Source organism: Allobosea sp. NPDC055353 (assembly GCF_053644975.1).
Genome location: NZ_JBSHMC010000001.1, coordinates 2,561,184 through 2,618,231, shown reverse-complemented (window position 1 = coordinate 2,618,231; position 57,048 = coordinate 2,561,184). Strand labels below are relative to the sequence as shown.

The window sequence follows — 57,048 nt, the reverse complement described above, 5'->3', positions numbered from 1 at the left end:
CGCGAGCGTCAGGATGGCGATGAGGATGATCTCCGGGATCGACATCATCGCATCGACGAAGCGCATGATGACCTCGTCGAAGCGCCCGCCGACATAGCCGGCCAGCACGCCGAGGATGGTGCCGACCGCCAGCGCGATGGCGACGCCGCAGAAGGAGACCAGGAGCGCGATCCGCCCGCCCTCGATGATCCGGCTGAAATAGTCGCGCCCGATCTGGTCGGTTCCCATCAGGAACTCCCAGGACGGCCGCAGCAGCGGCGCGGCGACCAGCGCGCTGGAATCATGCGGCGCGATCAGCGGGCTGAACAGGGCCAGGAACAGATGCACGGCGACGAGGATCGTGCCGAACAGCGTCGCCGGCTGGGACAAGGCGCGCCGGAGCGGCGAAGAGCGCGGCGCGGCCGGTGTTTCGGAGGTGGAGGCGAGGACATCAGCCATGACGGGCGCTCGTGCGGACCCGCGGGTCGAGGGCAAGGACGGCAATGTCCGCGATGAGATTGGCGGCGATCACCGCCAGCGCCGCGAGAAAGGCGATCGCCTGGATGATCGGGATCTCCCGCTGGGCCAGCGCGCGCAGCAATTCGCTTCCCACGCCGGGGAATTTGAAGACGGATTCGACCACCACCGAGCCCGAGAGCAACGCGGCGACGAAGGCGGCGGTGCCGTTCAGCATCGGGATCAGTGCGGAAGGCAGGGCGTGCCCGATGCAGATCCGCCAGGCAGGCACGCCGGCCAGCTGCGCGCGCTCGGCATAGTCGCTGTTCAACGCCTCGATCATGCCCGTGCGCAGCAGCCGGAACTGATAGGCTGCGCCGTGGACGCAGAGCGCCACCACCGGCAGGATCGCGGCGGCGAGGATGGTGAGCTTGGGAGCGTCGGTCGGCGCGAAGATCACCGCCGGCGACAGACCCAGCCAGACCGCGAAGACGATGACGAAGACGTTGCTGACCACGAAATCCGGCATGGAATAAGTGAACAGCGTCGTGCCGCTGATGGCGTTGTCCATGCGCCCGCCCGGCCGGAGGCTGGCGAGCACGCCAAGCACGATCACGGCGGCGAGCATCACCGCGAGAGCGACGCCCGCGAGGATCGCGGAATTGATCATCGGATGGAGGATGCGGTCGAAGACCGGCTCGCGCTTGACGATGGTCGTGCCGAAATCGAACGTGAACAGCCGCTGCCACACTTCGAGGAAGCGGAGATAGACTGGCCGGTCGAGCCCATATTCATGGCGCATCTCGGCGATCTGCTGCGGGGAGTAGAAGGCGAGCTCCTCGGCCGGGATCGTGGCCGTGAGCGCGTCGCCCGGCAGCACCTCGGTGCCGAGAAACACGATCAGTGCCGTCAGGCTCAGTATGACGAAAGACAGGGCGAGCCGTCTTCCGATCATCGGGATCATCCGCGCCATGCTCATCGCCTCGGGGAATGGGGGGCGGTGGAGCCGGCGAAGCCTGCTCCACCATGCGGGGTCAGGCCGAAATCCAGACGTCGTCGAAGCGGCTGCTCCAGTTCTGCGAATGCGACTTGAGGTTCTGGACCTTGGGCGCATGCGCCAGCATGTTGCGCCGGCCGCCGAGCATGACGGCGGGCGTATCCGACTGCACGATGCGCTGAAGCTCCTTGTACATCTCCAGCCGCTTGGCGTCGTTCGGCTCGGAAATCGTCCGCTCGTAGAGCGCGACGAAGGCGTCGTATTTCGCCCCCGCCCAGCCTCCCGCCTCATCCGGGTTCGTGATGAAGCGCCCGAGATTGATCGCCGGGTTGCGTGGCCCCACCAGCGAGCGGGCGGGCCGGCCGATCGGCGGGTTCACTTGTTTGACATAAGCGCTGAAGCCGTCCGTCGGGATTTCGCGAAGTTCGAGATTGATCCCGGCCTGCTTCAGCGATTGCGCGACGATCGCCATCATGCGTGGCTCCTCCGGGAAGGAAGCGCAGAAGACGATGGCCGGCAGATTCAGGCCGTTGGGATGCCCGGCCTCGGCCAGGAGCTTCTTCGCCCGCTGCACGTCATGGGGCTTTTCGCGCGGCAGGAATTCCGGATTGATGCCGGACATATGGGTGTCGTTGCCGACCCAGCTTCCCGGGTCGTTGTAGATGATCTTGTTGATCGCATCGCGGTCGATCGAAAGGCTAATCGCCTCGCGGATGCGCGGATCGTTCCAGACGAGGCTGAGATTCTTGGGCAGGCTGAGCAGGAACTGGTCGCCGCCCTTGGACTTGTGGACCAGTCCGCCGGCACTTTCATACTGGCCGGCGGTCGTCGGATCGATGTTGAAGACCGCGTTGAACTGGCCCGATCGGAAGCCGTTGATCGCCGTCTGGGAATTGACGATATAGCCTTCGATCTCATCGATGAAGGGGCGGCCCTTCAGCCAGTAGTTCTCGTTGCGGACGGCCTGGAAGCCGCGGCGGTTGTCGACCTGCACCAGCTTGAACGGGCCGGTGCCGATGCCGTCCGCCAGGATAAGATCGGGCGCGGCCGCCGGCACGATCACGATCCGGTACTCGGCAAGCGCATAGGGCCATTCGGCGTAGCTCGCATTCAGGATGAAGCGCAGGCCGTATTTTCCGCGCGCCTCGACCTTGTCGAACCACTTGTTGATGAAGGAACTGCCCTTCTGGGCGATATGCGCGTTGATCGACGCCACCGCGTCTTCCGAGGTCATCTCCTTGCCGTTGTGGAACATCACGCCTTCGCGCAGCTTGAAGTCCCAGATCTTTAGCGTTTCGTCGACGGGCGCCCAGCTTTCGGCCAGCTCGCCCCTGAGATTGAAATCATGGTCGATCCAGATCAGGCAGTTCCAGATCGAGCGGGTCAGCAGGTCGATCCAGTAATAGGGATGCTTGCCGTTGTTCGAGGTGCCGACGGCCCAGTTCGGGTAGGTCTGGCCATAGACGAGCTTGCCGCCGCTCTTCGGCGTGGCACCTTGCGGCAGCGCGGCCCAGTCGGGAAGGGTGTCTGCGGCGAGAGCGTCGATGCCGGGTATTGATTGGGATCCGATCGCTGCTGCACTCAAGCCGACAAGTTGCAGAAACTCACGCTTCGACATGAAATTCATTGATAGCCCCCATGAAATCATACGAAGACGTTGATTTCCGACAACAGTATTTCATGACCACCGAAGCGGGTGCTCCGATAGCTTTCTCTCTACGTTGTATTCAGGCGTTTCCCAGCAAGACCCTACCTAGGCCGCTGGCTAGCTCAAATACGAAATTCCTATGTAATAGATAGGAATTCTCTATGTATTTGATATTGCCCATCGGATGTGACGACGGAATGAAAGTCAGGGGGACGCTACGGTTGTCGAACCGCACACAAAATCACCCGAATTGAGTGTGCCGGTGACGCGGCGGTCGCTGTGCCTTCCGTCCACGTTTTGTTCCCAGCCATGTGTCGCCGCGCGGCATATTGGCTGCTGGCTCGCCGCGCGGTCGGCTCCAAACTAGGAGTTGCGCATCCCGGGATCGGAGGCATCGCGTGCACGATGCACGACGTTGAGAAAGGCTTTGATGATCCGGCTCGACTCGCGCTGCTTCAGCACGACGACATGGGCATACGTATAGACCTCGGCGCCCTCGATCCGGATCAGCTTCAACTTCTCGTCCGGCACGAATTCCGCCTCGGAGACATAGCTGATGCCGAGCCCGTGGATCACCGCCTCGCGGATCGCTTCACGGCTGCCGATCTCCATCATCAGGCGTGGCTTAGTCTCTGTCCTGGCGAGAGCCTCCTCGAAAGCGCGTCGCGTGCTCGAGCCCTGCTCGCGCGCGATCATCGGCTCGCCCTCCAGCTCTGTCAGGCGGATGCTGTCGCGCGCGGCGAAACGGTGATCACGACGCACGAACACGGCCACGGGATGGCGCCTGTAGGGGATGGTCAGAAGGCGATCGTCCTCGTCGATATAAGCGAGGACGGCGACATCACAGCGATAGCTGGCGAGATCGTCGAGAACCTCGGCGGAGTTGCCGAGCTTCACGGCGAGCTCGATCTCCGGATAGGCCTGATTGAAGGCAGCCAGCATCTCCGTGACGTGGAAGGGGCCGACCGCGCTGATCGAGAGACGCCCGGTGCGCAGCTCCCGCGTCTCCGAAAGGAAGGCTAGCACTTCGGCCTCCTCGGCGAAGAGACGGGTGGTGATGGTGAGAAGCTGACGGCCGGTATTGCTGAGCTCCCGGCGCCGGCCGCGCTTGACGAAGAGCTCGACGCCGAACTCTTCCTCCAGCGCGCCGACCTGGGCCGTCAAGGTCGGCTGGCTGATGTGGAAGGTGTCCGCCGCGGCGTTGAAGCCGCCCGAACTGGCCACCAGATGGAACGATCTGAGCTGAGTGTAACGCATAGCAAAAACCTATCCATTCTGATCAAAAAATCAATTTGTTATGGAGATAGGGTTCTGTGAGCATCCTCGCAACGAAGCCGGCAAGGCGCATTGCGAGGATGAACCGCATGAACTGGGCGTATTGGAATCCCGTCAGGATCCGCTTCGGGGCCGGCCTGCTCGACGAGGTCGCGGGATTGATCGGCAACCGCCGCTGGGCGCTCGTCACCTATGACCAGCCGATCTTCCGCGAACTCTCCGCCCGGCTGACGGCGGTGGCCGGCTCGCCCGTCGTGTCGATCACCAATATCGAGACCAATCCGGACTGCGCCGATCTCGCCTTGTCCTGCCGCCAGTTCGGCGCGGCCGAACCGGCGCAGGTGATCGTCGCGCTCGGCGGCGGCTCGATGATCGATGCCGCGAAGGTTCTGGCGGCCAGCGGCGGCGATTTCGAGAATGTGCGCCGCCATCTCGTCGAGAAGAAGCCGCTGGATGAGGCTGCGATCATCCCGATCATCGCCGTGCCGACCACGGCGGGCACCGGCAGCGAAGTCACCTCCTGGGCGACGGTCTGGGACGCCGCCAATGGCAGCAAATACTCGCTCGCCCACCCCCGGCTCTACCCGGAGACTTCGGTGCTCGACCCCGCGCTGACGGTCGGCGCGCCGCGCGGCCTCACGCTGGCGACCGGGCTCGACGCCCTGTCCCATGCGCTGGAAAGCATCTGGAACGTCAACGGCAATCCGGTCTCGGCGAACTATGCGGTCGAGGCTGCCAAAGAGATCATCGACACCTTGCCCCGCCTGCTGGAGCGTCTCGACGATGTCGAGCTCCGCGCCCGGCAGATGCGCGCCAGCCTGCTCGCCGGCATGGCCTTCTCCAACACCAAGACCGCGCTCGCCCATAACATCTCCTACGACATCACGCTGAAGAGCGGCACGATCCACGGCATCGCCTGCTCCTTCTCGCTGCCGATCGTGATGCGCTGGGCGATGGGTGCGCAGCCGCAATGCGATGCGGCGCTGCGCCGCGTCTTCGGCCCGGACCTCGAAGCAGGGGCGGAACGCCTCGGCGCCTTCCTGCGCAATCTCGGCGTCTCGACCGACCCCACCGCCTACGGCGTCTCAGGCGTCGAGTGGAACCGCCTCGTCGGCAAGGCGCTCGAAGGCGAACGCGGCCGCAACTTCATTGGAAGGCAGGCGGCCATGGCCGCCTGAGAGCAAGCAACGGGCAACGGCGCCCGCAACGGTTCACCGGCAGATCAAAAGATCGCCGGATCATCTTGGGAGGATGACATGACCATCACGCGTCGGACGATTCTGAAGAACTCATTGGCTGCGGGAACGGTGCTGGCGATGCCGGCGCTGGTCCAGGCCCAGCCCAAACAGATCCGGGTCGGGCTGATCCCGTCCGAGGATTCGCGGGCGATGCTGGAATCGAGCCAGCAGCTCCTCGATGCGCTGGAGAAGAATCTCGGCATCAAGGTCCAGGGCTTCGTCGCCTCGGATTATAACGGCGTGATCGAGGCGATGCGCTCGAGCCATGTCGACGTCGCCTATCTCGGCCCGTTCTCCTACGTGCTCGGCACGACGGTGGCGCCGATCGAAGCCTTCGCGACGGCGGAGACCGCCAAGTCGAGCCGCAGCTTCTATCGCAGCCAGATCATCGCGCGGAAGGATAGCGGCATCCGCGATTGGAAGGACCTGAAAGGGCGCACCTTCGCTTTCGTCGACCCGTCTTCGACCTCGGGCCACCTCTTCCCGAAGGCCGGGCTGATAAAGCTCGGCTTCGACCCGGAGAAGGATTTCGGTCGCGTCCTGTTCACCGGCTCGCATGACGCCAACGCGCTTGCGGTCGCCAACAAGCGCGTCGACGCTGCGACGATCGCCGACCGCATCTTCGATGCCGCCGTGCAGAAGAAGCTGGTCGACCGGGCCGACATCCATGTCGTCTGGGAGTCGGATCCGATCCCGGAATCGCCGACCTGCTGGCGCAAGAACCTGCCCGACGACCTGAAGAAGCAGATCAAATCGGCCTTCCTGAACATCCGGGACATCACCTGGGCCGACCAGGGCAAGCTCAACCGCTTCGTCGAGACCAACGACCAGGCCTACGACATCATCCGCGAGACGGCGAAGGTGCTGAATCTCGATCTGACCAAGATGAAGTAGTCGCGACACGCGACCGGCGGAGGAAGCGACATGATCACGATCGAAGGCCTGAAGAAATCCTATGCCGGCCGCCCTGTCCTGCAGGGTATCGACCTCAGCGTCAAAGCCGGCGAGTTCCTCGTGGTGCTCGGCCCCAGCGGCGCCGGCAAGTCGACGCTGCTGCGCTGCATCAACGGGCTGGCCCAGCCCGATGCCGGCCGCACCGTCATCGACGGCACGGTGTTCGACACCAAGCGCGCGGCCACCGGAAAGCGGCCGGTCGCGATGATCTTCCAGCACCACAACCTGGTGAAGCGCCTCTCGGTGCTGAAGAACGTGCTCGTCGGCCGGATGGCCGGCCTGTCCTCCTTCCTGAGCATGCTTCAGCTCTTCCCGCGGCAGGACGTCGCCATCGCCATGGACTGCCTGGCGCGGGTCGAGCTCGCCCACAAGGCCAATTCGCGTGGCGACCAGCTCTCGGGCGGCGAGCAGCAGCGCGTCGGCATCGCCCGCGCGCTGGCGCAGCAGCCGGCGGTGATCCTCTGCGACGAGCCGGTGGCGAGCCTCGACCCCAAGACCTCGCGCGTCGTGCTCGGCTACCTCAAGGCGATCTGCAAGGCGGAGGGGATCGCGGTGATCTGCAACCTCCATCAGGTCGATTATGCCGTCGAGTTCGGCGAGCGCATCGTCGGCCTGAGTGGCGGCCGGGTGATCTTCGACGACACGCCCGATCACCTGACCTCCGAGATCGTGCACCAGATCTATCCCGGCCTCGAGGACCCCGGCATCAGCCGCGTGCTCAAGCCCCGGCCAGTGAGCCAGCCCGCGCTGGTGCCGCTGATCGCCCCTGCAATCGCCTGACGGGAGGCAACCCCATGTCCTTCGGAACGCTGCAACTCGTCATCCGCCCCCCGCAGAACCGCTTCGGCTGGTGGGGCGTCGGCACGATCGCGCTCGCGATCCTCGTCTTCCTGTGGTGGGCCGCGCTCGGCGCCCAGATCAACGCCAGCAATCTCTGGAACGGCATCCCCTATATGTGGGATTTCCTCGTCCGGATGGTGCCGCCCAATCCGGAATTCCTCGAACGGCTGTGGAAGCCGGCGCTGGAGAGCCTGCAGGTCGCGGTCTGGGGCACCCTGCTCGGCGTCGTCATCTCCCTGCCGATCTGCTTCTTCGCGGCACGCAATCTCAGCCCGAGCCCGGCCGTCTTCCATGCGACGCGGCAATTGCTCAACTGCATGCGCGGCATCAACGAGATCATCCTGGCGCTGATCTTCGTCGCCGCGATCGGTCTCGGCCCCTTCGCCGGCGTGTTGGCGCTCGCCATCCATGGCGCCGGCATGCTCGGCAAGTTCTTCGCCGAGGCGATGGAGGATATCGATGAAGGGCCGCTGGAGGCCTTTCGCTCGGCCGGCGTCGGCCCGTTCAAGACCTTCTTCTTCGGCGTGCTGCCGCAGGTCCTGCCGACCTGGCTCGGGACGATCTTCTACCGGCTGGAGACCAATGTCCGCCAGTCGACGGTGCTCGGCATGGTCGGCGCAGGCGGCATCGGCTTCGAGCTGGTCTCATCGATGAAGCTCTTCAAATACCAGGACACCGCCACCTGCATCCTCGTCATCCTCGCGATGGTCCTGGTGGCGGACCTCGTCTCGTCCCGCGTCAGGGCGCTGATCCGCTGAGCGGCGCCGGCGCAAGGAGTTGGTCATGAACGCACATTCCAAGATTGGCTCGGATGTTATTGCGAACGGCCGCGACTATGCGCGGCCGCAGCGTCCGACGGTGGTGATCTGCATGGACGGCTCGGAGCCGGCCTATATCGAGGCCGCCAGCGCCAAGGGGCTGACGCCGCACCTCGACCGGATCATGAAGGCTGGCGCCAGCACATACGCCTATTCGGTGATCCCGAGCTTCACCAACCCGAACAACCTCTCGATCATCACCGGCCGCCCGCCCGCCGTGCACGGCATCGCCGGCAACTTCTTCTATGACCGCGAGGCCAGGGAAGAGGTGATGATGAACGATGCCCGCTTCCTGCGGGCGCCGACCATCCTGGCCGAATTCCAGAAGGCCGGCTTCAAGGTCGCGATGGTCACCGCCAAGGACAAGCTGCGCACGCTGCTGGGCAAGGGGCTCGACTTTGCCTCCGGCAGCGCCATCGCCTTCTCCTCCGAGAAGGCCGACAAGGCCAACAAGGCTGAGAACGGCATCGAGAACGTGCTCGATTTCGTCGGCATGCCGGTGCCGTCGGTCTATTCGGCCGATCTCTCGGAGTTCGTCTTCGCTGCCGGCGTCAAGCTGCTGGAGACCTTCAAGCCGGACCTGATGTATCTCTCGACCACCGATTATGTGCAGCACAAGGCTGCGCCCGGCTCGGAGATGGCCGATAGTTTCTACGCCATGTTCGACGGCTATGTCGGCAAGCTCGACGCGCTCGGCTGCACGCTGGTCATCACCGCCGATCACGGCATGAACGACAAGCACCTCGCCAATGGCGAGCCGGATGTCGTCTATCTCCAGAGCCTGATGGACGAATGGTACGGCCGGGGCACGATGCGCGTGATCCTGCCGATCACCGACCCCTACGTGGTCCATCACGGCGCGCTCGGCTCCTTCGCCACGGTCTATCTGCCCGATGGCGCCAGCCAGGAAGAGGTCGCCGCCCGCATCTCCGGGATCGAGGGCATCGCGTTGGCGGTGACCTCGGCGGAAGCCTGCGAGCGCTTCGAACTGCCGGCCGACCGGATCGGCGATGTCGTGGTCGTCTCGACCCGCCAGAAGGTCATCGGCACCTCGCCGGACAGGCACGATCTCTCCGGCCTGACCGAGCCGCTGCGCTCGCATGGCGGCATCACCGAGCAGCGCGTGCCGATGATCGCCAATCGGCCGATCACGGTGCCGCAGGGCCGCACGCTCCGCAATTTCGACGTCTTCGACGTCGCCCTGAACCTGGTGAACTGAGATGAACGCTGCGGTGAAGCCGCCGGTGCGGCGCGAGGCGATGCGCATCGCCGGCAAGCTGGTCACGACCGACGACATGGTCGAGGTCAGGAACCCCTATGACGATAGCGTGGTCGGCCTGATCCCGGCCGCCCGGCCCGAGCATGTCCGCGAGGCCTTCGCCAAGGCCAAGGCGTTCAAGCCGAACCTCTCGCGCTACGAGCGCCAGCAGATCCTGCAGAAGACCGCGGAATTGCTGCGCGACCGCAAGGAACTCTTCGCCAGGCTGATCACGGCGGAAGCCGGCCTGTGCTGGAAGGACTCGCTCTATGAGGCCAGCCGCGCCTATGACGTCTGGTCCTTCGCGGCGCAGCTCACCATCAAGGACGATGGCGAGATGTTCTCCTGCGACATCTCGCCGAACGGCAAGGCGCGCAAGATCTTCACGACGCGCCAGCCGCTGCTCGGCGTGATCTCGGCGATCACCCCGTTCAACCACCCGCTCAACATGGTCAGCCACAAGCTGGCCCCGGCGATCGCGACCAATAACCGCCTCGTGCTGAAGCCGACCGAGCTGACCCCGCTGACCGCGCTGGCGCTGGCCGACGTGCTCTACGAGGCCGGCCTGCCGCCGGAGATGCTCTCCGTCGTCACCGGCAACCCCTCGACCATGGGCGATGCGATGATCACCGACACGGACGCGGATCTGGTGACCTTCACCGGCTCGGTCCGCGTCGGCAAGCACATCGCCGACAAGGCCGGCTACAAGCGCATCGTGCTCGAGCTCGGCGGCAACGATCCGCTGATCGTCATGGAGGATGCCGATCTCGACAAGGCGGCCGAGCTCGCCGTCACCGGCGCGACCAAGAACTCCGGCCAGCGCTGCACCGCGGTGAAGCGCATCCTGGTGGTCGAGAGCGTCGCCGACGCCTTCTCCAGGCTCGTCGTCGAGAAGGCCAGGAAGTTGAAATGCGGCGATCCGATGGACCCGAATACCGATGTCGGCTGCGTCATCAATGCCCGCTCGGCTTCGCTCTTCCAGGCCCGCGTCGACGATGCCGTGAGCAAGGGCGCCGAGGTTCTCCACGGCAAGCGGGCGGAAGGCGCGCTGTTCCACCCGACCGTGGTCGACAGGATCCCCTATACCTGCGAGCTGGTGCATGAGGAGACCTTCGGCCCGGTCATCCCGATCATCCGCGTGCCCAACGACATCGCCGAGGTCATCCGGATCTCGAACTCCACCGCCTATGGTCTCTCTTCCGGCATCTGCACGAACCGCTACGATTACATCCAGCGCTTCGTCGCGGAGCTGGAGGTCGGTACCGTGAACCTCTGGGAAGTCCCGGGCTACCGGATCGAGATGTCCCCCTTCGGCGGCATCAAGGATTCCGGCCTCGGCTACAAGGAGGGTGTCGTCGAGGCCATGAAATCCTTCACCAACGTCAAGACGTGGTCGATGCCCTGGACCGCGTAAGCAGAACCGAGTCTACGATAGCAGCTCGTGCAATGTCCGTTTCTCGGCATCGTGCGAATGTCTGCAATTGGCGGATACCGTTGAAAAAGTCAGTCCTGAGATCGGCGCTGGTGCGGAGCGGATTTAGCGGCTTGGGGCTTCGCTGGATCAGGCAGGCCTGAAATGCGGCCCGTTCGGCTTGAGCTTGGCGAGCGTCCTGAGATTCTGGGCTGCCGCGGCGAGGTGGAACTCGTCTCTGGCGCCATTCGGTCCGCGCAGTCGCAACCGGTCGAGCCGCGATGTGATACAGGCATCGGTCTCGGCAATGTCCTTGGCCAGGTCGCGGGCACCCTCATGGATCGAGCGCAGGATCTTGCGAGCCGGCATGTTGGGTGAGCACTGCGGCTTCAGCGAGCAGGCGTCGCAGTCGAGCTTGCTCGCGCGGTAACGCATCATGCCCTCGTCGTCGACGAGCGGTCGCTCGGTTCGATAGGCCTTCTGACGTGGTCTCAGCTCCTGCCCGCCCGGGCAGGTGTAGAGATCACGGGCGTGGTCATACCACAGAAAAGCCTGCCGCGAGGTGCGGCAGGCGGATGCGTCAATTGCGGCGCGCGGATGCGTCAAAAAGGCAAACCTTGGTTCCACTCACAGCCGGCCTTTTGCAGGCCGGTGCCAAACTATCTGCGTCCTGAGAAGTGTAGCGGTACCCAATGGATGCCGCAGGGCACTCTTGTAAGGTGATGATATATATAGGTAATTTATCGAAAGATGCCGCATCAACCTGCGCTTGTAACCCGAAGTGCGTCCTCAGTTTCCTGCTCAGAATATCGAGGCGGTTGCTGAGGCAAACAATGGGTATGAAAAAAGCCTCCGGAAACCGGAGGCTTGGCGACTGCAAATTGATCGTCGGGTTGGCTATTTAACGAGTTCGGCGATGCAGTTCTCGACAGTGATCCTCTCGTAAAAACTCGCTCGCACCTTCGCGGGATCAAAAGCGGGCCGAATTCCCTTCTCCCGCAATTTGTCTCCAATTTTCCGGAAGTAGATGCCGTGCTCGGTGGCGAGCATATGAAGTGAAGCGAAACGATTGGCAAAGCGATCCATGTCCTCCTCGGAAACGACGCGTTGCCTCCAGCGTGTTTTGGGATTTATCACCGTACTGACGGGGATCACGCCCAGGTTGATCAGGTTCTGAACAACCGCAAAGTCGGTTTTCAGTTTTCTCTCGACCTGCTTCAGCGAAAGGACGCCCTTGATCGTTTTGTCGAGCAGGGAAAGAATCTCGTCTGGGTCAACCATGATGGATGAGAATCTGGAAACCTCCGGCCGAAACCGCACCCGCTTCGCTTTGCGGCTCAGAATGAGTTCGACTATCTGAACAGCGGTGCATCCCACTCGAGTGGCGGCGGCGGTGATGTGCTCATACCCAGTTTCGTTTGGCTCGATTTTGATTGCGTCCTTCGTCAGGCTTTGAAGGAATAGGTCGAGATCTCGCTTGGCAAAAGCGTGGTTGAAAGAGCGATCGAGGCCACCGGCGATGAATGGGCGGAGATGCCCCGCTTCGAAAAGGGCCCGCTCGGTATGGCGAGGAATGTTAAGGTACTGTCCTGCCTGCTTCAGAGGCATCTCTTCCGAAATGAGGCAGAGAAGGTCGTGCGCAACATCCGCTTCGAAGAGGATTCGGTCATCGGTCAGCGCCAGCTGCTCGGCTGAAATGTGTCCGGCAGCGTGAAGCAGCTTACGCAGCCGCTTGCGATGGGCTCCATACTCTTTCGATGCCGACCGAACCGAGTGAAGGCGTCTCGCTGCCACTTCTCGGCCAAGGATCATATCGCCTGGACCGAATGGGAAGGTCTCGACGACGTGCTGCCGGAATATCTCCTGGACTGGAAGATATGCGGGATCACCGAGCTGTTCCCCCAGCCACTTATGGAGTCTTCCGAACATAGAGCTGAGGCCCCAGTCGCCACCTTTTTTCGCGATGGTGTTCGCTTGAATTCGGATCAGTAGGTCCCGAACCCCGATCTCACCCGCCTCTGCGATCTCAAACCCTGCGGCGCCCGCCTCATACCAATCATCATCGTTGAAAGAATCGACCTGCACATTGATGCCGTGGATAGCTACGGCGCCCAGCTGTTCGCAGGTCGTCGCGGCGGCGTAAAAGGGCAGGGCGCCGAGCAAGCCCCATGTTGGGTGTTGTTTGCCGCTCAAGCGATCCGACAGGTAATCTTCGAGCTGCGATGGCACTCGACGGGGCGCTTGGTTCGAGAGACGTGCGAGCTCGTTGAGCGCGGGCTGTACCAGCTCGGCAAAGTCATGAAAGCGCGCCGGCCGTCTTTGATCGGAAACCGTGACCAGTCCTACGCCGTGCAAAGGGCATGTCCGGAGTGGCTCCACGATCCACTGCAGCCTACCGTAGGGCCGGCAGGACAGTGGTCCGTGCCCGACCTCAATGTCGCTCGAGACGCAATGCGGGCAAATCCGTACCTTCTTCCTGCTTAGCACCTCCCTTGTGAGCGCCTGGCCCCGGACGGAGTAACGAAGTCGCCCCTTGTTTACGGTGGCATTTGCCTTGAGGGTGGCCTCATCCGCCCTGCAACGACGGGCGAGCCGCTGCAGCGCTATGTCGTCTCCATCCACAACGCCCTGGAACTCGAAGCCCGCGTCCTTGCAGAAATCACGGGCAGTGCGGCCGACCAACATTGCGTTGCGGGAGCAAAAGCTCGTTGGGGTTTCACCGACGCCCTGGGCGACGGTCATTCGAAGCGGAAGCTGAGTCACTTGTTTCTCGTATCGCGGGGGGATTTGAATTTTGCCGGGAGCTCGCTTGCGTTCTGGCTAGCGCCTTGGACTTTGCGCTGGAGCACTTTTCGGGGATCGATCAGATGCCAGTCGGTGAGCGCGGCGTTGAACACGTTGTCGGCGGGCAGACAGCCGGTCCGGGCAGCGAATGCTGCTGCGAAATGCTCCATCCCGAGCGATTGCGACTCTTGCAAAAGCGCGTTCCAGATCGCGTCCTGCACAAACTCTATCGCAATACCGAGTCGATAAATGGAAGCATGGAGTAGACGAGCTATGAACTCGTCGCTCTCGAGGGCGTCTATGGAAAGTGCGGCCTTCTCGCCAGCGAACGTCCGGAGCAAGTGTCGGACTAGCGGAGTATCCTTCGCGAGATTCAAATCTTCGAACACAACAAAGCGCGTTCGCCGCCAAACCTGCTGATCACCGTGTTCGCCAGCATCTTCGTCGCCAGAAAGCATCGATGTGATCGATGGAAGGCCAGAAAGGATCAACCAGACCGGCCACCGCGGGCTTTGCATCAAGCTCTTGAGCGAGTCTTGCACCTTCTTTATTTCAACGACATTCCGCGACTGCTGGACGTGCTGGAGTTCGTCGAGGTGCAGAAAGCGGATTCCGCGGAGCTGCAGCTGGTGGTGAACCAGCTCCCAGACGACGTTCTCCTTCAGCTCCCGGCTGATCGTGTAGGGGATGCGGTTCAGTATGCTCATCCCGAGCAGCCTGGGCGTACAGGGCGATGGAACTGTGAGCGAGATCAACGGACAATCGGAGTTGGGGTCACCGTAGCCGGCGAACTCCTCACGCTTTAGAAAATGCCGATCGAGGGTCCGGGACTTGCCGGTGCCCGCCCCCCCGATGATGGCAAGGGCACGCCCTTCCTTTAGGCGGCCCACGCAGCGGGCTGAGCCAACCGCAGAGGCGCTCTCGGCCAGGAGGAAGCTATCGATAAGTTGGTCGACCTCAGCATCCACCACGCGGTCCCGCGCAGTGCCGAAATAGGCCGACGAGATGCCGGCCATGACCTCCCCACTGTGTGTGCGCCGCCCCGATTGGAGGCGGCGCATACGGCTGACGGGATCTTCATGGAGAGCGGTGGTGATCGTGGCCTCGTCCATGATCAATCCTCCATGAAGAAGTCGCCGTCGGGGAGAACGTCCGGCGAGCTTGCAATGTCCTCGGCTGCCGTTGGCGGCTCGAGCTCGTCCATCGGTTCGAAAATGGCAGGCGCGTCACCGGTGTCCGATGCGATTTCGAAGTCGCGGAATCGCGCCTTCTCGAACTTGGCAATCTCGGCCGAACCAAGAATTGGAGATGCGATGCCCGCTCGACGCGCAGCCTGATCTGCAGTCTCCTGGATGTCCCGAACGGCCTGCTGCACCACCGGCAGAGCCAAGGCGGTCATGCTCGCATTCCTCCGTCGCAGGAGGCTCTCGGCTTCCAGCCAGCGCGTCACTGAAACGCCATCGAAGCCAGACTTCATGCAAGGCACCTCGCACCACCCCTCCTGGGTGCGAACGGAGACCTTGCCGAGATCGGCTGGATTGACGCGAACGAGTACCGGCTTCTGGTGGAAATCAGCACGCAGCCGCTGAAGCTGCAGGTTTTGATAGCGCAATCCCAGGACACGGATGCCTTCATTGCCGATGCGCCGCTCGAGCGTAATGCCAAAGATATGGCGATTTTTGTCGGGATCGGGGTTCGGGAGGACCGGGAAATCCCGCGAGAGCCGTAGCCAGGCGTTCCGCGGGGTTTCGCCACCGAGCCCGGAATGAGGCCGATTGTGATAGACGTCCACGATCCACCGAACGATCATCCGCCCGATTTCGGCGATGTCCAGTGTCGCCCGGGCCTCGGCGTTATAGTCGCCCTTCGCAACCACATTCCCGAACGTCTGTCCGTCCAATCGGGAGAAGAGGCCATTCAAAGTGCGGAAGCCGCGCTCCTTCCGTCCTCTCAGCTGGGGCAAGCCTGCAGGGGGGAAGAGCAGCTCGGCGCCGAGATCGGTGACGGCTGAACAATACTCATGACTGAGAAACTGCGAGCCGGAGTCCTGAACGACGCTTTCGGGCGAACCGTACATGTCCCATGGCGTCAGGCACCCGGCTGCCGCGGCGTAGCCCGACTTATCGTTGACTGCCATCTCGAGTGTGGCCACGGCCGTTGATGCAGTAAGCTTCTCCACGAGCAAAGCTGCCGTATAACAGCGCGAGGCCGCATCGATCGCAGCAGAAAGCCAATAGCGCCCACGGCGGACCTCGTCCTTCAGCTTGGGCGTCAGGGTTTCCCAGATACCTGCATCGATCAGAATGGCTTGCAACGGAATGAGGGTTTCGTCGATTTCGAGCCGCTCCAATGGCCTGGTGACCTCCAGTCCACCGCGCACTATGAAGAACTTCTTCCGGGCAGCCTCAGGAGAAGTTCGGCCGGCTTCGACTGCGAACGGATCCAGAGCGTTGATGACACGCTCGAAAGCCTTTCGGCTCGGCTTATTCAGGAAACGAAGTCCTTGCTTCCCGCGCTCATCCTCGTTCTGCCGATCGATTTCTGCGTGCAGGTCATGGAGCAGGTCGGACTTTTTCGGCTTTCGAGTGCTCATGTACATGTCCGCATATTTGGCCATGAGGGCGCGCTCTTCGGCTCCGAAGCGCACGCTCTTGCGATCGCCGCATCGATTCCAGCCGTCGACGAACGCCATCGCGTCGTAGTGGCATGCCTCGTATTTGCGGAGCCAACGACGCAGCGCCCGAGGGCTGGGCGGTCGCTTAACGAAGACGTCGGCGGAGCCGCAACGGCCGTTGGCGAACTCCCTCGTGAGGAGTTCCGCGACAATCTGGTTGACTGCTGCCTTTAGGGATTTGTCCGAGCGGCTAACCTTACCCTCAGCCTCCAGTTTCAGGATGCGATCGCAGATCGTTTTGCGCCAAAGCACCTTTATCTGCGTCTTGGGGCTGAGATCGGTGAGCCGCGACGCTCCGTTCGGGAGGCGCAGCTTCGCCTTTGTCTTCTTGTAGAAGCCAGGGTCGATGCTCAGGCGGCCAGCCTGCCGCAAAGCGTGAAATTCCTCGTGGGTAAAGGATTCATGCAGATTAGGGTTGTCGACACGCCGCAGGACGTGACCGATCCAATCGTAAGTTGCGGGTGAATAATCGACCCCGTCGATGGTGATCTTGTCCTGGTGGGAAAGGTTCCACTGCGGAGCCCGGCCGTTCGAGTGCACGAGGTGGGTGGGGTTCAAAGCGTTGGTCATGTGAATTGCTTTCAGAAATTGGTTTCGATGGTGCGGCAAAGGCGCACGAAGCCATTTCGGGAGATGCGACCGGGGCCGACATGCTCAAGCACGCCATCGGCGATGAGGCAGAGGAGAGCCATGAAGCCGAAGCCGTCGTTGCGGGTGACTGAGAGCACGTCACAGATCGTCATCGAGCCGCGAAGTGTGTTCGCAAATCCGAGAACCACCGCGATGTCGTCGCTGTCCCGAGACCGCAAGGCTCGGTGCAGCAAACGAGCGTTCGCCGACCGATCACGAGTGATGTGTTCCTCGGTCCGGATGCAGAACTGATTTGCGATGCTCGGATGCTGACTCCGAATGAAGTCGACCGTCTTCCGAATACCGCTGGGTTCAACCCTCTCTGCGGGCTTCACGAACAAGGCTGCGCTTGTGCCCGACTTCATGTCTGCGACGTAGTCGATGGTGTGCTGGTGGATCTCGCCGTTTTCGTCGACGTATTCGACCGGGCCGACTTGTTCGCGCAGGTCCGCCACGGATGGCGTGGTCAGCGCAATATAGGCCAGATCGCGCTCTGGAATGCTCTCGAAAACAATCTCGCGATTTGTGCGAGGGTTTACGAGCGATCCTCGGAACGATGCACGTGACTTTTTGGCTGGGCGTCTGCTCGCGACAGAGGCTCTGGGGGGAATCCATACTCTGTCGAGCGAATCCCGCTTAAGTTCGCGATTTTGGTGGAGACTGATCGGTGGTTGAGCTTCCGCGCTTGGCGTCCTGGGCTGGACCGCGTCGGTTTGTTCAAAGATATGCTTTGAGTAAGCAGACGGAGGAATTGGGTATTTCGGCAGTTTCGTAAATGAAATCATCTTGGATTCTGTGCGATAGGCATACTACCGCGTTCCCAATATCTCGCGAACACTGCTTGCGTTTGTGAGCAGGCTCGTGTATAAGCGAGAAACTGAGTTCGGCAGGCGCCGGATTTGGTTTAGGTTTGCTCCGGGGTTTCTGAGGCCTAGTGGAGCTAGCCGCTGAAGGGGGCGTCCTGATTGCCGTCAGGATGCCCCTTTTGCTTTCGTTCTGATTGGTTCTCTACATACGCGGTTCCTTGTCTTGGTCGGGTGGGCCGCACACGATCACCGGAAAAGTGATTATCGTGGCCGTCTGAGCACTTGCTGCTCTGGCTTCCGCCTCGGCCTCTTCCAGTACGACGTGTGCAGCGGCCACAGATGCTGCATAGATGGCCCGTGAGCCAACCTCCTCGCCAAACTCGATGCTGATCTGACTGAGCCGGATTACCAGCGAGGCGAGCTTATCCATTGCTTCCTCCGTGCGATTTGCAGGTGTCGGGAGCGATAGCCGGGCTCAGATTCAAGCCTGGCGGTTATCTACTGCGATGCATAAGCGATCCTTTTCGCGTCGGAGAAGCCTACGAGCCACGACAAGTCGTGCCCAAAGGCATCTCCTCAACAATATGAGTGAGTGTTTTTCGCTGTGAGCACCGGCCCCGACAGACGAGGGCGCTGGCCTCCCGCCAGTGGCGGGGAACGAGACTCAGCTACAAGTGAGTTCATCACCCCCTCGAACTGAGCCTCGGCAGTTCGAAGTAGGAATGTTCTAGTCGATCGGGGAGGGGGGATGTAAAGCGTAATCTATCGGAGGATTTTTTTAACTATCCGGGCAAGTGATCTTTATAGCCCACTTGTCCTTCTACGATTGTCGCTCATTTTTACATTAACAAAGGCGCGCGTGACTTATTCCGGGTTAATTTTGGGTTAATTTATTCCGGTGCATTTCGTTTAGATTGCGGGCGTTATTGCATGGGTAGTCTGCGTTCTACGCAGGGGTTGCGACAACATTGTCGGCTGCGTGAGGCCTGGAACCATCGCCGTACGCTGCGCCTCCGTTCTGAAATATCGCGAGACCGAAAGCGCGGTTCGCGGCTGGTCGGGGGCTACGCGAGCTCGGCGATGCCGAGCCGAGATGGAGCGGCTTTCGGTGCGGAAGCGCGCTCGTGGTGCAGCTGCCTACCGCGACAAGGGCGCCGCGATGAGGCTGCTTGTTGGTTCTAGGGTTGATTTACGATCTTAAGGAGGATCGACGTTTCGCAGCCCATCTCGTCAAAGAGGGGGTCGAGAAGCATCGGATCGCACAGAACGTCCCCGTCCGATAGCCGGTGACGCCAAAGGGGGTCCCGGGCGCCCGGCGATTTCACCGGAGCGGATTTAAGGGTCTGGGAACGGGATAGGACAGGCCGCACGACGTGGATCATTCAAGTCCTCGCGTTTCGAGTGAAGCCGGGAAGGTGGTGGGAGGCCTACGAGCTCGGTTACTGAGCCCCTTCGATCTGCCGGGGAAGTCGTGAGCTCAACGTGGATAAATTATACAAAATGTAAAATAAATTGCATTGATGGCTTGCGATTATGGTTAACAGGAGTGCTGATGCCGCTTGTGGCTCGCGCCTCTAGGCTGCTGGCCGTGAGTACACCGCCACGCCAACAACGCCTTCTCCCACAACGAAACTCGCTCCCCAGTCCTCCAACGCCTTCCGAATGCGATTATTTATGGCGATTTTTGGCTCAATGTCTCCTGTTTCGAAGTCAAAGAGTGTTTTGCGAGAAACTGGAGCCGCAGCCGCAAGGTCATCTTGATTTTGATCGAGGAGCATCCTTGCGGCCTTACACACGAAGCCCTTGATTGGGGCCCCGGCAGGCATGGGGACGAATGCGTTTCCGGTGAGGAGTGCAGGGCCGGTATCATTTAGGTGGAACAATTTTATGGAACTTGTATAATAACGTGCGTCGCCGAACGGCTTGGGGGAGGTCAGCGGCGTTTTCTTTCGAGACTGTGTCTTCGACGGAGAATCCATCCGTTCCGCGCTCTTTGCCCAAAAATCCTACGGAACTCCCACAACCATGGCTGCTCGGCTCGCTGATCACAGCGAGCGCAATTGAGAGATAGGGCACGGTTGGTGTCGAGTTCCGTCGTTTGCTGAGCATGACAAATGCCCAGCTTCCGGTCGAGGGCAGCGGATGGCTTTTCCTTGTAAATTCGCCGCGGCACGGCCGCATCGAAAATCTGACTTAGCGGACCAGTGCGAGAGGCTACGCTGGTCCGCAGCCTCGTTACGTCCGATTGCCTCTCTGCGATTCCTTATCCGAACCGAGGGATTTCCGTGATGGAAGAGCGAAGCTTCGAGGAGCGGGCGCGCTTGAGCGCGCCCTGCATGCGGACATTCGTCAATATCGCGCGTCGTTGGCAGTTGACTGAGCGCGAGCAAGCTAATCTGCTGGCCGCCGACATCCCCACACTGCGCGGCTGGGCCGCGACGGCCATGGGGCAAAAGCACCTGGTCCTCGAGACGAGCACGCTGATGCGCCTATCGGCGCTGTTGGGCGTCTTCGCCGAACTCCGGCAATTCCTAGCGGTTGTATCAGGGGCCCAGGAAGAGCGAGAGTGGCTGACAGCTCCACAACAATTCGAACCATTCAACGGACGCACTCCGCTTCAGCTCATGAGCGGAAATTTCGAAGATCAAATGGATGTTCGCCGATATTTGGCAGCTATCGCCGCCAATGCCGACCCGTACATCGCGTCGGGGTTCGAGCATCGCCCGGATCTAGATCACGACTTCTTGGATGCGCGATTTGCCATGGCTCCCATCGAAGCCATCGCCTTTGACGGGTATGGCACGTTGGTCGACATCACGGACAAGCGACGGCCATTTCGGGCGTTGGTCGCAAACGAGCCGTCCAATGCGCTGCTCCAGCGCGCGATCAGATATCCTATTGGCCTCGGGGAATTGTCGCAGCAATTGTCCTCGCCAGTTTCCGAAGAACGTTTGGCCGAGCTTGAGGCCGACTTGAGCGCGGAGTTGAAGTCCGTGCGACTTCGGCCCGGCATGGATCTTTTGTGGCAGGCGGTCCAGCGGGCAGGCCTTCCAATTGCAGTATGCTCCAACCTCGCTGAACCCTACGAGGCGCCCCTGCTTGAGCAGTTGCCCGGACAGCCGGATGTCTCGGTTCTTTCTTTCCAAACGCGTCTGATGAAGCCACAACCCGAAATCTACCATCTCGTGTGCAACCGGCTCGGCCTGGAGCCTCGACAAGTATTATTCGCCGGTGACTCGATGTCAGCGGATGTCGTCGGGCCGAGCGCGATTGGTTCGTTCTCAATGCCGATCGCCGAGTTTGAGCGGTCATTCGCGTGTGGCGCTTCGTTCTATGCCCCGCACCCGATAGCGGCTCTGTTCGATCGGATAATCGCGGCCAAAACCGCCTGACTGTTCCCTCCCAATCCGAATTTCCATCCTTCGATGAAGTGGAGGCAAAATGCGCCTGCTTGTCGTCTCTGACGTGCATTTGGAATTTGGCCCGTTTGAATTTCCCTTGCCGATGCCGGACTTTGATGTGGCCGTTTTTGCAGGCGACATGGGGAAGCCGATTTCGTCGGCGGTCGCATGGATGGCCGCTCAACGATCGGGAGCGCTCCGAGGCGCCAGATCTATTTACGTTGCGGGAAACCACGAATTCTACGGCTTCGAATTGAAGCGAAGTCTGGCAGAGGGCAGGGCAGCTGCATCGGCCGCGGGTATCGATTTCCTGTCGCGCAATTCGGTTGTGATAGACGGGGTCAGATTTATCGGCTGCGTCCTCTGGACGGATTACCGCCTGCATGGAACGCCAAAGCCCTCAATGGTTTTTGCGGGCGAGACGCTCAACGACCATCGGTTGATCCGGTATCAAGAGGAGAGTGGCCACTTCAGCAGGTTCATGCCCTGGCATGCGGCCGCGGAGCATCGCCTCGATCTGGCATTCATTCGGAAGGAGCTGGCGGAGCAATTCGACGGGCCGACGGTTGTGGTTACGCATCACGCACCGCATCGAAATTCAGTTCAACCGCGTCATGAAGCTAGCTCGCTAACTCCTGCTTTCGTCTCAGATTTGAGCGGCGTCATCGAAGAGTTCGAACCTGATCTCTGGATTCATGGCCACGATCACGGCTCCCACGATTATCGTGTCGGCAAGACCAGAATCTTCGCGAACCAGGCCGGCTATCCCAACTTGCACGGAGATCGCGAGAACCCCTGGTTTGATCCTCGATGCGTGATTGAGCTTTAGATGCGAACCCCCCGTCGGGCATGTGGCCGTCAGCGCAAAAGTAGTGCCGGCGAGATCATCGCCGCCCCCAACACGATCACGACAAGCGTTCTCAGCCAGACGGCTCGAGTGTGGGGCGAGAAGATCCAGGAACTCTGCATGGCAAAACCGAGCTACAGAACGAACTAGACAGCCATTTTAGCAGCGGTGCGTCGCCTAAGGTCAATGCCTTTCCGCCCAAGCGGAGGACGATCAACCCGTGAGTGATACAACGGTCTCTCGAAGCCGCTTTCCTCGCCGGGAATTGGCCCAAGTCGGCAGCCACTTGCGCCTAGGCCGCAGCAGGCATCTCCACGCGCCCGGTAACCGCCAGATAGCGGACGCTGGAATGCATCACCGCCACAACAATACCCGTCCCATCATCGCACTCGATGCGAAGCCGATCGTGGAGCAAAGCGGGATCAAGTTGCGAGGTGTCACACAGCAGATAGCCCGCTCGAGTTTTGTCGAAGCTGCTGCCAAACTGAAACGTCAGAGGAAGGCTGCGCCCGTCGCGCAGGATCAAATGGCCCTTACCGGTATGCATCACAGGTCTCCGCCTGGGCGGCATCAACATGCGCCGCCAGCGGTCATTTCCATAAGCGGCATGGAGACAACTGCGCTCATATGAGGCGCTTCAAACAAGACGATGTCTATGTCATTTGATAGGAAGACTGCCTGTCAAGCTGCCGTTAATCTTCTAGCCGACTATCGTTCGTGGGAGGATCGATATCGGCGCTTTGGAAGGCGATATGGCCCCGATAGATAATGCGCTTGGCATGTTGCACCTGGAAGGTCATCTCGCCTCGCTCGCCATCCGTTAGCGCATCATGAGCGGCTTCGGAAAAGGCCCTCCGACCTTCGGCTCTGGCCGACTTATCGTTGGGTAGATCGAGGTCGACGTAGTGCGAGCTGCCGTTATCGGTGATGAAGCGATAGGTAGGCATGGGATGTCCGTTTGGGTTAGTTCCAGGCGGTAGCGTCATCGTGGGATTTGTCCCACTGCATGATCGCTTGGACGAGGGATGCCAACTCATCCGCTTGGGCAGAACCCTCCGGATATTCGGCCAGCTCGCTCGCCCGCTTGGTCGCTTTCTCGTACTCCTCAATCGATCCGATGCTGAAGGTCGTGCTCTGCACGGGCATGGGGACTAGAACCTGTTCGAATGGCATGGCGGACCTCACTCTGATCCGGAGCTAACTGCTTGAGATGCGGGCAGTTCCTCATTTGCATATTTTTGCATGCGCCAGGAGTTGAGAGCCTGATTGAACAGCTTTGGCGACAGGGATTTGCTGACGAGGGAAGGCGCGCCAGCTGCGACGGAACAACCGCTGGCTTTCGCCGTTCCGAGCCAGACAGGAGGACGCAGCCATGGCTAAAGATCAACCGGAAGCTCTCGCAACCTTCGCTGCCACTGCCCGAAATGACGGGAAGAAGCCTAACGACATTGGCCTTCACGCTACGGGCGAAACCGAAGCCATCCCCACCGACCCCAAGCAAAAGGCCGATGCAGCGACCAAGGTGTTACGAGAGGGCGTCCTTCGTAAGGACCAGGGAGCCGAAGAAGCAATCGATGCCTTGCCCGATCGTACGCGAGATATCGATAAGCGCTCCTGACCCGGCCGGGAGGCATCGCTACAAGGTCGCCGTGTCAATGAACCCGAGACTTATCATAAGCTAAGGTCGGCACCTCTTCGACCTGATAACCTTGCCGGCGGCTCCGGGGACATTCAGGGGCGAGACATGCCGCATCGATTCAAGCTGGGCGAACGCGTCGGCTTAGCGTTTGGCTTCCACGACCAAGACGCGAGCGGGCTCTACGAGGTCACTGCGCTGCTTCCCACACGGCCCGACGGTGATCCACAATATCGCGTCAAGGGGAGTGATGACCGCGAGCATGTGATTGGCGAACGGCAGATCGGCGCCGCGAACGTGGTTGAGCGGCCAGCGCTCCGCCAAAGCTCCCATAATCCCATTACGAATGAGCTCAACCGTGTTCGTGACGAACATCGACATATCAAACCGCAATCAATGGGCGGGCGCAATCCTTCTGCAGACAAGCTGTATGGCGCGCCCGTCTTTGATCCGGCGGGGAAGAAAATCGGGACGGTGCTGCAGATTCAGGGAGCTGGTCGATCCCTACAGGTCACTGTAGAAGTCGGAGGATTTTTCGGGATTGGCGCCCGCGCGATCACTCTCAAAGAGAATGAAATCACGTTGCGCAAGGCGGATGACGGCTCCATTCGAGGGGAAACCACGCTAACCAATGACGCTTTGAAGGACCGCGCGACCGATAACGAGATCTAGCGTCGCTCTGTAGATGCGTCGCAGCGGTGGCGGGTCTCCGGCACTGGAGTGCTTCCGGGCGCGATGATCCTTTCCTAAACGTCACCCTGGCCGGAACCATAAGCGGCTCACTCTTGTTTGGTGATCATTCTCCTGTCTCACCCCGACAGATCGAACTCACCCGCCAGCGCCAGCGCTGGCGGGTTTTTTGTTGATCGATGTTTTCATCAGGAACATTGGCGTCCGGGCTCGGTTGTGGAGGCGGCTGGGAAATATGTCTGGAGAATTCTAATATGCGTAAAATGCTCGTCGCCCTCGCTGTTACCTCGACGATCTTCGTAGGTAGCGCCGCTTATGCTCAGACCGCGACGACAACTGCGCGTGAAGTCTATATCAAGGCGCAGCCGACGGACGTTCTCAGCAGCAATCTCATTGGCCTGAACGTTCAGAATAACGCCAAGGATACCGTCGGTGAGATCAAGGATCTCGTCGTTTCCAATGGCAGCCTGTCCGGGCTCATCATGTCGGTGGGCGGCTTCCTTGGTATCGGCGAGCGCTACGTCATCGTCGCGCCGTCAGCGGTGAAGGTCGTCTACTCCGAGAACGACAAGAAGTGGTCCGCGACCATGGACACGACCAAGGATGCCCTGAAGGCCGCGCCGGAGTTCAAGTACGAAGGCCGCTGGAAGCGCTAACGCGCCGTTCGCCTTTATCCGCAACTCGAAACTGATGGAGGTCCCGATGGACTGGAATCGCGTCGAAGGAAACTGGAAGCAGCTCAAGGGCAAGGTCAAGGAGCAGTGGGGCAAGCTGACCGATGACGATCTCGACGTCATTGCCGGCAAGCGCGATCAGCTCGAAGGCAAGATCCAGGAGCGCTACGGCATCGAGAAGGACAAGGTGAAGACTGACGTCGACACCTGGTATAATCGCCAGACATGGTGATCACCGACGGCTGAGCCCCTCGCTGCCCAGCGTGTGCTCGCCGTGTGAGGAAGCCCGGCCCTTTCCAGTGGGGCCGGGCTTTCGCGCGTTGAGGCCCGGGTATCGTGTCGAGAGCCTGTGAAGCGGTGAAAGCTCTGCCGCGCCCACGCCTATGCCGGAAGAAGCTCGATCATCACTGGCGCGTGGTCGCTCGTGTGCTCCCAGCCTCTCGGCGACCGTCGGACCTCCGCGGATTTCAACCGCGGCGCCAGTGTAGGGCTGAGCAGGACGTGGTCGAGGCGAAGGCCGGCGTCGCGTTCGAACGAGTTCCGCCAATACTTCCAGAACGTGTAGATGCGCTCTCCCGGATGAAGGTGCCTGATAGCGTCCGTCCAACCCTGATTGACCAGGTCGGCATAGGCTCTTCGGACCTCCGGACGAAAAAGGGCGTCATCTCGCCATCGCTCTGGTGCGTAGACATCGAGCTCGGTCGGCATGACGTTAAAGTCGCCTACAAGTGCGATCGGCACGTCGTGGGAGAGAAGCTCTTCTGCATAACTCAGCAAGCGGGCGAACCAGCGGAGCTTGTACTCGAATTTGGGGCCGGGGGCGGGATTGCCGTTGGGAAGATAAAGACACCCAATCAGTACCCCGTTCACCGCGGCCTCGATATAGCGGCTATGGCTGTCGTCAGGATCTCCGGGCAATCCTCGGCGCGTTAGGACCGGCGATCCGCCCCTCGCGAGGATCGCGACGCCATTCCAGCTCTTCTGACCGTACCAAACCGCCGCGTAGCCGGCTTTCTGCAGTTCGCGCTCGGGAAAGCGGTTCTCTGAGCATTTAAGCTCTTGCAGGCACACGACATCGGGATGGTCCTGCTCCAGCCACCGGAGCAGAACCGGCAACCGGCCATTGATGCCGTTCACATTATAGGTCGCGACCTTCAACGAAGGCTCCTCCAACACGCTCGTCAGAGGTGCTCGCGCAGGAATGCTTGTGTCCGCGCGATCGCGTCGGGCCAGCTCCCAAGAGACAGGCCATGTCCTTCGCCGGGATAGATATGGCTCTGGACAGAGCCCCCATTGCTCTTGACCAGTCTCTCGATGGCTTCGGCGTTGGACACCGGCACCACTCGGTCAGCATCCCCATGCAGAATAAGCGTAGGGGGCAGCGAAGCTCGATCCAGGCCTGGCGGCAGAAATCCGAAGAAGTCGACAACGGCTTTGATCCTGCGATCGCGCGCCGCCAGCGCCAAGCCCAATGCGCCGCCAAGCGAAAAGCCGACAACGGCGAAGCGGGCCTGCTGATCGCCCGTGATCGTCTCAATCGCTTCCAGCCAGACCGGAAACTTGCTTTTGATTTCGCCGTATCGGGCCCGCTGATCGCCGGTCGCCTCGAAGTAGCGCGGTAGCAGGACGTTGTAGCCAGCCCCCGCGATCATGTTCGCGGCGAACTGATATCGGCCACTATTCGTCAGACCGTCCGAACCATAGAGGAGGATGACGCTGCCTACAGAGGCGCTCGGACCGAAGCGGTCGACTGCGACGCTCGCCTGAGCGGGGCCAGCGACGATGGTCGCGCCGGCTCCAGCAACGAAATGGCGTCGGTCCATTACTCGGCCGCCTCCGACCATCTCTCTTTGGCTTCAGCGGCCGGGACGATCAGCTTGATCGTATCGTCATCGAGCGCAACGACGAGCGCCAGGTCGAGGTAATGATGGGCTCCTCCCGACTCGGGATCATTGTTCTTCAGCTTGATGAGCTGGCCACTCAAAGAATCGACGGTTCCGACATGTCCTTCATCGGAGCCGATGACACGCTGGCCTTCCTTGATTTGCTCTACGAACATCATGCGTTGCTCTCCTTCAGAACGTCACGGAACGGCAACGGACCGTCTGGCACCGAAGTTCCAATGTGCCGAGGTGGCGACGATACACAGGATTGAGAGCTGGCGACGGTACAGCGGATCGATTTCGCGCGCTTCGTCACCTGTCAGCCGGAAGGCAAGTCCGGCATTTGCGAACATCAAGCGATGCTGACGGTCGCCCATAGTCTGAGCATCGGACCCTCATCACCCAGAACCGGATCTTTGGGTGGAAAGCTCAAAAGGGCGATCCTCTGTTTCATCGCAGGCGATGCTTCCTCGCGAACGATGTCTCCGGTCTGGCCGGGAGGGTATGCGCCGATCACGAGGAAATCCGCGCTCTGCTTGAGGCGCCGATGCCCAGTTCGCGCGCGCAGTACCAAGACGTCGCCAGCTTGTACCCTGATCTCCCGGTCGCCGTCTCCGCCAAGTACCAGCTCGGCCGATCCGACTGCTATGCCGAGAACCTCATGGCCCTGCGTATGATAGTGCTCGAAATCGAAAATCCCGTCTCGCCGCTGTGGCGGCCACCCGTTGTCTTGAAAGCGCTTCTCCATGGACGTGGCGAGGTCACTTGTCGCCGTAGGATCGAACGCCTTTTCGTAGATCAGGGCCGACAACCTGAGATTATTCGGGACGAAGCCCCGTGGCTCGAAATGCAAGGCGGTTACCAGCACGCGGGTCATGGGAGCATCTCCAAAAATGCTCGCTGAACTCCGCCATATCATCGGACGTTCCGTTGTTCTGAGCCGCGTATCAGGGCAGACCGCAGATGCCACGATGGCGCCAACCGGTGTGTAGCCCGGGAAGGAGCAGCTCGCCGAGTGTCTAGCTTCGGAAAGACCCGACAAGCTCTAGGCCTCGGACCACGCGCCTAGGCCCGGCGGGTCCGCGTCTCTGCCAGAAAGCGCTGAATCGCCTTGTTCGCCATCTCCTTCGTGTCCTCCGTGCCCAACGCTACAGACGCGATGACAAACTTCATGCGCTGGCTCTGTCGCTCGCGATCATCCGGCGGCACACCTTGCTCAACATAGCTCCACGCTGTTTCCCATGCCGAGGTCGCCCGTGCGATCGCATCTGCATCCTCAAGAATGGCGAAGGGGTTCGGATGAGTCGATCGGAGCATGAGCTTAAAGGTCCCAAACTTGAGAGGCGTACCAGGCCAGTATGGCCACCGCCATCATTCCAACCACGACGAAAACCGGCTCATCCATTGCCCGCTCCGCAACCCGCGAACCCATACGCGCTAGGCTAAAAATGGTTCCGCACCTGTAGGACGTTTGAGCGGAAAAAGCGCGTCGGAACTCGACGCGCTCCTGTCGATTGAACTGCGAGACGGGAGAGACAGATGGCAGACGACAAGACAAATCGAGGCCCTCAGGACCGCTCGCGGATCAATCTGAGCGAGGAGTACGAGGTTCGCTATTGGACCGACAAGTTGGGGGTGTCGAAGGCTCAGCTTAAAGACGCAATGCGCGAGATTGGTGCTTCTGCGGAGGCCGTTGAATCCGAGCTTCGGCGGTCGACGCTCGCCAGTGGACCGAAACAGTGAGCGCGACAATCCAAATTCACCGCGACGGCGACGAGTGGATCATCGATGACGGCTCGGCGCGCATTCGTGACCACGCCGGCGGTCGGCATCGTTGAGCGCTTCGTCGACCAGCGGGGGCATGAAAACCGCTCGCGTCCCGAAGCAGCTCGACCGGTGTCGCCCGAACAGACGAGGCGCCCGGAGTGAGTGTCATGACAACGAAGACCCATAACTACGAGGTTCTAGAAATCACGAAGCTCGTGGTCAGCCCCAACGGCGGCGATGGCGCTGTCATCGCCATGCATTGCGCCGGTGGCCAGCGTGTGCGGCTTGTTCTGGCTCCACAACCACTCGCACAGCTCGAGGGTCTGCTGGACCGCGCCAATCTGGAGCAGCTGGAGCATCAGCAAATTCACTGAGGTCGCAGACGGAAAGACAACCTGCGGCCAGTCCCTCCTGCGTGGCTTCAGGCGCGATACTGAAGGGGCCACGCACTTCCGGAACGGTGGCGGCACCAGTGAAGTTCCTCGGTGACCCAAGCTCTCGAACCGCCGACGCAAGGGCCACAGAATGGGACCTTCCGAGCCAATCACCAATGGTCGCGAGCTCGCCCTTCGCATGAACGCGGCGTTCCCCGGTCGTGACTGGATCGCGATGCTGACGGATTGCTCCGGCTGTCCTCGCGATTATGTCGAATGGCATTTCCAGGAGGAAATGGTTCCTTCCGAAGCGATCCTCACGGCCGCCGGGAAACTTCTCGCGCAAGCCGAGCTCGCTCGTGACGGAGGGGGGTCTAGCTGTCGTGCTTTGATGTCTAAAATCCGAACCTACGATGACCTCGCTCGCGCGCTAAAGCGCTTTGAAGAGCTCTTCGGTGCGCCCGACGGTACTGCAGAAGCAAGCGAGCTCCTTGAGATTTCGAGCAGCCTCAGATTCTTTGAGGACCAGATTGCTGCCCGGATTGCTGCGAGGAAGCTCGCAACGAGCACGCTTTTGGACAGCCTACCTCGCAACTGTCCCCATCCAGCTAACCTGCCATAGAGGCATTCTTTCGGAGTTTCGGAACATGCCTAGCCCCGGCCCGTTCGGTCTCCACCAAGGCCACCCCACGAACCGGGAGAACGTTATGGGCGAGCTCACCCTCAGCGGCATCGCGGAAAAGATGAAAGACATCGACTTCTGCATGCTTACGACAATGACCGGCGATGGGAACCTCTCAAGCCGCCCGATGAGCAATAATCGCGATGTCGACTACGACGGAGATTCTTGGTTCTTTGCCTACGATGACGCCCGGTTTATCCAGGATGTCCGAGCCAACGACCAAGTGGGGCTGACGTTCGCCGGCGATAAGAGCCTGCTGGGCAAACCCGGTCTCTTCATCGCGGTCGAGGGCAAGGCGAGCTTGATCACAGACCGCCTCGCTTTTGAGGAGCACTGGATCGACGACATGGAGCGCTGGTTTCCCCAAGGGATCGAGACCCCGGGCATCGTATTGCTGAATGTGCGCGCGTCCCGGGTGCATTACTGGGATGCCGACGAGGAGGGGGAAATCAGGGTCTGACGAGTATTAGGTTGGTGGCGGCCGAACGTCGTTCGCCGCGCCACCTCGCGCCGATCAGCCCGCGGGACGGAATTTATCTCGGAGCGCAAGGCTCGGGTAGCGTTGATGTCGGATGGGAGATAATCGCTGCATCAAGACGTGACCGATCCGAGCGAATCGCCCCGACGAACCGCTTCACGCCCATAGCGAACGAGGATGACCGAGTTCTCACACACGAATTGGAAGCGCTTCCCCGTCGGCGCATCACGAAAGGGTTCGGCCTCGACGTTTCGACTATGGGCGCCCGCGCTTTCTGAAGTCCGGATCGAGATCGGCGGCGAAGGCGGAAGCATTGCTATGGTCGCGATCGGCGACGGCTGGTTTGAGCACCATGACGACCTGCCGTTCGGAACGCGATATCGCTACCGGTCGCAAGATGGGCTAACCTTTCCTGATCCCGCCTCGCGGAGCCAGGACGGCGGGGTTCATGGTTGGAGCGTCCTGACCGACCCGACCTCCTATTCCTGGCGCTCTGCGGATTGGTGCGGCCGGCCCTGGCGCGAAACCGTTCTGTACGAAATCCATCCCGGGCTCGCCGGTGGCTTTGCCGGGGTCGCAGATGAACTGCCTCGTCTCGCCGATCTCGGCATCACCGCGATCGAGCTGATGCCGATCGCCGATTTTCCAGGCGAGCGGTCATGGGGCTATGACGGCGTCCTGCCCTTCGCGCCCGCCTCTGCCTACGGCTCGCCCGATGATCTGAAGCGGCTGGTGGACCGGGCGCATGAACTCGGCCTCGCCGTCCATCTCGACGTCGTGTTCAATCATTTCGGTCCGGATGGCTGCTATCTGCACGCCTACGCACCCGCATTCTTCCGGGCCGGCAGCCACACGCCCTGGGGCGCGGCGATCGACTTCGACCGGCCGGAGGTGCGCGCCTATTTCATCGCCTGCGCGGTGCAGTGGCTCGATGAATATCGTTTCGATGGGCTGCGGCTCGATGCCGTCCACGCCATTCCCTCGCTCGATTTCCTGCTGGATTTCGAGCGTGAGGTCCGTCGTGCCATCCCGGCGGAGCGCATGATTGCGCTGGTGGTCGAAAACGATGCCAACGATTCCAGATTGCTGTCGCGTTTCGACGCGCAATGGAACGACGATTTCCATCACGCGGTCCATATCCTGCTGACGGGGGAGGTTGCGACCTATTACGGCAGCTTTGCCGCCGAGCCTGCCCGCCATCTGGCGCGCGTGCTGGCGGAAGGCTTCGCGTTCCAGGGCGAAGTCGCCTCGTTCAGCGGCGAGCCGCGCGGCCGGCCAAGCGGGCATCTCGCGCCGTCGCGCTTCGTCAACTGCCTTCAGAATCACGACCAGATCGGCAATCGCCTGTTCGGTGAGCGCCTGCTGGCGCTGGCCGATCCCGCCGCACTCCGCGCCGCCGTCGCGCTCCTGCTGCTGACCCCGCAGGTTCCGCTGATCTTCATGGGGGAGGAATACGGCAGCCGCACGCCTTTCCTTTATTTCACCGATCATCACGAGGAGCTGGCCCAGGCCGTGCGGGAAGGGCGCAGGCGCGAATTCGCTCATGCCGCCCCCGATGGAGAGCGCAGGCTTTTCGATCCCAATGCCGAGGAGACCTTTGCGGCGAGCCGGCCGGCCGGCGGCGAGGACGGTGCGAAATGGAATGCGCTGTATCGCGGTCTCATCGCGCTGCGGCAGGAGCGGATCGTGCCCCATCTCGATAGCTGTCGCAGCATGGGCGCGGTCGCCATCGGCGCGCAGGCCGTCAGGGCGTCATGGGGGCTGGGCGGCGGAACCCTGACGCTTCTGGTGAATTTCGGCGAAACGCCCGTCACCGACACGCGACCCGAAGGTGCGGAAATCTTCGCCCTGGGTGACGCGGAGCAGCGGGCCGACGGCTTGCGGCTCGGCGCGCGGTCGTTCCGGGCGTTTATCTCGCACGGATCGTGACCGTTCAGCGATCGGCGAGCAGCACGCGGCAGCCGAGCCCCGGATCGGCGAGTGCGACGCGGTCGCCCGTGATGGGCGCTCCCATCAGCGCCCGCCAGCCCCCGGATACGCCCGGCAGAGCGACGGACGTATCGGCCCACCATCCTGCTCGCAGCGCAAGCCCGTCATCGACGTCGGGAGGCGAGGCAGTCGGCACAATCACGGCAAGAATCTGCGTCTCGGTCTCCCGGCGGAAAGCGATCAGATCCTCGGCCCGCGGCCCCTGCACCGCCAGGGGCCCGTAGCTGGCTTCGCGGAACAATGCTGGATGGTCCCGCCGCGCTGCGAGGAGGCGCCGGAGGACAGCTTGCTTGATCCGGCCGTTCTTCCAATCCATGCGGAGAAGGTCTTCCGCGGCGCCGTCTGCCAGCGCCTTCTGTCGGGCCGCGAAATCCACGGGGCGGCGGTTGTCGGGATCGACCATGCTCAAGTCCCAGAACTCGCAGCCCTGATAGATGTCGGGGATGCCGGGAACGGTGCATTGAAGGATGACCTGCGCCAGGCCGTTCAGGGCGCTGGCCGGTCCGATATGTGCGAGAAATTGCTCCAGTGCATCGTGGAAGCGTGGGTTGCCCTGCCGATCGAGCAAGGCACGCAGGAAAACCTCCGACAGCTGCTCATAGGCCTCGTTCGGGGCGGCCCAGCCGGTGCGCAGCTTCGCCTCGCGCAAAGCCTTGCGCCACCAGCCGCCGATGCGATCGGCGTAATCGCCGGCCTCTTCCTCCAGTGGCCAGGTGCCGATCAGCATCTGGTAGAGCATGTATTCGTCCCCGCGATCGAGCCCTTCCGGCCGGATCGGGTCGTTGATCGCGAACCAGCCTTGCACCTCGTCCGTCCAGGATTGCGGGTCCCGGCTGATCGTTGCGAGGCGGGCGCGGACATCGGCTCCGCGCTTGTGATCATGCGTCGACAAGGCAAGCATGGCTCCCGGCTGGAGATGCGCCCGCTCGGCCATGGCCTGGTGGAAGTCCGATCCGGACAGCGCAAACCGCGCCGCATCGAAGCCGACATCGTTGCGCGAGAGCAGGCGGCCATAGCGATAGAACGCGGTATCCTCGACGCTGCGCGCCGCAAGCGGCGAGGTGAGCTGGTTGAAGCGGCGGATCACCGCGCGCCGCGCACTCTGCTCCAGCGCGGCTTCCGTTCCGGCCATGACGGCTACCACGAAATCGATCGCGAGCAGCTCCGCCTGGGGTTGCGCGCGCGCCGCGGCCACGGCGTCGTCGAAGCCGAGGCCGGGATCCTCCGGGGCAGAGGCGCCGGTGAGGTAGGTCCGGTAGCAGTGCATGTTGCAGGCGATGGCCGCGATGGCTCGTTTCATGGCGCCCCGCGGGATATCCGCCTCGCGGCCGGCAGCTTGCGCCAGCGTCATCAGGCGGCCCGTGATCGCCTCAAGCTGTCCATCGAAAGCATGTTCCAGCACCTCGCGACGTGCCGTAAGCTCCTCGTCGGCGAAGGCGGCGGGACGGCCGCTGAGCCCCGACCAGAACAGGCCGAGGCGGTTCTCGTCGTCCGCCGCATGGAGAACCGCGCTGGCCTGGTCCATGAAGTCGTAGCCCGTCGTTCCGTCGGCTTTCCAACCGGAGGGGAGGGCTTCGCCGGAAGCCAGGATTTTCTCCACCACGATCCAGGCCGGGCCGGATGCAGCCCAGTCCGGGCGTCGGGGAGCCAGCGCCGCAAGCCTCGCCCGCAGCGCCACGCAATAGCTGGCAGGATCGGCCAAACCATCGACGTGATCGATCCGAAGGCCATCGATCCAGCCCTCCTCGTAGAGCGAGAAAGCGATGCGATGAGCCGCGTCGAAGGCGTCCGTACGCTCCATCCGCATGCCCGCGAGCTGGGTGATATCGAAGAAGCGGCGCCAGTTCAGGCGGTCGCCGGCATTGCGCCAGTAGTCGAGATGAAAATGCTGTCGTTCGATCAGGGCGCGCAAGGCCTCGGGCCGGCCCTGCGTGTTCGCGAGAGCAGCGCGGAGCTCCGCATCATCCTCCGGCCGGATCGGAAAGAGGTGCTCGCCATAGCGTATCGCAAAACCGTCGCGCTCCGGGTCGTCGACCAGCACGAATTGTCCCGTTGCGAGCGCCTCGTCGAAAGGCTCTCCGAGGAAGGGCGCATGGATCCGTCCATCGAGCAGCGGGTCGGCCTCGTCGAAATCGATGTCGAACCAGCTCGCATAGCGGCTGCCGCGTCCGTATTTCAGCAGGTCGAGCCACATCGCATTGTCGTCGCCGCCGACGGCGACATGGTTCGGCACGATGTCGAGGACGATGCCGATACCTTCGGTGCGGAGGGCCCGGGCCATGGCCCGGAAGCCGTCCGGGCCGCCAAGCTCCGGATTGACCGCGTCATAGCTGATGACGTCGTAGCCATGCAGGGAGCCGGCGCGGGCGGCCAGGATCGGAGAGGAATATACATGGCTGATCCCGAGCTCGCGCAGGTACCCGGCCAACGCCGCTCCGGCCGCGAAAGGGAAACCTTTGTGGAACTGCAGTCGATAAGTGGCCCGCACCGGATGTGCCTGCGTCACGATTCCCCCGTTTCCGCCGGCCGATCCGCGCCGCCGCCTCTCTCCCAACGCGGTTTCGCGGCTTGAGGTTTCGCGTCTCCGCGATCATCAGCGAAGCCTTCGGGATGGTGCGTCGGAACACCGCATCCGGGTCGGGGAACAGCGCGCTCAAAGGCGCGTTCAGCCGCCGGAGGTGAACCATGCAAGTTGCTCCGATCCGTTCCCCGATCGACATGCTGCGCGCGCAGTCCCGTTTGAAGCTGCTGGGGGTCTGCACGCCCGGCACGGCCGACGAGATTGAAAGCGCCGCGCTTCGCGATGCCATCGAGCATTATCGCTGCGTCACGGAAACGCCGGACATCTCTCGACGTTCTCCGGGTATCGTCAGACCGCCGCACGCCTGAATGGTCAGCCGGAGCGATTGCCCCTTAAGGGCGCCAATCGATGACGGAGATGACCGCCGTCGAGGGCCTGAGCGGCGTCGCCGGCAAGGCGGTGCCGCCAGTTCGGTTTCTCGAAGGTCGTGCCCGGGACATTAGGCTGGACGCGCAGGCCGAGCGCATCCTCGATCGGCACGATCTTCAGCGTGCAAGGCGTCGCGCCGACATAGCGGATCGCCGCATCGACCACAGGGTCGCTATCCTCCGGTGCGGGACGCTCACCTTCAGCGAGGCCGGCATCCCTGAACGCGCCCCAGAGCACGCCGCGGTCCCAGGCCCTGACATCCTCGGCCTCGCGGGTATCGCTGGGGGCGTCGAGATCGGAGCCGGCCCACCAGCCGGCAACGGGTACCAGGTCATGGGAGCTGGTCAGCGCCACCGCATCGCGGTCCCAATCCCAGGGGCGGACATAGCCGTGCTGGGTCCGCTCGAAACGCAGGACGCGCAGGCCTGCCACACCCTGCGCGCGCAGGTCGTCGCGGAAGCCATAGGGAAGGGTGCCCAGGTCTTCGCCGATGACGATGGCGCGATGGCGCCAGGATTCCAGCGCGATCAGGCGGAACAGCGTCTCGGAGGGAAAGCTGACATAGGCGCCGTCGAGCGCGCCCGCCCCGTCCGGAATCAGCCAGAGACGGTTCATGCCCATGACATGGTCGATGCGGATGCCCCCGACATGACGCAGGCTCGCCCGCAGCGTCTCGATGAAGGGGGAATAGCCGCTGGCCGCGAGGCCACGCGGCGAGAACGTCGTCAGCGCCCAGTTCTGGCCATCGGCGGCATAATAGTCCGGCGGCGCGCCGATGCTCAGCCCATGCAGGATTTCATCCTGCCGGCTCCAGGCATGGCTGCCGGCGCCATCCATGCCGATGGCGAGATCGGCGATGAGGCCGACCGTCATGCCGGCCTCCCGGCAGGCGCGCTGCGCGGCGCCATAGGACAGGCTCGTCAGCCATTGCAGGAAGAGCTGATAGCGGACGTCGCCGGCATGGGCTTCGGCGAAAGCGGCAACCTGCGGGCTGTCCGGATCGCGATAGCCGGGCTGCCAGTTCCGCCAGGATCGCAAGGTCGGGTCGCGCGCGAGTTCGGCCGCGTGCAGCACTTCGAAGATCGCATGGGAGCGCAGCAGGGGCGAGGCTTCCGCGGCATGACGCTTGAACGCGCTGCGGCTCTCTCCAGTCTGGCCCAAGGCCTCGAAGAGGGCGCGCAGGAAGCGCTGCCGCAGCGGCGTCGCCGCCAGCCAGTCGATCTGGTCGAGCCGCGATAGCCGTTCCATCTCCTCGGCAAGGCCTGCCTGCGCGGCAATGCTGCGGATCAGGTCGCTCGAAAACGCCACGGCCGGGTCGGCGTGCAGCGGATTGTAGAAGAGCCGTGTCGAAGGCGAATAGGGGCTGAACTGGGCGGGCAGCGCTCCGTAAAGCGCATGGACCGGGCTGATCGCGAGGGCGTCCGCCCCGAGGCCGGCGGCGGCCCGGCCCAATGCGGCCACGCCCGCGAAGTTGCCGATGCCGCCATCATCGGCGCTGCGCAGCGAATAGATCTGCGCGGCAAGGCCCCAGCCGGTCCGGCCTCCCGACAGATCGGAAAAGGGGATGCAGCGCGCCGGAGCGACCGCAAGCGTGACGGCTGCGCCGCCGATCCGGAGGGTATGGTAGCCGGGCTCGTCGAAGGGAGGCAGGACGAGGCGGTCTCCCGTTCGCTCCGCCTTGAGAATGCGGCGCGCTCCGTTCTCCAGAACCGCATCTATATCGTTCTCGCCGCCCCCGGCGACCGGCAACTCGACCGGCTGCCCGACCCGCGCGGTCAGAAGCGGCGACGAGCCTGCGAGCGGCACCGCTTCCACCGCGGCAAGGGAATTGCGCAAGCTCGCATCCGTGTCGCCGGGCAGGCCGAGCGCGTGCAGGATCGCGCGCAGACTGTCGGGCGAGACCTGTCGCAGCGTGCCGGTCTGGTCGGTCCATTCGGGGGCGATCCCGGCGCGGGTGGCGAGCTGGCGCAGCAGATCGTCGCTCATTCGGCCGCCCCCGCATGCTCCAGCACGAGAAGCGCGAGCGGCGGCAGGGTCAGCGACAGGGACTGCGCCTGCCCGTGGGAGGCGACGGCCTCGGTCGTGGCGTGCCCGCCATTGCCGAGGCCCGAGCCCCCATAGCTTTCCGCATCGCTGTTGAGACGTTCCACCCAGCGCCCCGCGGCGGCGACGCCGACGCGGTAGTCATGGCGCGGCACGGGCGTCATGTTGGCGACCACGACGAGCGGCGGCCTTCCATCGCCGGCCGAGCGGGTGAAGGCGAAGACGGCATTGGCCTGGTCATCCGCGATCATCCAGCCGAAACCCTCGGCGCCATGGTCGAGACGATGCAGGCTGGGGTGACCGCGATAGAGCGCATTGAGGTCGCGCACCAATCGCATCGCCCCGCGGCGGCGGCCATCATCGTCCGAAGGCCAAGGGAAGGGCGCATCGACATTCCATTCCTCCTCCTGGCCGAATTCGCAGCCCATGAAGAGCAGCTTCTTGCCGGGATGCGTCCACATCAAGGAGAGGCACAGCCGCAGGTTGGCGAAACGCTGCCAGTCGTCGCCGGGCATGCGGGAGATGAGCGACCCTTTGCCGTGGACCACCTCGTCATGTGAGATCGGCAGCACGAAGTTCTCGGAGAAGGCGTAGATCAAGCCGAAGGTGACGTCGTCGCCGTGGTAGCCGCGATGGATCGGGTCCCGCGCGAAATAGCGCAGGGTGTCGTGCATCCAGCCCATGTTCCATTTGAAATGGAAGCCGAGCCCGCCATGGTGGACCGGCGCGGTGACGCCCGGCCAGGCCGTCGATTCCTCGGCGATGGTGATGGCGCCGCGCCCGCGGGCGCCGACAAGGGTGTTGAGCTCCTGGAAGAAGGAGATCGCCTCGAAATTCTCGCGACCGCCGAGGTGGTTCGGCACCCATTCGCCGGGTTCGCGGCTGTAGTCGCGATAGAGCATGGACGCGACCGCGTCGACGCGCAGGCCGTCGAGATGGAAGGTCTCCAGCCACCACAACGCCGAGGCGATCAGGAAGCCGCGGACCTCGCGCCGGCCGACATTGTAGATCAGCGTATTCCAGTCGCGGTGGAAGCCCTGGCGCGGATCTTGATGCTCGTAGAGCGCGGTGCCGTCGAAGCGCGCGAGCCCGTGCTGGTCCGAGGGGAAATGAGCGGGCACCCAGTCCAGGATCACGCCGATCCCGGCCGCGTGGCAGCGGTCGACGAAGCGCGCGAAGGCCTCGGGCGGGCCCAGCCGTGCCGTGGGGGCGAAGAGGCCGAGCGGCTGATAGCCCCATGAGCCGCCGAAGGGATGCTCCGTGATCGGCAGGAGCTCGACATGGCTGAAGCCCATATGCTCAAGATAGGGGATCAACCTGTCGCAGGCCTCGTCCCAACTGCCCATCCGGCCCCATTCGGTCCTGAGCCAGGAGCCGACATGGACCTCGTAGATGGCGAGCGGCTCCGCCATCGGGTTCGCACGCTCGCGCCTTTCCAGCCACCCGGCATCGCTCCAGCTGAAATCCGGAGCAGCGGCGACGATGGAGCCGGTCCGCGGAGGCTCCTCGTGCCGGCGGCCGAGCGGATCGGCCTTCCAGGGCAGCTTTTCGCCGTTCTGTGCGGTGATCGCATATTTATAGACGGCGCCCGGGCCGATGCCGGGGATGAACAGCTCCCAGATGCCGGGCCCGAGCCGGCGCCGCATCGGGTGGCGGCGGGCATCCCAGCTGTTGAAATCGCCGACGACCGCGACCTGCGCGGCATTCGGTGCCCAGACGGCGAAGAGCACGCCATCGACGCCGTCGAAGGACCACGGATTGGCGCCGAGCCGTGTCGAGAGGTCGAAATGCCGCCCTTCGGCAAAAAGATAGATATCGTCCTCCGACAGCGACAGGCCGAAGGCGTAGGGATCGGCCGCCTCGACGATGCCGTCGGGCCAGGAAATGCGCAGCCGGTAGGAGCCTACCGCCGGGGCGGATACCTGGAAGATGCCGTCCCCTTGCGTAATCATCGGCACCGCGCTGCGCTCCTCGCCCTCTCCCGTGACGAGTTCGGCGTAGTTGCAGCCGGGCAGGAAGGCCCGCACGAAGCTGCCGCCGGTGAAGGCATGGCGACCCAGGACGGCGAAGGGGTCGGGATGGCGCCCTTCCTCCAGCAACACCAGATCGTGTGGAGCCAGGGCGGGCAGAGCAGGTGCAGACTGGCGCATAAACGGGCTTATCCGAAAGACGAGAGGTGTTCCGCCCGGGAGGTGGAATCGGTGATGATGCAACGCAGCAGAACAGGTCTCCGTTCCGCGACCGCACCATCGCCGAAAGGCCGGGGCGAACGGCGGAACCAACCACTCCTGCCACCGTTCATCCACCGCGTTTCAGCCGCCTTTCGAGGAGACAGATGATGAGCCGGGAACAGATCGTCCGCGATACCGCCTATGCGATCTGGGAGGCCGAGGGTAAGCCCGAAGGCCGCGATGCCGAGCACTGGCGACTGGCCGAAGAGCGGGTCGCTGCGAGCACCGGTCAACCCGCCAAGGCGGCGAAGCCGGTCAAGGGCAAGGTATCCGCGACCGCGAACGACAAGCCGAAAGCGACCGCCCCGGTCAAGAAGGCTGCGACCGGCAATGCGGGCGCCGGCAAATCCGCGCCGAAGGCAAAGGTTTGAGCCCGGCATCGGCGACCACGCCGGACAAGTCGCGTGTCGCCCGAGCGCCATGATCAGGCGACAAGGGCGCGAGCATAGACATCCGCATAGCGGAAGCTCGGGCGGCGCCAGTCGAAGCGCTTGGCCATGGCGTGGTCCCGCATCTGCCGGAAGGCGCGTTTCGAGCGGAAGGCTTCCAGGGCGCGGGCGACTGCCCCGGTCAAGCCCGCTCCGGTGAGACTGGAGAACAGGAAGCCGGACAATCCGTCTTCGATGGTATCGACGAGTCCGCCGGTACGGTAGGCGATCGGCAGGGCGCCGGAGCGCTGCGCATACATCTGGCTGAGGCCGCAAGGCTCGAAACGTGAGGGCATCAGCAGGAAATCGCTGGCCGCGAACAGGCGCCGCGCCTCGCCGTCGTCGAAACCGATCCGTGCGGCGACGGCGCGCGGATAGCGCTTTGCCAGCTTCTCGACGGCTTCCTCGATGCGCGGCTCGCCACGTCCGGTCACGACGAGCTGGCCGCCCTGGGCCACGATCGTTTCAGCCGCCTCCAGCGAAAGATCGATGCCCTTCTGATGGACCAGACGGGAGATGATCGAGAACAGCGGACCGCGCGAGTCCGGCAGGTCGAAGGTCCGGCGGATTTCGGCGGCGTTGCGCCGCTTCCATTGCCGGATGATCTGGTCGCCGGTGCGGCCGCCATCGATCAGTGCGTTCCAGCTATCGTCGATGCCGTTGACGATCCCGGTCAGCCGGCCTTCGTGCATGCGCGTCTTGAGAAGGCCGTCGAGGCCGCAGCCATGTTCGGCGGTGGTGATCTCGTTGGCATAGGTCTCGCTCACGGTGGTGACATGCGAGCCGTAATAGATGCCGCTCTTCAGGAACGAGATCTTGCCGTGGAATTCGGCGCCATTGATGTTGAAGGCGAGGTCCGGGATGCCCAGAAGCCGCATGCGCTGCGGGTGGTAAAGCCCCTGATAGGCCAGGTTGTGGATGGTCAGGATCGACGGGGTCGCGAGGCCCTTCCAGCGCATGTAGCCGGGTGCGAGGGCGGAGGGCCAGTCGTTCACATGGACGACATCGGGCTTCCAGTTCGGGTCGGCCTCGCCGGCGGCGATCTCCGCGGCGGCGAGCGAGAGCCGTCCGAAGCGGATGTCGTTGTCGCCGAAATCGCCCCCGCCGAACGGGCCATAGGGCGAGCCGTCACGGTCATAGAGCTCATCGCAGAGGACGGTGTAGACGATCAGGCCGTCGCTTGTGGTGAAGCGGCCGAGCGACCATGGCGGCAGGCCGGCGACGCGCGGCATCTGTCGGACGACATCCATCGCCGGCCGCGCCTTGCGGACCTGCCGGAAGCCGGGCAGCAGAACGCGAACCTCACAGAACGCCCGCAACTGCCGGGGCAATGCGGTCGAGACCTCGCCGAGACCGCCGGCCTTGATGAAATCGCCCATCTCGGACGTCACGAACAAAAGCTTGGTGGTGGCTGCGATCGGGGAGGGACGATCGGCGATGTCGTCCTTAACGACTGGGGCATAGTGCAGGGCGTGGCCTGAGGTCGCGGGCAAGCCTCCGATTTCGGCCAGCTTCAGCACATCTGTCATCGTCACGTCCTCGGCATCCCGCGAAGCACAACAGGCCGCCAATCCCCGAGTTCCTGCTTCTTCCCAAAATAATTAGGCAAGATCGGGGCCAGCGATCCGGAACAGCTTTTGCAGCAGCACGTTGCTGCCATCGCGGCGCAGACGGGAGCGCCCTGGCGGCGATGATCCTTGCTTCCGCACGCTCGACGCGAAGGTGCTGTGACATGGCGGGAGTACGACATGACGGGTTTTGAGATCAGGCCCGGCCGGGCTTCGGAACTCGGTGCCGTGTTCGATGGCGAGGGAACGAATTTCGCATTGTTCTCGGCCCATGCCGAGCGCGTCGAGCTCTGCCTTTTCGACGAGGCGGGGCAGACGGAAACCGCGCGCATCACGCTGCCGGAATACACCGACGAGATCTTCCACGGTTATCTGCCGGGCGTCGGGCCAGGACAGCGCTACGGCTATCGCGTTCATGGTCGTTTCGCCCCCGAGGAGGGGCACCGCTTCAACCCGAACAAGCTCCTGCTCGATCCCTATGCGCGCGAGTTTTCCGGAGCCGTCGACTGGAACGATGCGCATTACGGCTACGGGCTCGGCGCCGAGGAGGACCGCGATCTCACATTCAGCAAGCTCGACAGCGCGCCCTATATGCCGAAATGCGTCGTGGTCGACTGGCAGGCCGATCCGCAGCGCCCGCCCGCGCCCGGCATCGGCTGGGACCGGACCATCTTCTACGAGACGCATGTGCGCGGCTTCACGCAACTGCACCCGGCGGTGTCCGAGAAACGCCGCGGTACCTTCGACGGCCTCGCCGAGTCCGCGGTGATCGACTACATCAAGAGCCTGGGCGTCACGACGGTCGAGCTCCTGCCGGTGCATGCCTATCTCGACGACCATCATCTCGTCGCCAAGAGCCTGTCCAACTACTGGGGCTACAACACGATCGGCTTTTTCGCGCCGATGCAGCGCTATCTCGGCCGGGCCGGCCTCTCCTCGTTCCGCGACATGGTCCGCCGCTTCCACGATGCCGGGCTCGAAGTGGTGCTGGACGTCGTCTACAACCACACGGCCGAGGGCAATGAGCTCGGCCCGACGCTGTCGTTCAAGGGGATCGACAACTTCTCCTATTACCGGACGATGCCCGGAGAACCGCGCTACTACATCAACGACACCGGCACCGGGAACACGGTCAACACCTCGCATCCGCGCGTCCTGCAGATGGTGATGGATTCCTTGCGCTACTGGACCGAGGTGATGGAGGTGGACGGCTTCCGCTTCGATCTCGGCACCATCCTCGGACGCGAACCGCACGGCTTCGATCCGCGCGGCGGCTTCTTCGACGCGATGGGGCAGGATCCGGTGCTGCGCAAGGTCAAGCTCGTCGGCGAACCCTGGGATATCGGACCCGGCGGCTATCAGGTCGGCGGCTTCCCGCCAGGCTGGGCCGAGTGGAACGACAAGTATCGCGATACGATCCGCGCCTACTGGAAGGGCGAGGAGGGGATCATCCGCGATCTCGCGGCGCGCATCACCGGATCGGGCGACGTCTACGACCAGCGCGGCCGCCGGCCCTGGGCCAGCGTGAACTTCATCACCGCCCATGACGGCTTCACCCTGGCCGATCTCGTTTCCTACAACGACAAGCACAACGAGGCGAACGGAGAGGACAATAACGACGGCCACGGCCACAATCTCTCGTTCAACCACGGGGTCGAAGGCCCGACGGAGGATGAAGGCATCGTCGCTGTCAGAGAACGCCAGAAGCGCAATCTCCTGGCGACGCTGCTTCTCTCTCACGGCACGCCGATGCTGCTCGCCGGCGACGAGCATGGCCATTCCAACCGCGGCAACAACAATGTCTACGCCCAAGACAATGACACGGCCTGGATGCGCTGGGACGAGATCACGCGGCGCGACGAGGCGCTCGCCGGCTTCGTCAGGCAGGTGATCGCATTGCGGACCGAACACCCGATCTTCCGGCGCGCATCGTTCCGGGACGGCTGCCTGCTGCGCTGGGTCAACCCTGCCGGCGGGGAGCAGCTGGAGGAACACTGGGACGATCCCGGCGTGCTGGCGATCGGCCTGCTGATGCATATGCCGGATGTCGAGGAAGGCGGCGACGAGGCCCTGATCCTGTTCAACGCCTTCGATGGCGAGGTCGTCTTCAAGGTCCCGCCGCGGGTGAAGACGGGTTCGTGGTCGGTCGTGCTGGATACCGAGACAGGGCCCAACTCCGACGAGGGCCGCAAAGGGCTGAAGGCCGACCAGGAGATCTCGCTGTCGCCGCGGTCCCTGATCGTGCTGATGTGATCAGGCTTTCCGCCACAGCGCGACGCTGCGGGCGGAAAGCACGGTCTCCGAAGCATCATCGGAGATGAACAGCCGCTCCCATCGCCCCGCCGGAAGCGTCAAGGGCACTGCTTCGCGGCTCCGGTTGACGGCGATGAACAAGCTCTCCTCGCTGCCGGCGAGGAGCAGGCAGAACGCATCGAGGCCTGCCCATTCCTGATCGGCGATCGGTGTTGCGTCAGGTTTCAGCCAGGCGGCGTCCGGTGGCTCGCCCCTGCCGGTCAGGAAGGTCTCTCCTGCCAGAAGCGGATGGCGGCGACGCAGCGTTGCAAGCGACGCGACGAAGGCGATGCGCTCGTCGTCGGCGCGCTCCCAGTCCAGCCAGGAGGTCGGGTTGTCCTGCGCATAGGCGTTGTTATTGCCGAGCTGGGTCCGCCCGAACTCGTCGCCGGCCGTCAGCATCGGGATGCCGCGCGACAGGAAAAGCGTTGCCAGCAGGGCGCGGATCTCGCGATCGCGCGAAGCTTCGATGCCATGATCGCGGGTCGGGCCCTCGGAGCCGCCGTTCCAGCTGTGGTTGTCGTTCTCGCCGTCCCGGTTCTCCTCGCCATTCGCCTCGTTGTGCTTGCGCTCGTAGGAGACGAGATCGCGAAGCGTGAAGCCGTCATGGGCGGCGATGAAATCGATGCCGGAGCGGGGACTGCGGTGGTTGCCGGCGAAGAGGTCGGAGGAGCCGGCCAACCGCGTCGCCAGTGCGCCGGCCATGCCGGGATCGCCGCGCCAGAAGCGGCGGACGTCGTCGCGATAGCGGCCGTTCCATTCGGCGAAAGGAGCGGGGAATTCGCCGAGGCGATAACCGGCGGGGCCGATATCCCAGGGTTCGGCGATCAGGATGGCGCGCGCAAGCTCGGGATCCTGCAGGATGGCGCCGAAGAGCGGAGCGTCGGGCGTGAAGCCGGTCTCCGTGCGCCCCATCACCGTGCCAAGATCGAACCGGAAACCGGCGACACCGAGGCGCAGCCAATATCGCAAGGCATCCATCGCCAGGCGCACGACCGGGGCGCGGTCGAGCGCAAGCGTATGGCCGCAGCCGGTGTCGTTGACGAGACGGCCGGGATCGTCGGCGGCGTGGCGGTAATAGACGGCATTGTCGAGGCCACGCAGGCTGATCGTGGCACCGAATTCATCGCTTTCGGCGGTGTGGTTCAGGACGATGTCGAGGATCACGCCGATGCCGGCCCTGGCATAGGCGGCGCAGAGCGCGGCGAGCTCGGCCGGCCCACCGGGCGCGAGCCGCGGATCAAGCGCGAAGAAATTGACGGGGTTGTAGCCCCAGGCATTGGCGAGGCCGAGGGGCGGCAGGTGGCGTTCGTCCATCCAGGCGGCAACCGGCATAAGCTCGACATGGCTGACGCCGAGCCTTTGCAGATGGGCGATGACGGCGGGCTCGCGCAGGGCGGCGAGCGTTCCCCGCAAGGATGGCGGCACGGCCGGATGGCGCATGCTGAAGGACCGGACGCCGAGCTCGTAGATGAATTCGGGGGCCGCTGCTGCGGAGGCCTGCTCCTCGCCAGGAATTTGCAGAGGCTGGACGATGCTGCGCGGCACCAGCGCGGCTGTTTCCGCGCCATGGCGTGCCAGCTCCGGATCCCAGCGAAAAGGGCGGTCGATCAGCGTCGCATAGGGGTCGACGAGCAGCTTCGCCGGGTCGAACCGATGGCCGCGTTCCGGTTGCCAGGGACCCTCGACACGCAAGCCGTAGTGCAGCCCCGCGCCGGCACCTTCCAGCAATCCATGATGGATGTCGCCGGTGCGACATGGCAGCGGCAGCCGTGCGAGCTCGGTCTCGCCGGTTTCGTCGAAGATGGAGACGAGGACGCGCGTGCCATGACGCGAGAAGACGGCGAAGCCGACGCCGCCGTCCACAAGGGATGGGCCCGTTCGCGCCGGCGCCGCGCCGGGCCTGATCCGCAGGGACTGGGCCAAGGCGTCAGCCTTGTCCCGATGCCGAGACCGGCAGGCTCCAGATGCGCTGCGCATATTCGCGGATGGCGCGGTCGGCGCTGAACCAGGCGCAATGCGCCGTGTTGTTCACCGACATGCGCCACCATCGCGTCTGATCCGCCCAGAGACTGTCGATCCGGCGCTGGGTGAGGCGATAGCTCTCGAAATCGTTGAGCACCATGAACCAGTCATTGGCGAGAAGCCCGTCGACGAGGCCGAGATAGCGGTCGCGGTCGCGCGGCGAATAGGCTCCGCCGGCCACGGCATCCAGAACGCCCTCCAGATGGGCAGAGGCATGGATGATGTCGGCACTTGGCCGTGGATCGCGTCTCGCCGCTTCGACCTCTTCCGCCGTCATGCCGAAGATGGCGATATTGTCCGCGCCGACCCGCTCGCCGATCTCGATATTGGCGCCGTCGAGCGTTCCGATGGTGATGGCGCCGTTCAGCGCGAATTTCATGTTGCCGGTGCCGGACGCCTCCATGCCTGCCGTCGAGATCTGCTCCGACAAATCCGCGGCCGGGATGATGGTTTCGGCGAGGCTGACATTGTAGTTCGGCAGGAAGACGACCTTGAGCCGGTCGCGTGTACTGATGTCGTTGTTCACCACCGCCGCGACATCGTTGATGAGATTGATGATCGATTTGGCGGTGGCGTAGTTCGAGGCGGCCTTGCCGGCGAAGATCTTCACCCGCGGCGCCCAATCGCGATAGGGCTCGGAGCGGATGGCGTCGTAGAGCGCAATCGTCTCGAGGATGTTGAGCAGCTGGCGCTTGTATTCGTGGATGCGCTTGATCTGGACGTCGAAGAGGGCGGCGGGATCGACGGTGATGCCGCAATCCTGGCGGATGATCCTGGCGAGCCGGAGCTTGTTCTCGCGGCGGATCCCAGCCAGCCGGTCATGGACGGCCGGATCATCGGCATGCTGTGCGAACTGGCGGATCAGCCCGATATCGTCCGCGACCTTCTCCCCGCAAGTTTCCTTGAGGAGGCTCGTCAGCCCCGGATTGGCATTAAGCAGCCAGCGGCGTGGCGTGATGCCGTTGGTGACGTTGGTGATCCGGTCCGGAAAGACCCGGTGCAGCGGTGCGAACACCGTTTCCTTCATCAGGTTGGAATGCAGGGCCGAGACGCCGTTGACCTTATGCGAGCCGACGAAGGCAAGATGGGCCATCCGCACCCGCCGCCCATGATATTCATCGATCAGGGAGAGGGCGGAGAGGTCGGACTCGGGGGTATCGCGGCGCACCCCGTCGAGGAAGCGGGCATTGATACCGAAGATGATCTGCATATGGCGCGGCAGCAACCGCTCCATCAGCGCGACCGGCCAGGTTTCCAGCGCTTCGGGCAGGAGCGTGTGGTTAGTGTAGGAGATCGTCGCCGTGGTGATCTCCCAGGCCCGCTCCCATTCGATCTCGTGCTCGTCGATCAGCAGGCGCATCAGCTCCGCGACCGCGAGCGACGGGTGCGTATCGTTGAGCTGGATCGACGACTTCTCGGCGAGGTTGTCGAGCGCCCCGAACTGGCGATGGTGCCGGCGGACGAGGTCCTGCAGCGAGGCGGAGGTGAAGAAGAACTCCTGACGCAGGCGCAGTTCCTGCCCGACCGGGGTCGAGTCATTGGGATAAAGCACCTTCGAGATCGCTTCCGCACGGTTGCGCTCGGCCACGGCCCCGACCAGGTCGCCCTGGTTGAAGGCATCGAGCGATAGCGGGTGCATCGCCCGCGCGCGCCACAGCCGCAAGGTATTGGCGTCGCGCCCCTGCCAGCCGACGACGGGGGTATCGTAGGCGACGGCGAAGATCGTTTCCTCCGGCGCCCAGAACACCTGACCGACCTTTTCGGTCGCGGTCACGCTTCCGCCAAAGCCGATCTTGTAGGCGCTCTCCCGCCGTTCGAATTCCCAAGGGTTGCGGAAGGAGAGCCAGTCCTCCGGCACCTCGATCTGCCGGCCGCCATCGATGCGCTGCTTGAACAAGCCGTGATCGTAGCGGATGCCGTAGCCGAGCGCCGGCACGCCGGTGGAGGCCATCGCCTCCATGTAGCAGGCGGCGAGCCGGCCCAGGCCGCCATTGCCGAGCGCAGCGTCCGGTTCGAGGTTCTCGATATCGGCGAGATCGACGCCGAGCTCGCGCAACGCCTGGGCCATCGCCCCGGTCAGGCCGAGATTGTTCAGCGTGTCGGCGAGAGAGCGGCCGATGAGGAATTCCAGGGACAGGTAGTAGACCCGCTTCCTGCCGGTCGCATAGCTCTCGCGGGTCGATTTCTGCCAGACGTCGATGACATGGTCGCGCGCGGCGAGAATCGCCGCCGTCAGCCAGTCATGCGCCTGCGCGACGGCTGGGTCCTTTCCGAGCGAATAGGAGAGCTTGCGTGTCACCTCCGCCTTCATGCGCTCGACCTGCTCGTCGGGCTCGTAGTGCACGGATGTTTCGCGAGGCAGAAGTGACAAGGCAGAGTCCTAGACTGAATTTGTTGTGCCACGATCTCGCAACGAGAGGGCTACATCAAGCCTCACTCCACCTTAGAAGAGCAACGCAATGTGTGTCCTGGCAGCATCCAGCCCCTTGCTTGCGTTATGGTACCCTGATGATTGCAAATTTATCGCTGCGCGACCGGCCGTAGGCCACACCATTCTGCGCCGAATAACGGGAGAGAGCGAGGTTAAATCTGAGAACTTGCGAGACTGGATATCCAGTCTGTCACCTTCTGATTCATGGAGCGGCTTTGCCAGTCCGAGAACGTGTAGGGCGTCGATGCTGCAGCATCTTTGTCGAACAAGGCCGTTTGAGCGCGAGCAAATTCCTGATCGAATAGAGTGATGTTGGCTTCATCGTTGAGACGCAAAGCGCGATCATCAATGTTGGTCGAGCCGACGGAGGTCCAAACATCGTCGACTATGATCAGCTTGCAATGAAAGAAGGTTGGCTGATACTCGCTGATCTTGATACCGGCCTGCAGTAGATCTCCCCATAAATGCCGCGACGCTTTCCTGACAATGCGGGCGTCTGTCTGCGAACCAGGGACCACGATCTGGATGTCGACGCCTCGTTTTCGAGCTTCGAGAAGTTGCTGCCGTGTCAGCTCGTCCGGCACAAAATATGGGGTCGCGATCCGGATGTTTTTCTGAGCAGCGGCAAGCGCAGTCATGAGCATCAGATGCATGACGTTGCGCTGATGGGTCGAGCTGACGACAACCTGTGTGCCGCGATCGCCGGCCGGGCTTATCTTGGGGAAGAAGCGATCGCCCAACAGCAATTCACCGGTCGCCTCGATCCAGTGCTCCGCGAAAGCGGCCTGGAATTCCGCCGCGGCGGGCCCCTCAACCCGGTAATGATTGTCGCGCCATTCGTTGGGCGAACGAGCATCGCCATTCCACTCGTCGGCGATGCCGACCCCACCCGTGAAGCCGAGGCGGCCATCGACGACCAGCAACTTCCGATGCGTACGATTGTTTACCCGGTCGATCGTGTACCAGGTGACCGGTCGAAATCGCACGACCTCGACACCGGCATCCTGCATTCGTTTGATCAAATGCTCATCCATGGGAAGGCTTCCGACCCAGTCGAGCAGGACCTTTACGCTCAGCCCTTCCCGAGCTTTAGCCGAGAGCGCGTCGGCGAATTCCTCCGCAATGGCTCCGCGCCAATAGATGTAGGTCTCGAAGGTGATGGTCTGCCTTGCCTCGCGGATAGCGCGCAACATGGCGGGGAAGATCTGGATACCGTTGACCAGCGTATCGATCCTGTTCCCAGGCAGGTAGTTCGATCCGAAAAGCGCTCCCATCGATGTCTTGAGCTGCTCATCCGATGAAGCCAGGTGATGAGGTAGCGGCTGCCTCAGCTCCTGCGGCTCGGGCAGCAGATTGAAGACAACGAGACATCCCGCGGCTCCAAGAACTGCTGACACGAGTGCGATCAAAACAGGACGTCCTCGCAATTTCACGAGCACCTCGGCTCAACTGTTAGGGGACGCATTCCAATCGGAGTGATGGCCGTCGCCACCCGATCACTTCGCTTCATTTCGTACCGCCAAGGCTAGGCAAGCTCGACAAATCCCTCGAAGGGAAGTTTCGACCGCGTCCATAGGACCGAGAAAATCCGATGAGGCGTTCGACGCTTGCGCCAACTGCCCGACGACAAGAATCGCATCCGGTATGCGGCGTCGCAGTCGCCTAACGGCATACTTCATCTGAGCCACCCCCCGAGGGGCGATCGAGCAAAGACAGATCAATGCAGGGTTTTGCTCGGCGAGGCGGTCCAAACCAGTGGTCAAAAGGGTAGTCGGGGGGAGCGCGTGTGCGGCTAATCCGTGCTTACCCAAAATCTGGCTCACCATGAGCGCGGCTGCCTCATCGAGTTGCGACCGCGCGCCGATGCAGACAACACCGCCGCCGTCCCGAAATGCTTCCTTCAGCTCAGCGATGGTGAGGACGGGCAAATCGGAGGCGCCCTCTTTTTCGTTGGTCTGCTCAACGGCGGCCTCGGTTTCAGGGTCTGCAGCAGCATTGTCGAGTGAGGGACGAAGGTCGTCATGGTCCGACAGATCCTCGACCACCTCGCGGATTGTCGCAAGAATCTGATTGCGCCTGGGAGCATCGAGAACGCCGCGCGCCTCGTCCGCCGCAGCGAGCCGCAAGCCTTCGAGCGCGACCTCGTCGTAATAGGCGGATAGCGAGCGTTCCTTCAGCACCTCCTCCGCCTTGTCGGCCGCTTCCGCGGGGTCTCCCGCGAGGATTCTCTGGTAGAAGATTTCCGGCGCTGAAAGGGGAGGGCGATCCCCCAACATGACGTCCAGGAATTCCAGCCTTTCGACATGCCGACCCAAGACCACCAGACACACAGTCAGTGGTGTCGCCAAGACGAGCCCGATGGGGCCCCATAACCATGTCCAGAATGTCGCCGCGACCACGATGGCGACAGGCGATAACCCGGTGGAGCGGCCATAGGCCAACGGTTCGATCACATGCCCGACAACCGGCTCGGCGATCACGAACAAGGTCGCCGTCAGTGCAAGCATCAACCATCCGGGATCAACCGATGCAGCGATCACCATCGGGAAAACTGCCGAGAGGATGGCGCCGAGATAGGGAATGAATCGAAGAATTGCCGCCAGGATTCCCCAGAGCAGAGCGCTGGGAACGCCGACCGCCCAGAGGCCGCAACCAATCACCACGCCAAACCCTGCGTTGACGATGAGCTGCGTGAGGAACAGCCGGCTGAGGCGCTTGGCGGCGTCGTCGAACGCGGCCGTGGTCTTCTGCAGGTCGTACGTGCCAGTCAATCGGATGAACCGGTTTCGAAGATCTTCGCGCTTCAAAAGGATGAAGACCACGAAGATCAGCACGATGCCCGTCGTCGTCAGAGGGTGGATCAAAGGAGATAGAAAGGCCTGCAGTGTTTCGAGCGCACCGGGCTCCGGTTGATGGACTTCAACTGGAATTGGGCGTCCATCTCGCGCAGGGCTCGGCCGCTCATCGGGAGCAGACGGATTTGCCTTAGGACGGTCGAGCTCCTTCCCCAGGTCCTGCAGGACATCCGCGGCACGGCTCAAAACACCGCTCTCGGGCCCCGAACCTTTCAGGGCGGCGATCTTGGCGCGGATCGTGCTCTGATAGGTCGGTAGATCACTTGCCAGCTGCGTCGCCTGGCCGAGCATCGCCATGGTCAAGGCCGCCAATATTGCGAAGGCGATCAATACGACGGCAAACACCGCCAGCGCTCGCGGAACACGCAGCTTCTGCAGACCTTTGACAAGCGGCGCCAAGACGAAGCTGAACAGGATTGCGAGCGCCACCGGGACGAAAACCTCTCGTCCGAAATACAGCGCAGCGATCACAAACGCGCCGATGGCAATGTTTGCGAGCCCATCGGCTGATGACCGGACTGCTGGTCTCGCGTCGGTGGATGAAGGCTCGATCGCGGGCATCGCCTGATATCTTTCAAACTCAGCGCCAGCGCCGTGCGCTCGACGGAAGGTCGGCCGTCGCACGAGTTATTGCTTTGGCGGTTGGAGCCGTGCGGCATCGCCCGGTGGGACTGACCAGGTCGCGGTCCAGGTCTCACTCAAGGTTCGATTACGTGTTCTGACGAACATGCGAAGCTCGGCCGACTGGCCGTCGGGCAGCGTCGCGTCGACGATGGCACGTGCCCCTTTCAAGGGCGCATTAAACGTCAGGATCTTCGTAGTGATCGTGCCGGCCGTTGTTGTCGCAACGAGTTCAAGGCGATCGGGCTCGCTGAGGTAATAGCCGAGATCGCCGCCGGCGAAGTCGACGATGAACCGCTTCGTGCCGCTTCCATCGACGATGCCGTCCTCGATATCCGAGCCATTAAAAGTCTGCTGCACCTGCGCGTACGGGTGAAGGTGCCAGGTCGTCGACAACGCCGAGATGCGATAGCGGAACTCGGTAGCATGTCCTATGGGCAGCGGTGAGTTCGGAGTCCAACAAGCGACGATATTGTCGAAGGTCTCGTTCGCCGTCGGGATTTCGATAAGGTCGATCCGGCCTTCGCCCCAGTCGCCTTGAGGCTGAACCCAATAGCCCGGCCGAGCATCATAACGTGCTTCCAAATCCTGATAGCTTCCGAAGTCGCGGTCGCGCTGCATCAAGCCGAAGCCGCGCGGATTCTTGTCGCCAAAGCTCGATATGCGCAGCGCTTTGGGGTTGCGAATGGGCCGCCATATCCATTCGCCATTGCCGGACTGCATCATCAGCCCGTCGGAATCGTGAATTTCGGGGCGGAAATCCGTCCGCTGGGCGAGATCGCCTTCGCCTGCCTGGAACATTGAAGTCAATGGCGCGACGCCGATCCGCTCGATCTCCCGGCGTGGGATGATCGTCGCGGTGACGTCCATGGAAGTGTCACGGCCCGGGCGGACCACATAGCGAAAAGCTCCAGCAACGGATGGAGAGTCGAGCAGCGCGTAGATGACGAGCTCAGTCGTGTCCCGCGTCGGTTCCTCCACCCAGAGCGCCCTCATGAAGGGGAATTCCTCGGGACCCTCGCCGCCGACATTTAGGGCAAGCGAGCGCGCCGAAAGCCCATAGCGATGGCCGCGCCCGATTAATCGGAAATAGCTGGCGCCCAGGAACGAGATCACCTCGTCCTGTACCTTCGGATCGTTCAGGTTTGTCGTCACCGCGAAACCCGCGAAACCAAGCGCGGGCGACAACCCCTTCGGCACCGGGACCTTGCCATATTCAAATAACCCGGTGGTGAACGGGATTGGAATCGCGTTGCCGTGGCTGATGATATGAACCTGGACGGGCTTGTTGTGCAGAAAGCCGAGATGGAACGGGAAAAGACGGAAATCGGATCCTCCATCGCGCCAGAAGGCCTTGTCGCGCCGGAAACGGATTTCGCGATAGCTGTCGTAGGTCAGACTTGAGAGTTCAGCCGGAATCTTTGCGCTTTCGGCGTCGAAAGGCTGTTTTGCCAGCGCCATCGCCCGCTGTACGACGTCATCATAACTGAAGCTTTTTGCCGGCGTCGCCGGTGTCTGCGCTTGCGCGACGCGGCTTGCGAGCGTGCTGGCGAGAGAAACCAGAGCGAGAACCGTGCGGCGAGACGGTGCATACACGGATATTCCCCCCGAAATGCGATGAGGCCTAGCAAGCCGACCTTAGAACGTACCTAATGTGCTCAAGTTCCGGCGCAGTTGGTTCGCGCGTTTGAAGCCGATGGTTCGCTCTGCTGTCGTGTCGAGGACAACGAACTTTGCTCAGTTGTTTCCAGCGTTGCCGGACTAACACGCTCCTGCCCACGGAAATCAGTCGCTGTGGTGGATCAACTCGATCCATCTGCCCGACGCTTCATTTACTGGGGTTTGCGATCTGCAGCGTCAGCGCCGCGCGTTCCGATAGGCATTGGAATGCCTTTGGTGGTGTCCCGATCAGTCTGCCGCTCGGCCTCGGCATTGAGCTCTGCCCCAGCCAAGAGGATAGTGGCGGATAACCACATCCAGGTCAGCAGTCCGATTACGGCACCGATCGCGCCATAGGTTTTGTTGTAATCCTCGAAATTGGCGACATACCAAGAGAAGAGGATCGAGCCGATGACCCACGCTATTGCCGCAACCAACGCGCCTGGGCTTACCCATTTCCATTGGGCATCGTCGCGACTTGGCCCGAAGCGGTAAAGGATGCCTAGGCCAATGACGAGCACGATGAACAGCAGAGGCCAACGCCCGATCGATATAAGCCATTCGCTCGCTGAACCCAGATAGACATAATCGAGAATGATGGGAATTGCTGCGATTGCCCCCAAGGCAATCAGCAGAAAAGCTATAATACCAGCCGTGAAGGCCAGCGACACTGCGTTCAGCTTTAAGAAGCCCCGCTTTTCGTCTTCGCCATAGGCAACATTCAAGGCATCGAAAAGCGCTTTCACGCCGGCATTTGCACTCCAAAGCGCCATGGCGAGGCTGGCGAAGAACGCAAAGCCCAATGTCGCGCCGCTGCCGCTGCTGATGTGGGTAATCTGATCGGTCAGAAAGCCTGTCGCGCCGGCGGGTAGGAAGGCGTCAAGCCCCTTGAGATGCTCGCCAATCGTGATTGGATCATTGACAAGGCCATAGATCGAGACAAAGGCGGTAAGGGCCGGAAAGAGAGCGAGCAGGCTGTAAAACGTTACGCCTGCGGCTACGGCTTGCACGCGGTCGCGATTCATCTCCGAATAGGTTCGACCGAGAATTTCACGCCAGCCGCGTCCTGGAATTTGCGTGGGTGCGGATGCTGCCAGCCCCGCTGCCGAACGCGCGTCCGACTCGCTTGCATATGCCAGTTCGCGATTGTCTCTACGAGGCCTGCCTAAGGTGAGGATCAAGGCAGTTACTACGCCCAACGCGCCAACTGTGAACGCCAACACTCGACCGCTGCTCCAATTGCCCTCAGGCCGGCTCGTGTGCTCAGTCATCATTGTCGATCTGGTGCCGGACTTCGGCGTCCGCCGCAGCTTCAATCGCTCGGGTTACTTTCAGTGTCAGATCGGGAAACTCCTCGACGATCTCGCTAGTCGCAATACCTGCAAGCTCGGCAGCGCCAATAGCTGCTTGGGCCAACTGCCGGGCGCGAGGATTACTGCCAGATTCAAGGAACGCCTCACTGGCTATATTGTCTGCGATCCAGCCTTCGACAAATGCCACAGCTCTTTCCGACATTTGAGCCTCTTTTGCCGCACTCCAGCCCAAACACACAGCATGCCGCCGGTAAGTTGCAATGGCGGATGAAATCGGACTCGATGCTCGCAGTTGACGGAGAATACCTCTATCTCCGGGCGAACTGAGAGCTTCCGCAGCTGCCGAACGGATGCGCAGCCTCTCTCAATCCTTGCGCAGCTTGCCCAGATTTCCTGGTAGGCCTGACACCCCAAGATCGTCTGGGCGATTCAACCCTTCCGCAGGCTCGGGTCCATGACTGTTCTGGCCCTTGTGCTCTTCATCCCAAGCCCGGATCGCAGCGGTCAGATCGGCATGTTCGGCCCCGGACGGAGATCCTTCAGGAGCATCTGAAAGCGAGCTCGCCCGCGCGACGGCCGCCTTGTACTCGTCGTGGTTCGAGATTTTCACATTGATCTCCTTTCCGATTACGCAGCCAGCAGCTTGTCGATGGTCATAGGAAGGCAGCGCAGGCGCTTGCCGGTGGCATGAAAAATCGCGTTGGCGATTGCTGCCGCTGTGCCGACAATTCCGATTTCACCGAGCCCCTTGACGCCGATTGGGCTGGCCTTGTCGTCGTGCTCTTCCACGAATAGCACGTCGATATCGTAGATGTCGGCGTTGGCAGGGACATGATACTCGGCGAGCGAGTGGTTCACGATACGGCCGAGCCTATGGTCCGTCAGCGTCTCCTCATGCAACGCCATGCCTATGCCCCAGACAACACCGCCGATGATCTGGCTGCGCGCTGTCTTGGGATTGAGAATGCGCCCGGCGGCGACCGCGTTGACGACCCGCGTCACGCGAATCTGCCCAAGCTCCTCGTCGATACGCACCTCCGCGAATACGGCGGAGTGCGTGTATGCGGCATAGCGCATCGGCCCGACCAGATCGGGGCTCACGCTCGTCTCGGCATCCAGTTTCGTTTTGCCGGACGCGGCGATCGCTTTGGCTAGCGAGACAGACTTTTCGGGATTGGTTCGCAGCAGGATTGCGCCGTTGGTGAAGGCGATATCGTCGGCGCTGGCATCAGCCAGGGGCGAGCCCTCCATCTTCCGCGCCAGCTTGAATAGCTGCGCCTGCAGCTCCTGGCAGGCGGCCATTACGGCACTACCGGCTGAAGCCGCTGTCCAGGATCCTCCTTGGACCGGCGAAGCGGGCAGAGTGGAGTCCGCTAGTTTAACGGTGACCTGCTCCATATCCAGGCCGAGAGTCTCTGCGCCGATCTGTGCGAGGATCGTGTAGGTGCCAGTCCCGATGTCGGATGTGGCGCAGGCCAGTTCCAGCCGACCATCGATGGCGAGGACGGCGCGTGCGGTCGTCTTCATCATCCCGGCTTCCCAGACGCCGCCGGCCATCCCCCAGCCGATCAGCTCGCGACCCTCGCGCATGCTGCCCGCCTGCGCGCTGCGCCTGCTCCAGCCGAACCGTGCTGCGCCCTCGCGATAGCAGGCGCGCAGCTCCTTCGAGGTGAAGGCCTTTCCGTCGTTCTCGTCGTGATCGGTATAGTTTCGGAGTCGCAGCTCGATCGGGTCAATGTTCGCCGCGGCCGCCAGTTCGTCCATCGCGCTTTCGAGGGCGAACAAGCCGAGTGGTGCTCCAGGGGCGCGCATGTCTCCGGGTGAGGAAATGTCCAGTTTGGCCAGCTCGTAGCCCAGCTCGACATTCGGAGCGTGGTAGAGCAGGCCGGACCAGTTGACGACGTTCTCCTGGTGGTCCTCGTACTGCGAGGTCGCGGCAACGGCGTGATGCTGGATCGAGACGAGCTTGCCGCCGGCGTCTGCCGCCAGTGCCACGGCATTGATGGTTTCGGGCCGGTGCACATGGCTGAACATCTGTTGCCGCGTCAGCTCGACGCGCACGGAGCGTTCCAGCGCGAGAGCGGCCATCACCGCCAGGAACAATTGATGCTGCGGGCGCAGGCCCGAGCCGAAGCCGCCACCCACATACGGCGATATGACTCGAACGTCGTCCCTCGACAGACCGAAGACACTGGCGACGTAGGCCTGGCTGTTCTGCACGCCTTGTGTCTTGTCGTGGACGGTAATCTTGCCGTTGCCTTCCCAGATCACCGTCGTGGCGTGGAGCTCCATCGGATTGTGATGCTCGGGAGCGATGGTGTATTCCGCGCTCACGCGAAAGGGCGCCTCGCTGAAAGCCGTCACCGCGTCGCCTCGCGGATCGGGAGGCGGCGCGATGCCCATGCGCTTCTTAGGCGGCTCGTACGCATCCTTTCGGGCGATA

The 57,048-nt window shown here is 62.5% G+C and carries 50 protein-coding genes and 1 pseudogene (2 of these 51 running past the window's edge); 20 read left to right on the top strand and 31 right to left on the bottom strand.

What is annotated here, in order from left to right:
- The 4 genes from ACWIEX_RS12070 to ACWIEX_RS12055 all read right to left on the bottom strand — a co-directional run.
- Positions 1-438: the beginning of an ABC transporter permease gene (locus tag ACWIEX_RS12070; RefSeq protein ID WP_454033233.1), read on the bottom strand. Its footprint begins 438 nt before the window's first position; only the first 438 of its 876 coding nucleotides appear in the window; it begins with the start codon at positions 436-438; the stop codon falls past the left edge of the window.
- Positions 431-1,408: an ABC transporter permease gene (locus ACWIEX_RS12065; RefSeq protein WP_454033232.1), complete on the bottom strand. Its 978-nt coding sequence runs from the start codon at positions 1,406-1,408 to the stop codon at positions 431-433. The genes ACWIEX_RS12070 and ACWIEX_RS12065 overlap by 8 nt, the downstream gene beginning before the upstream one ends.
- A 61-nt stretch (positions 1,409-1,469) precedes the next feature.
- Positions 1,470-3,050 carry an ABC transporter substrate-binding protein gene (locus ACWIEX_RS12060; protein WP_454033231.1) on the bottom strand — a complete coding sequence of 527 codons (1,581 nt, stop codon included), beginning with the start codon at positions 3,048-3,050 and terminating at the stop codon, positions 1,470-1,472.
- Between the two features lie 393 nt (positions 3,051-3,443).
- Positions 3,444-4,337, bottom strand: coding sequence for a LysR substrate-binding domain-containing protein (locus ACWIEX_RS12055; protein ID WP_454033230.1), 894 nt, complete (start codon positions 4,335-4,337; stop codon positions 3,444-3,446).
- Between the two features lie 107 nt (positions 4,338-4,444).
- Here ACWIEX_RS12055 and psrA point away from each other — a divergent pair, with 107 nt between their 5' ends.
- The 6 genes from psrA (at position 4,445) to phnY (ending at position 10,877) form a co-directional block, all read left to right on the top strand.
- Positions 4,445-5,533, top strand: coding sequence for an iron-containing alcohol dehydrogenase PsrA (gene psrA, locus ACWIEX_RS12050; protein WP_454033229.1), 1,089 nt, complete (start codon positions 4,445-4,447; stop codon positions 5,531-5,533).
- A 78-nt stretch (positions 5,534-5,611) separates the two neighbouring features.
- Positions 5,612-6,487 carry a phosphonate ABC transporter substrate-binding protein gene (phnD, locus tag ACWIEX_RS12045; RefSeq protein ID WP_061966023.1) on the top strand — a complete coding sequence of 292 codons (876 nt, stop codon included), beginning with the start codon at positions 5,612-5,614 and terminating at the stop codon, positions 6,485-6,487.
- Positions 6,488-6,517: 30 nt separating this feature from the next.
- A complete protein-coding gene (gene phnC / locus ACWIEX_RS12040; protein ID WP_454033228.1) occupies positions 6,518-7,327 on the top strand; it encodes a phosphonate ABC transporter ATP-binding protein in 810 nt (269 codons plus the stop codon).
- Positions 7,328-7,341: 14 nt separating this feature from the next.
- Positions 7,342-8,145, top strand: a complete 804-nt coding sequence (gene phnE / locus ACWIEX_RS12035) for a phosphonate ABC transporter, permease protein PhnE (RefSeq protein ID WP_061966027.1) — start codon at positions 7,342-7,344, stop codon at positions 8,143-8,145.
- 25 nt (positions 8,146-8,170) lie between these two features.
- Positions 8,171-9,424 carry a phosphonoacetate hydrolase gene (phnA, locus tag ACWIEX_RS12030; RefSeq protein ID WP_454033227.1) on the top strand — a complete coding sequence of 418 codons (1,254 nt, stop codon included), beginning with the start codon at positions 8,171-8,173 and terminating at the stop codon, positions 9,422-9,424.
- Between the two features lies 1 nt (position 9,425).
- Positions 9,426-10,877 (top strand): phosphonoacetaldehyde dehydrogenase, encoded by a 1,452-nt coding sequence (gene phnY, locus ACWIEX_RS12025; protein WP_454033226.1) that lies wholly within the window; start codon positions 9,426-9,428, stop codon positions 10,875-10,877.
- A 147-nt stretch (positions 10,878-11,024) separates the two neighbouring features.
- Here the strand turns inward: phnY and ACWIEX_RS12020 are convergent.
- The 6 genes and pseudogenes from ACWIEX_RS12020 to ACWIEX_RS11995 form a co-directional block, all read right to left on the bottom strand.
- Positions 11,025-11,414 (bottom strand): annotated as a pseudogene (locus tag ACWIEX_RS12020) (IS5/IS1182 family transposase); the annotation flags it as partial.
- Between the two features lie 357 nt (positions 11,415-11,771).
- Positions 11,772-13,637: a TniQ family protein gene (locus tag ACWIEX_RS12015; RefSeq protein WP_454033225.1), complete on the bottom strand. Its 1,866-nt coding sequence runs from the start codon at positions 13,635-13,637 to the stop codon at positions 11,772-11,774.
- On the bottom strand, positions 13,634-14,770 hold the full coding sequence (locus ACWIEX_RS12010) for an ATP-binding protein (RefSeq protein ID WP_454033224.1): 1,137 nt from the start codon (positions 14,768-14,770) through the stop codon (positions 13,634-13,636). Before ACWIEX_RS12010 ends, ACWIEX_RS12015 begins: the two co-directional genes overlap by 4 nt.
- Positions 14,771-14,772: 2 nt before the next feature.
- Entirely contained in the window at positions 14,773-16,902 is a 2,130-nt protein-coding gene (locus tag ACWIEX_RS12005; protein WP_454033223.1) for a Mu transposase C-terminal domain-containing protein, read from the bottom strand.
- 11 nt (positions 16,903-16,913) lie between these two features.
- Positions 16,914-17,747, bottom strand: coding sequence for a PDDEXK family nuclease (locus ACWIEX_RS12000; RefSeq protein ID WP_454033222.1), 834 nt, complete (start codon positions 17,745-17,747; stop codon positions 16,914-16,916).
- A gap of 223 nt (positions 17,748-17,970) precedes the next feature.
- Positions 17,971-18,198: a hypothetical protein gene (locus ACWIEX_RS11995; protein WP_454033221.1), complete on the bottom strand. Its 228-nt coding sequence runs from the start codon at positions 18,196-18,198 to the stop codon at positions 17,971-17,973.
- Positions 18,199-20,056: 1,858 nt separating this feature from the next.
- Here ACWIEX_RS11995 and ACWIEX_RS11990 point away from each other — a divergent pair.
- The gene (locus ACWIEX_RS11990; protein WP_454033220.1) at positions 20,057-21,160 is read left to right on the top strand and encodes an HAD-IA family hydrolase; all 1,104 of its coding nucleotides are present in this window, start codon (positions 20,057-20,059) and stop codon (positions 21,158-21,160) included.
- Between the two features lie 49 nt (positions 21,161-21,209).
- A complete protein-coding gene (locus ACWIEX_RS11985; RefSeq protein ID WP_454033219.1) occupies positions 21,210-21,998 on the top strand; it encodes a metallophosphoesterase in 789 nt (262 codons plus the stop codon).
- 310 nt (positions 21,999-22,308) lie between these two features.
- On the opposite strand, the gene ACWIEX_RS11980 is transcribed toward ACWIEX_RS11985, so the two are convergent.
- The 3 genes from ACWIEX_RS11980 to ACWIEX_RS11970 form a co-directional block, all read right to left on the bottom strand.
- On the bottom strand, positions 22,309-22,563 hold the full coding sequence (locus ACWIEX_RS11980) for a hypothetical protein (protein WP_454033218.1): 255 nt from the start codon (positions 22,561-22,563) through the stop codon (positions 22,309-22,311).
- A 145-nt stretch (positions 22,564-22,708) separates the two neighbouring features.
- The gene (locus ACWIEX_RS11975) at positions 22,709-22,963 is read right to left on the bottom strand and encodes a DUF6894 family protein (RefSeq protein WP_454033217.1); all 255 of its coding nucleotides are present in this window, start codon (positions 22,961-22,963) and stop codon (positions 22,709-22,711) included.
- 16 nt (positions 22,964-22,979) lie between these two features.
- Positions 22,980-23,189, bottom strand: coding sequence for a hypothetical protein (locus ACWIEX_RS11970; protein WP_454033216.1), 210 nt, complete (start codon positions 23,187-23,189; stop codon positions 22,980-22,982).
- A 199-nt stretch (positions 23,190-23,388) separates the two neighbouring features.
- Between ACWIEX_RS11970 and ACWIEX_RS11965 the strand changes: the two genes are divergently transcribed.
- The 4 genes from ACWIEX_RS11965 (at position 23,389) to ACWIEX_RS11950 (ending at position 25,248) form a co-directional block, all read left to right on the top strand.
- Complete coding sequence (locus tag ACWIEX_RS11965) at positions 23,389-23,634, top strand: hypothetical protein (protein ID WP_454033215.1); 246 nt, start codon at positions 23,389-23,391, stop codon at positions 23,632-23,634.
- 126 nt (positions 23,635-23,760) lie between these two features.
- Complete coding sequence (locus ACWIEX_RS11960; protein ID WP_454033214.1) at positions 23,761-24,324, top strand: PRC-barrel domain-containing protein; 564 nt, start codon at positions 23,761-23,763, stop codon at positions 24,322-24,324.
- A gap of 272 nt (positions 24,325-24,596) precedes the next feature.
- Positions 24,597-24,998, top strand: coding sequence for a PRC-barrel domain-containing protein (locus tag ACWIEX_RS11955; protein ID WP_454033213.1), 402 nt, complete (start codon positions 24,597-24,599; stop codon positions 24,996-24,998).
- Between the two features lie 46 nt (positions 24,999-25,044).
- Positions 25,045-25,248: a CsbD family protein gene (locus tag ACWIEX_RS11950; RefSeq protein WP_061966307.1), complete on the top strand. Its 204-nt coding sequence runs from the start codon at positions 25,045-25,047 to the stop codon at positions 25,246-25,248.
- Between the two features lie 149 nt (positions 25,249-25,397).
- On the opposite strand, the gene xth is transcribed toward ACWIEX_RS11950, so the two are convergent.
- From xth to ACWIEX_RS11925, 5 genes are all read right to left on the bottom strand, one after another.
- A complete protein-coding gene (xth, locus tag ACWIEX_RS11945) occupies positions 25,398-26,174 on the bottom strand; it encodes an exodeoxyribonuclease III (RefSeq protein ID WP_454033212.1) in 777 nt (258 codons plus the stop codon).
- Between the two features lie 23 nt (positions 26,175-26,197).
- Positions 26,198-26,839 carry a dienelactone hydrolase family protein gene (locus ACWIEX_RS11940; RefSeq protein ID WP_454033211.1) on the bottom strand — a complete coding sequence of 214 codons (642 nt, stop codon included), beginning with the start codon at positions 26,837-26,839 and terminating at the stop codon, positions 26,198-26,200.
- Positions 26,839-27,078 (bottom strand): DUF2171 domain-containing protein, encoded by a 240-nt coding sequence (locus ACWIEX_RS11935; RefSeq protein ID WP_454033210.1) that lies wholly within the window; start codon positions 27,076-27,078, stop codon positions 26,839-26,841. Before ACWIEX_RS11935 ends, ACWIEX_RS11940 begins: the two co-directional genes overlap by 1 nt.
- Before the next feature lie 173 nt (positions 27,079-27,251).
- A complete protein-coding gene (locus tag ACWIEX_RS11930; protein ID WP_454033209.1) occupies positions 27,252-27,776 on the bottom strand; it encodes a cupin in 525 nt (174 codons plus the stop codon).
- Between the two features lie 188 nt (positions 27,777-27,964).
- The gene (locus ACWIEX_RS11925; protein WP_454033208.1) at positions 27,965-28,216 is read right to left on the bottom strand and encodes a hypothetical protein; all 252 of its coding nucleotides are present in this window, start codon (positions 28,214-28,216) and stop codon (positions 27,965-27,967) included.
- 222 nt (positions 28,217-28,438) lie between these two features.
- Here ACWIEX_RS11925 and ACWIEX_RS11920 point away from each other — a divergent pair, with 222 nt between their 5' ends.
- From ACWIEX_RS11920 to treZ, 5 genes are all read left to right on the top strand, one after another.
- Positions 28,439-28,642, top strand: coding sequence for a DUF3606 domain-containing protein (locus ACWIEX_RS11920; RefSeq protein WP_454033207.1), 204 nt, complete (start codon positions 28,439-28,441; stop codon positions 28,640-28,642).
- A gap of 191 nt (positions 28,643-28,833) precedes the next feature.
- Positions 28,834-29,040: a hypothetical protein gene (locus ACWIEX_RS11915; RefSeq protein ID WP_454033206.1), complete on the top strand. Its 207-nt coding sequence runs from the start codon at positions 28,834-28,836 to the stop codon at positions 29,038-29,040.
- A 199-nt stretch (positions 29,041-29,239) separates the two neighbouring features.
- Positions 29,240-29,662 carry a hypothetical protein gene (locus ACWIEX_RS11910; protein ID WP_454033205.1) on the top strand — a complete coding sequence of 141 codons (423 nt, stop codon included), beginning with the start codon at positions 29,240-29,242 and terminating at the stop codon, positions 29,660-29,662.
- Positions 29,663-29,747: 85 nt separating this feature from the next.
- Positions 29,748-30,182 (top strand): pyridoxamine 5'-phosphate oxidase family protein, encoded by a 435-nt coding sequence (locus ACWIEX_RS11905; RefSeq protein ID WP_454033204.1) that lies wholly within the window; start codon positions 29,748-29,750, stop codon positions 30,180-30,182.
- A gap of 195 nt (positions 30,183-30,377) precedes the next feature.
- Entirely contained in the window at positions 30,378-32,129 is a 1,752-nt protein-coding gene (gene treZ, locus ACWIEX_RS11900) for a malto-oligosyltrehalose trehalohydrolase (RefSeq protein ID WP_454033203.1), read from the top strand.
- Between the two features lie 4 nt (positions 32,130-32,133).
- On the opposite strand, the gene treY is transcribed toward treZ, so the two are convergent.
- On the bottom strand, positions 32,134-34,677 hold the full coding sequence (gene treY / locus ACWIEX_RS11895) for a malto-oligosyltrehalose synthase (RefSeq protein WP_454033502.1): 2,544 nt from the start codon (positions 34,675-34,677) through the stop codon (positions 32,134-32,136).
- A 197-nt stretch (positions 34,678-34,874) separates the two neighbouring features.
- Here treY and ACWIEX_RS11890 point away from each other — a divergent pair, with 197 nt between their 5' ends.
- Positions 34,875-35,078: a hypothetical protein gene (locus tag ACWIEX_RS11890; protein WP_454033202.1), complete on the top strand. Its 204-nt coding sequence runs from the start codon at positions 34,875-34,877 to the stop codon at positions 35,076-35,078.
- A 4-nt stretch (positions 35,079-35,082) separates the two neighbouring features.
- Here ACWIEX_RS11890 and malQ read toward each other — a convergent pair whose 3' ends face one another.
- Together malQ and glgB are read right to left on the bottom strand one after the other, a co-directional pair.
- Positions 35,083-37,125: a 4-alpha-glucanotransferase gene (gene malQ / locus ACWIEX_RS11885; RefSeq protein WP_454033201.1), complete on the bottom strand. Its 2,043-nt coding sequence runs from the start codon at positions 37,123-37,125 to the stop codon at positions 35,083-35,085.
- Positions 37,122-39,332 (bottom strand): 1,4-alpha-glucan branching protein GlgB, encoded by a 2,211-nt coding sequence (gene glgB, locus ACWIEX_RS11880; protein ID WP_454033200.1) that lies wholly within the window; start codon positions 39,330-39,332, stop codon positions 37,122-37,124. The genes malQ and glgB overlap by 4 nt, the downstream gene beginning before the upstream one ends.
- A 188-nt stretch (positions 39,333-39,520) precedes the next feature.
- On the opposite strand from glgB, the gene ACWIEX_RS11875 reads away from it, so the two are divergent.
- Positions 39,521-39,784 carry a DUF2934 domain-containing protein gene (locus ACWIEX_RS11875; RefSeq protein WP_454033199.1) on the top strand — a complete coding sequence of 88 codons (264 nt, stop codon included), beginning with the start codon at positions 39,521-39,523 and terminating at the stop codon, positions 39,782-39,784.
- Positions 39,785-39,837: 53 nt separating this feature from the next.
- Here ACWIEX_RS11875 and glgA read toward each other — a convergent pair whose 3' ends face one another.
- Positions 39,838-41,370, bottom strand: a complete 1,533-nt coding sequence (gene glgA / locus ACWIEX_RS11870) for a glycogen synthase GlgA (protein ID WP_454033501.1) — start codon at positions 41,368-41,370, stop codon at positions 39,838-39,840.
- Positions 41,371-41,589: 219 nt separating this feature from the next.
- Here glgA and glgX (ACWIEX_RS11865) point away from each other — a divergent pair, with 219 nt between their 5' ends.
- Positions 41,590-43,662, top strand: a complete 2,073-nt coding sequence (glgX, locus tag ACWIEX_RS11865; protein WP_454033198.1) for a glycogen debranching protein GlgX — start codon at positions 41,590-41,592, stop codon at positions 43,660-43,662.
- Here the strand turns inward: glgX (ACWIEX_RS11865) and glgX (ACWIEX_RS11860) are convergent, their stop codons facing one another.
- The 9 genes from glgX (ACWIEX_RS11860) to ACWIEX_RS11820 all read right to left on the bottom strand — a co-directional run.
- On the bottom strand, positions 43,663-45,627 hold the full coding sequence (glgX, locus tag ACWIEX_RS11860) for a glycogen debranching protein GlgX (protein ID WP_454033197.1): 1,965 nt from the start codon (positions 45,625-45,627) through the stop codon (positions 43,663-43,665).
- 4 nt (positions 45,628-45,631) lie between these two features.
- On the bottom strand, positions 45,632-48,037 hold the full coding sequence (locus ACWIEX_RS11855) for a glycogen/starch/alpha-glucan phosphorylase (protein ID WP_454033500.1): 2,406 nt from the start codon (positions 48,035-48,037) through the stop codon (positions 45,632-45,634).
- A 272-nt stretch (positions 48,038-48,309) separates the two neighbouring features.
- A complete protein-coding gene (locus tag ACWIEX_RS11850) occupies positions 48,310-49,566 on the bottom strand; it encodes a phospholipase D-like domain-containing protein (protein WP_454033196.1) in 1,257 nt (418 codons plus the stop codon).
- Between the two features lie 87 nt (positions 49,567-49,653).
- Complete coding sequence (locus ACWIEX_RS11845; protein WP_454033195.1) at positions 49,654-51,573, bottom strand: AI-2E family transporter; 1,920 nt, start codon at positions 51,571-51,573, stop codon at positions 49,654-49,656.
- Between the two features lie 66 nt (positions 51,574-51,639).
- A complete protein-coding gene (locus ACWIEX_RS11840) occupies positions 51,640-53,229 on the bottom strand; it encodes an OpgD/OpgG family glucan biosynthesis protein (RefSeq protein ID WP_454033194.1) in 1,590 nt (529 codons plus the stop codon).
- 236 nt (positions 53,230-53,465) lie between these two features.
- Positions 53,466-54,515, bottom strand: a complete 1,050-nt coding sequence (locus ACWIEX_RS11835) for a YihY/virulence factor BrkB family protein (RefSeq protein WP_454033499.1) — start codon at positions 54,513-54,515, stop codon at positions 53,466-53,468.
- Positions 54,516-54,555: 40 nt separating this feature from the next.
- Positions 54,556-54,792, bottom strand: coding sequence for a hypothetical protein (locus ACWIEX_RS11830; RefSeq protein ID WP_472841067.1), 237 nt, complete (start codon positions 54,790-54,792; stop codon positions 54,556-54,558).
- Between the two features lie 177 nt (positions 54,793-54,969).
- Positions 54,970-55,215, bottom strand: coding sequence for a hypothetical protein (locus ACWIEX_RS11825; protein ID WP_454033192.1), 246 nt, complete (start codon positions 55,213-55,215; stop codon positions 54,970-54,972).
- A gap of 17 nt (positions 55,216-55,232) precedes the next feature.
- Positions 55,233-57,048 carry the 3' portion of a xanthine dehydrogenase family protein molybdopterin-binding subunit gene (locus tag ACWIEX_RS11820; protein ID WP_454033191.1) on the bottom strand. The gene runs 425 nt beyond the window's last position, so only the last 1,816 of its 2,241 coding nucleotides appear in the window; its start codon lies beyond the right edge, outside the window — the gene reads right to left on this strand; it ends in the stop codon at positions 55,233-55,235.

Bases quoted from the DNA above. Each gene is read 5' to 3' on its own strand.
- ACWIEX_RS12065 (WP_454033232.1), bottom strand. From the start codon at position 1,408: ATGGCGCGGATGATCCCGATGATCGGAAGACGGCTCGCCCTGTCTTTC.
- ACWIEX_RS12060 (WP_454033231.1), bottom strand. From the start codon at position 3,050: ATGTCGAAGCGTGAGTTTCTGCAACTTGTCGGCTTGAGTGCAGCAGCG.
- ACWIEX_RS12055 (WP_454033230.1), bottom strand. From the start codon at position 4,337: ATGCGTTACACTCAGCTCAGATCGTTCCATCTGGTGGCCAGTTCGGGC.
- psrA (WP_454033229.1), top strand. From the start codon at position 4,445: ATGAACTGGGCGTATTGGAATCCCGTCAGGATCCGCTTCGGGGCCGGC.
- phnD (WP_061966023.1), top strand. From the start codon at position 5,612: ATGACCATCACGCGTCGGACGATTCTGAAGAACTCATTGGCTGCGGGA.
- phnC (WP_454033228.1), top strand. From the start codon at position 6,518: ATGATCACGATCGAAGGCCTGAAGAAATCCTATGCCGGCCGCCCTGTC.
- phnE (WP_061966027.1), top strand. From the start codon at position 7,342: ATGTCCTTCGGAACGCTGCAACTCGTCATCCGCCCCCCGCAGAACCGC.
- phnA (WP_454033227.1), top strand. From the start codon at position 8,171: ATGAACGCACATTCCAAGATTGGCTCGGATGTTATTGCGAACGGCCGC.
- phnY (WP_454033226.1), top strand. From the start codon at position 9,426: ATGAACGCTGCGGTGAAGCCGCCGGTGCGGCGCGAGGCGATGCGCATC.
- ACWIEX_RS12010 (WP_454033224.1), bottom strand. From the start codon at position 14,770: ATGGACGAGGCCACGATCACCACCGCTCTCCATGAAGATCCCGTCAGC.
- ACWIEX_RS12005 (WP_454033223.1), bottom strand. From the start codon at position 16,902: ATGACCAACGCTTTGAACCCCACCCACCTCGTGCACTCGAACGGCCGG.
- ACWIEX_RS12000 (WP_454033222.1), bottom strand. From the start codon at position 17,747: ATGATTTCATTTACGAAACTGCCGAAATACCCAATTCCTCCGTCTGCT.
- ACWIEX_RS11995 (WP_454033221.1), bottom strand. From the start codon at position 18,198: ATGGATAAGCTCGCCTCGCTGGTAATCCGGCTCAGTCAGATCAGCATC.
- ACWIEX_RS11990 (WP_454033220.1), top strand. From the start codon at position 20,057: ATGGAAGAGCGAAGCTTCGAGGAGCGGGCGCGCTTGAGCGCGCCCTGC.
- ACWIEX_RS11985 (WP_454033219.1), top strand. From the start codon at position 21,210: ATGCGCCTGCTTGTCGTCTCTGACGTGCATTTGGAATTTGGCCCGTTT.
- ACWIEX_RS11980 (WP_454033218.1), bottom strand. From the start codon at position 22,563: ATGCATACCGGTAAGGGCCATTTGATCCTGCGCGACGGGCGCAGCCTT.
- ACWIEX_RS11975 (WP_454033217.1), bottom strand. From the start codon at position 22,963: ATGCCTACCTATCGCTTCATCACCGATAACGGCAGCTCGCACTACGTC.
- ACWIEX_RS11970 (WP_454033216.1), bottom strand. From the start codon at position 23,189: ATGCCATTCGAACAGGTTCTAGTCCCCATGCCCGTGCAGAGCACGACC.
- ACWIEX_RS11965 (WP_454033215.1), top strand. From the start codon at position 23,389: ATGGCTAAAGATCAACCGGAAGCTCTCGCAACCTTCGCTGCCACTGCC.
- ACWIEX_RS11960 (WP_454033214.1), top strand. From the start codon at position 23,761: ATGCCGCATCGATTCAAGCTGGGCGAACGCGTCGGCTTAGCGTTTGGC.
- ACWIEX_RS11955 (WP_454033213.1), top strand. From the start codon at position 24,597: ATGCGTAAAATGCTCGTCGCCCTCGCTGTTACCTCGACGATCTTCGTA.
- ACWIEX_RS11950 (WP_061966307.1), top strand. From the start codon at position 25,045: ATGGACTGGAATCGCGTCGAAGGAAACTGGAAGCAGCTCAAGGGCAAG.
- ACWIEX_RS11940 (WP_454033211.1), bottom strand. From the start codon at position 26,839: ATGGACCGACGCCATTTCGTTGCTGGAGCCGGCGCGACCATCGTCGCT.
- ACWIEX_RS11935 (WP_454033210.1), bottom strand. From the start codon at position 27,078: ATGATGTTCGTAGAGCAAATCAAGGAAGGCCAGCGTGTCATCGGCTCC.
- ACWIEX_RS11930 (WP_454033209.1), bottom strand. From the start codon at position 27,776: ATGACCCGCGTGCTGGTAACCGCCTTGCATTTCGAGCCACGGGGCTTC.
- ACWIEX_RS11925 (WP_454033208.1), bottom strand. From the start codon at position 28,216: ATGCTCCGATCGACTCATCCGAACCCCTTCGCCATTCTTGAGGATGCA.
- ACWIEX_RS11920 (WP_454033207.1), top strand. From the start codon at position 28,439: ATGGCAGACGACAAGACAAATCGAGGCCCTCAGGACCGCTCGCGGATC.
- ACWIEX_RS11915 (WP_454033206.1), top strand. From the start codon at position 28,834: ATGACAACGAAGACCCATAACTACGAGGTTCTAGAAATCACGAAGCTC.
- ACWIEX_RS11910 (WP_454033205.1), top strand. From the start codon at position 29,240: ATGAACGCGGCGTTCCCCGGTCGTGACTGGATCGCGATGCTGACGGAT.
- ACWIEX_RS11905 (WP_454033204.1), top strand. From the start codon at position 29,748: ATGGGCGAGCTCACCCTCAGCGGCATCGCGGAAAAGATGAAAGACATC.
- treZ (WP_454033203.1), top strand. From the start codon at position 30,378: ATGACCGAGTTCTCACACACGAATTGGAAGCGCTTCCCCGTCGGCGCA.
- ACWIEX_RS11890 (WP_454033202.1), top strand. From the start codon at position 34,875: ATGCAAGTTGCTCCGATCCGTTCCCCGATCGACATGCTGCGCGCGCAG.
- malQ (WP_454033201.1), bottom strand. From the start codon at position 37,125: ATGAGCGACGATCTGCTGCGCCAGCTCGCCACCCGCGCCGGGATCGCC.
- glgB (WP_454033200.1), bottom strand. From the start codon at position 39,332: ATGCGCCAGTCTGCACCTGCTCTGCCCGCCCTGGCTCCACACGATCTG.
- ACWIEX_RS11875 (WP_454033199.1), top strand. From the start codon at position 39,521: ATGAGCCGGGAACAGATCGTCCGCGATACCGCCTATGCGATCTGGGAG.
- glgA (WP_454033501.1), bottom strand. From the start codon at position 41,370: ATGACAGATGTGCTGAAGCTGGCCGAAATCGGAGGCTTGCCCGCGACC.
- glgX (WP_454033198.1), top strand. From the start codon at position 41,590: ATGACGGGTTTTGAGATCAGGCCCGGCCGGGCTTCGGAACTCGGTGCC.
- ACWIEX_RS11855 (WP_454033500.1), bottom strand. From the start codon at position 48,037: ATGAAGGCGGAGGTGACACGCAAGCTCTCCTATTCGCTCGGAAAGGAC.
- ACWIEX_RS11845 (WP_454033195.1), bottom strand. From the start codon at position 51,573: ATGCCCGCGATCGAGCCTTCATCCACCGACGCGAGACCAGCAGTCCGG.